General features: G+C 59.3%; 50 protein-coding genes and 1 pseudogene (1 of these 51 running past the window's edge). 23 read left to right on the top strand and 28 right to left on the bottom strand.

The features are described 5' to 3' along the window. Together AB8B31_RS30965 and AB8B31_RS30960 are read left to right on the top strand one after the other, a co-directional pair. Window positions 1-1,007, top strand: the 3' portion of a protein-coding gene (locus AB8B31_RS30965; protein WP_018246611.1) for an ABC transporter substrate-binding protein. Its footprint begins 538 nt before the window's first position; the window shows 1,007 of its 1,545 coding nt (coding positions 539-1,545); the start codon falls outside the window, past its left edge; its stop codon occupies window positions 1,005-1,007. Window positions 1,008-1,141: 134 nt separating this feature from the next. After that, entirely contained in the window at window positions 1,142-2,590 is a 1,449-nt protein-coding gene (locus AB8B31_RS30960; RefSeq protein ID WP_026188783.1) for a M20 family metallopeptidase, read from the top strand. Between the two features lie 269 nt (window positions 2,591-2,859). Here AB8B31_RS30960 and AB8B31_RS30955 read toward each other — a convergent pair whose 3' ends face one another. Continuing rightward, a complete protein-coding gene (locus tag AB8B31_RS30955) occupies window positions 2,860-3,300 on the bottom strand; it encodes a DMT family transporter (protein WP_018246610.1) in 441 nt (146 codons plus the stop codon). Then, a complete protein-coding gene (locus AB8B31_RS30950) occupies window positions 3,297-3,782 on the bottom strand; it encodes a DMT family transporter (RefSeq protein WP_026188782.1) in 486 nt (161 codons plus the stop codon). The genes AB8B31_RS30955 and AB8B31_RS30950 overlap by 4 nt, the downstream gene beginning before the upstream one ends. A gap of 142 nt (window positions 3,783-3,924) precedes the next feature. Between AB8B31_RS30950 and AB8B31_RS30945 the strand changes: the two genes are divergently transcribed. The 6 genes from AB8B31_RS30945 to AB8B31_RS30920 all read left to right on the top strand — a co-directional run bounded on the left by AB8B31_RS30945 (window position 3,925) and on the right by AB8B31_RS30920 (window position 8,383). After that, on the top strand, window positions 3,925-4,458 hold the full coding sequence (locus AB8B31_RS30945; protein WP_018246608.1) for a mismatch-specific DNA-glycosylase: 534 nt from the start codon (window positions 3,925-3,927) through the stop codon (window positions 4,456-4,458). A gap of 52 nt (window positions 4,459-4,510) precedes the next feature. After that, window positions 4,511-6,271 (top strand): MOSC and FAD-binding oxidoreductase domain-containing protein, encoded by a 1,761-nt coding sequence (locus AB8B31_RS30940; protein ID WP_018246607.1) that lies wholly within the window; start codon window positions 4,511-4,513, stop codon window positions 6,269-6,271. Window positions 6,272-6,366: 95 nt separating this feature from the next. Further along, window positions 6,367-7,212 (top strand): pirin family protein, encoded by an 846-nt coding sequence (locus AB8B31_RS30935; protein WP_018517211.1) that lies wholly within the window; start codon window positions 6,367-6,369, stop codon window positions 7,210-7,212. Between the two features lie 60 nt (window positions 7,213-7,272). Further along, window positions 7,273-7,491: a hypothetical protein gene (locus AB8B31_RS30930; protein ID WP_003547964.1), complete on the top strand. Its 219-nt coding sequence runs from the start codon at window positions 7,273-7,275 to the stop codon at window positions 7,489-7,491. A 221-nt stretch (window positions 7,492-7,712) separates the two neighbouring features. After that, on the top strand, window positions 7,713-7,982 hold the full coding sequence (locus AB8B31_RS30925; protein ID WP_018246605.1) for an antitoxin: 270 nt from the start codon (window positions 7,713-7,715) through the stop codon (window positions 7,980-7,982). Beyond that, entirely contained in the window at window positions 7,979-8,383 is a 405-nt protein-coding gene (locus AB8B31_RS30920) for a type II toxin-antitoxin system VapC family toxin (RefSeq protein WP_018246604.1), read from the top strand. Before AB8B31_RS30925 ends, AB8B31_RS30920 begins: the two co-directional genes overlap by 4 nt. 53 nt (window positions 8,384-8,436) lie before the next feature. On the opposite strand, the gene AB8B31_RS30915 is transcribed toward AB8B31_RS30920, so the two are convergent. Then, the gene (locus tag AB8B31_RS30915) at window positions 8,437-8,778 is read right to left on the bottom strand and encodes a hypothetical protein (protein WP_018246603.1); all 342 of its coding nucleotides are present in this window, start codon (window positions 8,776-8,778) and stop codon (window positions 8,437-8,439) included. 559 nt (window positions 8,779-9,337) lie between these two features. Between AB8B31_RS30915 and AB8B31_RS30910 the strand changes: the two genes are divergently transcribed. The 3 genes from AB8B31_RS30910 to AB8B31_RS30900 all read left to right on the top strand — a co-directional run bounded on the left by AB8B31_RS30910 (window position 9,338) and on the right by AB8B31_RS30900 (window position 11,995). Continuing rightward, window positions 9,338-9,898: a hypothetical protein gene (locus tag AB8B31_RS30910; RefSeq protein ID WP_018246601.1), complete on the top strand. Its 561-nt coding sequence runs from the start codon at window positions 9,338-9,340 to the stop codon at window positions 9,896-9,898. Window positions 9,899-10,706: 808 nt separating this feature from the next. Then, a complete protein-coding gene (locus AB8B31_RS30905; RefSeq protein WP_154965433.1) occupies window positions 10,707-11,708 on the top strand; it encodes an IS30 family transposase in 1,002 nt (333 codons plus the stop codon). A 125-nt stretch (window positions 11,709-11,833) separates the two neighbouring features. Beyond that, a complete protein-coding gene (locus AB8B31_RS30900; protein ID WP_018246599.1) occupies window positions 11,834-11,995 on the top strand; it encodes a hypothetical protein in 162 nt (53 codons plus the stop codon). A 6-nt stretch (window positions 11,996-12,001) separates the two neighbouring features. On the opposite strand, the gene AB8B31_RS30895 is transcribed toward AB8B31_RS30900, so the two are convergent. After that, a complete protein-coding gene (locus tag AB8B31_RS30895) occupies window positions 12,002-12,739 on the bottom strand; it encodes a hypothetical protein (RefSeq protein ID WP_026188781.1) in 738 nt (245 codons plus the stop codon). 515 nt (window positions 12,740-13,254) lie between these two features. On the opposite strand from AB8B31_RS30895, the gene AB8B31_RS30890 reads away from it, so the two are divergent. Beyond that, a complete protein-coding gene (locus AB8B31_RS30890; protein ID WP_011655201.1) occupies window positions 13,255-13,569 on the top strand; it encodes a helix-turn-helix domain-containing protein in 315 nt (104 codons plus the stop codon). Between the two features lie 14 nt (window positions 13,570-13,583). On the opposite strand, the gene AB8B31_RS30885 is transcribed toward AB8B31_RS30890, so the two are convergent. From AB8B31_RS30885 to AB8B31_RS30870, 4 genes are all read right to left on the bottom strand, one after another. Beyond that, a complete protein-coding gene (locus AB8B31_RS30885; protein WP_018517210.1) occupies window positions 13,584-13,937 on the bottom strand; it encodes a type II toxin-antitoxin system RelE/ParE family toxin in 354 nt (117 codons plus the stop codon). Between the two features lie 42 nt (window positions 13,938-13,979). Then, window positions 13,980-14,501: a GNAT family N-acetyltransferase gene (locus AB8B31_RS30880; RefSeq protein WP_018246596.1), complete on the bottom strand. Its 522-nt coding sequence runs from the start codon at window positions 14,499-14,501 to the stop codon at window positions 13,980-13,982. Between the two features lie 19 nt (window positions 14,502-14,520). After that, the gene (locus AB8B31_RS30875; protein ID WP_026188779.1) at window positions 14,521-15,339 is read right to left on the bottom strand and encodes a bifunctional allantoicase/(S)-ureidoglycine aminohydrolase; all 819 of its coding nucleotides are present in this window, start codon (window positions 15,337-15,339) and stop codon (window positions 14,521-14,523) included. Window positions 15,340-15,453: 114 nt separating this feature from the next. Beyond that, window positions 15,454-16,107 (bottom strand): glutathione S-transferase, encoded by a 654-nt coding sequence (locus AB8B31_RS30870; protein ID WP_018246594.1) that lies wholly within the window; start codon window positions 16,105-16,107, stop codon window positions 15,454-15,456. A gap of 122 nt (window positions 16,108-16,229) precedes the next feature. On the opposite strand from AB8B31_RS30870, the gene AB8B31_RS30865 reads away from it, so the two are divergent. After that, window positions 16,230-17,444 (top strand): polyhydroxyalkanoate depolymerase, encoded by a 1,215-nt coding sequence (locus AB8B31_RS30865; protein WP_018448597.1) that lies wholly within the window; start codon window positions 16,230-16,232, stop codon window positions 17,442-17,444. Between the two features lie 31 nt (window positions 17,445-17,475). Here the strand turns inward: AB8B31_RS30865 and AB8B31_RS30860 are convergent, their stop codons facing one another. From AB8B31_RS30860 to AB8B31_RS30835, 6 genes are all read right to left on the bottom strand, one after another. Next, the gene (locus AB8B31_RS30860; protein WP_439007653.1) at window positions 17,476-19,311 is read right to left on the bottom strand and encodes an ABC transporter ATP-binding protein; all 1,836 of its coding nucleotides are present in this window, start codon (window positions 19,309-19,311) and stop codon (window positions 17,476-17,478) included. A gap of 35 nt (window positions 19,312-19,346) precedes the next feature. Further along, complete coding sequence (locus tag AB8B31_RS30855; protein ID WP_018246592.1) at window positions 19,347-20,543, bottom strand: aminotransferase class V-fold PLP-dependent enzyme; 1,197 nt, start codon at window positions 20,541-20,543, stop codon at window positions 19,347-19,349. 68 nt (window positions 20,544-20,611) lie between these two features. Next, the gene (locus AB8B31_RS30850; RefSeq protein WP_018246591.1) at window positions 20,612-21,124 is read right to left on the bottom strand and encodes a RidA family protein; all 513 of its coding nucleotides are present in this window, start codon (window positions 21,122-21,124) and stop codon (window positions 20,612-20,614) included. Between the two features lie 35 nt (window positions 21,125-21,159). Next, window positions 21,160-22,029 carry an ABC transporter permease gene (locus AB8B31_RS30845; protein WP_018246590.1) on the bottom strand — a complete coding sequence of 290 codons (870 nt, stop codon included), beginning with the start codon at window positions 22,027-22,029 and terminating at the stop codon, window positions 21,160-21,162. Next, window positions 22,029-22,970, bottom strand: coding sequence for an ABC transporter permease (locus AB8B31_RS30840; protein ID WP_018246589.1), 942 nt, complete (start codon window positions 22,968-22,970; stop codon window positions 22,029-22,031). The genes AB8B31_RS30845 and AB8B31_RS30840 overlap by 1 nt, the downstream gene beginning before the upstream one ends. 80 nt (window positions 22,971-23,050) lie before the next feature. After that, window positions 23,051-24,577 (bottom strand): ABC transporter substrate-binding protein, encoded by a 1,527-nt coding sequence (locus AB8B31_RS30835; protein WP_018246588.1) that lies wholly within the window; start codon window positions 24,575-24,577, stop codon window positions 23,051-23,053. A gap of 229 nt (window positions 24,578-24,806) precedes the next feature. Here AB8B31_RS30835 and AB8B31_RS30830 point away from each other — a divergent pair, with 229 nt between their 5' ends. The 8 genes from AB8B31_RS30830 to AB8B31_RS30795 all read left to right on the top strand — a co-directional run bounded on the left by AB8B31_RS30830 (window position 24,807) and on the right by AB8B31_RS30795 (window position 33,437). After that, window positions 24,807-25,391 (top strand): DUF1349 domain-containing protein, encoded by a 585-nt coding sequence (locus AB8B31_RS30830; protein WP_018246587.1) that lies wholly within the window; start codon window positions 24,807-24,809, stop codon window positions 25,389-25,391. 224 nt (window positions 25,392-25,615) lie between these two features. Next, window positions 25,616-26,749, top strand: coding sequence for a transporter substrate-binding protein (locus AB8B31_RS30825; RefSeq protein WP_018246586.1), 1,134 nt, complete (start codon window positions 25,616-25,618; stop codon window positions 26,747-26,749). Next, window positions 26,746-27,327 carry an ANTAR domain-containing response regulator gene (locus AB8B31_RS30820; protein WP_018246585.1) on the top strand — a complete coding sequence of 194 codons (582 nt, stop codon included), beginning with the start codon at window positions 26,746-26,748 and terminating at the stop codon, window positions 27,325-27,327. The genes AB8B31_RS30825 and AB8B31_RS30820 overlap by 4 nt, the downstream gene beginning before the upstream one ends. Continuing rightward, window positions 27,327-28,175: an ABC transporter permease gene (locus AB8B31_RS30815; protein WP_017996436.1), complete on the top strand. Its 849-nt coding sequence runs from the start codon at window positions 27,327-27,329 to the stop codon at window positions 28,173-28,175. The genes AB8B31_RS30820 and AB8B31_RS30815 overlap by 1 nt, the downstream gene beginning before the upstream one ends. Then, window positions 28,175-29,095: an ABC transporter permease gene (locus tag AB8B31_RS30810; RefSeq protein ID WP_018246584.1), complete on the top strand. Its 921-nt coding sequence runs from the start codon at window positions 28,175-28,177 to the stop codon at window positions 29,093-29,095. The genes AB8B31_RS30815 and AB8B31_RS30810 overlap by 1 nt, the downstream gene beginning before the upstream one ends. A 25-nt stretch (window positions 29,096-29,120) precedes the next feature. Further along, the gene (locus AB8B31_RS30805) at window positions 29,121-30,740 is read left to right on the top strand and encodes an ABC transporter substrate-binding protein (protein ID WP_018246583.1); all 1,620 of its coding nucleotides are present in this window, start codon (window positions 29,121-29,123) and stop codon (window positions 30,738-30,740) included. A 67-nt stretch (window positions 30,741-30,807) separates the two neighbouring features. Continuing rightward, on the top strand, window positions 30,808-31,752 hold the full coding sequence (locus tag AB8B31_RS30800; protein ID WP_018246582.1) for an acetamidase/formamidase family protein: 945 nt from the start codon (window positions 30,808-30,810) through the stop codon (window positions 31,750-31,752). Further along, entirely contained in the window at window positions 31,749-33,437 is a 1,689-nt protein-coding gene (locus tag AB8B31_RS30795; RefSeq protein ID WP_018246581.1) for an ABC transporter ATP-binding protein, read from the top strand. Before AB8B31_RS30800 ends, AB8B31_RS30795 begins: the two co-directional genes overlap by 4 nt. A gap of 28 nt (window positions 33,438-33,465) precedes the next feature. Here AB8B31_RS30795 and AB8B31_RS30790 read toward each other — a convergent pair whose 3' ends face one another. Then, window positions 33,466-33,780 carry an Imm63 family immunity protein gene (locus AB8B31_RS30790; RefSeq protein ID WP_018517208.1) on the bottom strand — a complete coding sequence of 105 codons (315 nt, stop codon included), beginning with the start codon at window positions 33,778-33,780 and terminating at the stop codon, window positions 33,466-33,468. Window positions 33,781-33,873: 93 nt separating this feature from the next. On the opposite strand from AB8B31_RS30790, the gene AB8B31_RS30785 reads away from it, so the two are divergent. After that, window positions 33,874-35,063 (top strand): IS3 family transposase gene (locus tag AB8B31_RS30785; RefSeq protein ID WP_085990120.1). Its coding sequence is split into 2 segments (ribosomal slippage): window positions 33,874-34,126 and window positions 34,126-35,063, totalling 1,191 coding nucleotides; the frame shifts between segments, so codons are not numbered across the junction. Between the two features lie 137 nt (window positions 35,064-35,200). After that, a protein-coding gene (locus AB8B31_RS30780) for an IS3 family transposase (protein WP_130747538.1) occupies window positions 35,201-36,390 on the top strand; the annotation gives its coding sequence in 2 pieces (ribosomal slippage) (window positions 35,201-35,450 and window positions 35,450-36,390; 1,191 coding nt in all). A 211-nt stretch (window positions 36,391-36,601) separates the two neighbouring features. Here the strand turns inward: AB8B31_RS30780 and AB8B31_RS30775 are convergent. The 13 genes and pseudogenes from AB8B31_RS30775 to AB8B31_RS30715 all read right to left on the bottom strand — a co-directional run bounded on the left by AB8B31_RS30775 (window position 36,602) and on the right by AB8B31_RS30715 (window position 57,000). Further along, on the bottom strand, window positions 36,602-37,012 hold the full coding sequence (locus AB8B31_RS30775) for a hypothetical protein (RefSeq protein WP_130768815.1): 411 nt from the start codon (window positions 37,010-37,012) through the stop codon (window positions 36,602-36,604). A gap of 236 nt (window positions 37,013-37,248) precedes the next feature. Next, the gene (locus AB8B31_RS30770) at window positions 37,249-37,680 is read right to left on the bottom strand and encodes a barstar family protein (RefSeq protein ID WP_245268296.1); all 432 of its coding nucleotides are present in this window, start codon (window positions 37,678-37,680) and stop codon (window positions 37,249-37,251) included. A 560-nt stretch (window positions 37,681-38,240) separates the two neighbouring features. Further along, the gene (locus tag AB8B31_RS30765) at window positions 38,241-38,600 is read right to left on the bottom strand and encodes a hypothetical protein (protein ID WP_018246576.1); all 360 of its coding nucleotides are present in this window, start codon (window positions 38,598-38,600) and stop codon (window positions 38,241-38,243) included. A 746-nt stretch (window positions 38,601-39,346) separates the two neighbouring features. Next, a protein-coding gene (locus tag AB8B31_RS30760; RefSeq protein WP_130747538.1) for an IS3 family transposase occupies window positions 39,347-40,536 on the bottom strand; the annotation gives its coding sequence in 2 pieces (ribosomal slippage) (window positions 39,347-40,287 and window positions 40,287-40,536; 1,191 coding nt in all). Between the two features lie 74 nt (window positions 40,537-40,610). Beyond that, window positions 40,611-41,162, bottom strand: a complete 552-nt coding sequence (locus AB8B31_RS30755) for a hypothetical protein (protein WP_018246574.1) — start codon at window positions 41,160-41,162, stop codon at window positions 40,611-40,613. 379 nt (window positions 41,163-41,541) lie between these two features. Beyond that, window positions 41,542-41,655, bottom strand: a pseudogene (locus tag AB8B31_RS30750) (RNA ligase family protein); the annotation flags it as partial. Between the two features lie 137 nt (window positions 41,656-41,792). Next, a complete protein-coding gene (locus AB8B31_RS30745) occupies window positions 41,793-42,212 on the bottom strand; it encodes a hypothetical protein (protein ID WP_108565348.1) in 420 nt (139 codons plus the stop codon). Window positions 42,213-42,793: 581 nt separating this feature from the next. Further along, window positions 42,794-43,366, bottom strand: a complete 573-nt coding sequence (locus AB8B31_RS30740) for a hypothetical protein (protein WP_018246570.1) — start codon at window positions 43,364-43,366, stop codon at window positions 42,794-42,796. A gap of 8 nt (window positions 43,367-43,374) precedes the next feature. Further along, window positions 43,375-53,448, bottom strand: coding sequence for a hemagglutinin repeat-containing protein (locus AB8B31_RS30735; RefSeq protein WP_439007650.1), 10,074 nt, complete (start codon window positions 53,446-53,448; stop codon window positions 43,375-43,377). Between the two features lie 99 nt (window positions 53,449-53,547). Then, window positions 53,548-54,102: a hypothetical protein gene (locus AB8B31_RS30730; protein WP_439007649.1), complete on the bottom strand. Its 555-nt coding sequence runs from the start codon at window positions 54,100-54,102 to the stop codon at window positions 53,548-53,550. Between the two features lie 46 nt (window positions 54,103-54,148). Continuing rightward, window positions 54,149-54,616 carry a hypothetical protein gene (locus AB8B31_RS30725; RefSeq protein WP_018246567.1) on the bottom strand — a complete coding sequence of 156 codons (468 nt, stop codon included), beginning with the start codon at window positions 54,614-54,616 and terminating at the stop codon, window positions 54,149-54,151. Between the two features lie 11 nt (window positions 54,617-54,627). Then, window positions 54,628-56,349 carry a ShlB/FhaC/HecB family hemolysin secretion/activation protein gene (locus AB8B31_RS30720; protein ID WP_018246566.1) on the bottom strand — a complete coding sequence of 574 codons (1,722 nt, stop codon included), beginning with the start codon at window positions 56,347-56,349 and terminating at the stop codon, window positions 54,628-54,630. A 12-nt stretch (window positions 56,350-56,361) separates the two neighbouring features. Further along, window positions 56,362-57,000: an invasion associated locus B family protein gene (locus AB8B31_RS30715; protein WP_018246565.1), complete on the bottom strand. Its 639-nt coding sequence runs from the start codon at window positions 56,998-57,000 to the stop codon at window positions 56,362-56,364. Between the last annotated feature and the right edge of the window lie 671 nt (window positions 57,001-57,671).

Raw genomic sequence — 57,671 nt, 5'->3', positions numbered from 1 at the left:
AACCGATCGGCACCGGTCCCTTCAAATGGGATGAATGGAAGAAGGGCGAGTATATCCACCTTGCCAAGTTTGACGATTATGTGTCGCCCCAGAACGACGGCAAGCCCGATGGCATGGTCGGCTCCAAACGCCCTCTCGTCGATGGCATCAAGTTCATGGTCATTCCCGATGCTTCGACCGTAAAGGCCGGCCTTCAGTCCGGTGTGCTCGACACCGCGGAGATTTCGCCGGATCTCATTCCCGAATTCAAGACGAGCGACACGATGCAACTGATCGTGGCGCGCAACAACGGCAAAAACCTCTTCTACATCCAGACGCGCGACAAGGTTCTGAGCAATCCCGGCGTGCGCCGCGCCATGGCGATGGCACTCGATCTCGACCAGCTCGTCGAGGCCGCCTCCAATGGCACCGGAGCAGCCAACGGCTCCATGGTTTCGGAAGACTCGCTCTATTTCGACGATGTCCAGAAGACGCGTCTGCCCTACGACCTAGAGGCCGCGAAGAAGGAGCTTGCGACGGCCGGCTACAAGGGCGAGCCGATCACCATCATCGCCAACAAGCGCAGCAACGTGCCAAGCTTCCCGGCCGCGGTGATGGCGCAGGCCATGATGCAGCAGGCAGGTCTCAATGTGCAGATCGAGGTGCTCGACTATGCGACGCAGGTCGATCGTCGCCGCTCCGGCAACTACCAGATCATCTCGCAATCGGTCGCGCCGCGGCTCGATCCGGCGCTGATGTACGGCTTCTATGTCGGCAACAAGGACAAGAACGCTTCTTTGATGTGGGATGACCCGAAAGCCGTCGAGTTGATGAAGGCCGCCTATGCGGAGTCCGACCAGACGAAGCGTCAGGCGATCTTCGACGAGTTTCACACGCTGATGCTCAAGGAAATGCCGGGCATCTTCCTCTACGACATGGTCGATGTCTGGGGCGCGACCAAGAAGCTGAAGGGTCAGCCCGTCTGGCAATCGAATGCTCGTCTTTGGGAAGTTTCGCTCGACAATTGAGCCCGAATTGCCGCGCCCGGTGGATCGGGCGCCGCCATCCCACTTCGACAGTCAATAGGAGATCCGGCAGGCAGTCCTGCCGGATCCGGTGCAACACGTCCCTGTGGCGGCAGGACAGACAGCGAGGAAATGCCATGAATCTTGACGCGATCAGCTCTATTGCCGCGACGATCGAAAAGATGAAGCCGGATTATGTCGCTCTCAGCGACAGTATCTGGGATTTCGCGGAGTTGAAGTTCGAGGAGCGGCGGTCGTCGCAATTGCTGGCAAGGACACTCGAGGAAAACGGCTTTGCCGTGCGCCACGGCGTCGCAGACATGGAAACGGCCTTCATCGGCGAATCCGGCAGCGGCAAGCCGGTGATTGCCTTCCTCGGCGAATTCGATGCCCTGGCCGGAATGAGCCAGACCGCCGACGTGGCCGAGCCTCGTCCCCAAGCGGCGGGGGCGACCGGTCACGGCTGCGGACACAATCTGCTTGGCGTCGGGTCGCTGATGGCGGCGGTTGCGCTTGCCCGCCACCTCAAGGAGAACAACCTGCCCGGGACGGTGCGCTATTACGGCTGCCCAGGAGAGGAGGGCGGTTCCGGCAAGACCTTCATGGTTCGCGCCGGCGCATTCGATGACGTCGATGCCGCCCTGACCTGGCATCCGGCCCCGTTCAACGGTGTACGTTCAACGAACAATCTTGCCGTTCTCGAATATTACTATCGCTTCAGGGGTGTCGCGGCACATGCTGCCAACAGCGCCCATCTCGGCCGTTCGGCACTGGATGCGGTCGAACTCATGAATGTCGGCGTCAATTTCCTGCGCGAACACATGCCGCAGGATTGTCGCGTTCATTACGCGATCACCGACACCGGCGGCAGGGCCGCCAATGTCGTGCAGGCCAGTGCCGAGGTTCTCTATCTGATCAGGGCGCCTGACATGCCGCAGGCGCTTGAGCTTGCCGGGCGCGTCGAGAAAGTTGCACGAGGTGCGGCGATGATGACCGAAACCGAGGTCGAGATCGTGTTCGACACCGCCTCGACGAACCTTCTTCCCAACATCACGCTGGAAACGGCAATGCACGAAAACATGGTCGCGCTCGGGCCGATAGCCTTCGACGAGGCCGACATCGCCTTCGCCAGGAAAATCCAGGTTACCTTCACTGAGGAAGCGATCAGGAGCAGCATCCGCCTCTATCAGATCAAGGGCGATGTGTTCTCCAATGCCAAGGTCGATGGCTCGGCGCCCTTGCACACCGGTCTGCGCGATTTCGAGGGACAATCGCATTTCCGGGCCGGATCGACCGATGTCGGCGACGTCAGCTGGGTGACGCCGACCGCGCAATGCTGGGCGCCAGCCTGGGCGATCGGCACCAATCCCCATACCTGGCAGGTCGTCGCGCAGGGAAAAAGCCCGGCCGCGCACAAGGCCATGGCGCATGCGGCCAAGACGCTTGCGACAACGGGGCTCGCATTGATGTCGTCATCCGACCTCCTGGCAGCCGCGACGGCCGAGTGGCGAGAAAAGACCAGCGGCAAAGCCTATACATGCCCGATCCCCGACAATGTGATGCCCGCAACGGTTCACAGCCGGTAGTTCCCGCCCGCTCGGGCTTCCCGGCTATTTCCGCTTGTCGAGCGCGCGCCTGCTCATTTTAGCCGCTGTTGCAATAGTCTTTGTCCGGTCGGACGCCGGCCGCCTGCCCTGGATTTAGCCCTTTCGCTAGGGAGCCGGGGCAAGTGAGCCCGGCGACTAAGGGCTGAGTGAAAGAGCAAATGCGGCGGGGATCCATTGCCCGCCGTCCATCCATCCCCGTGGCTTGCGACCGGTCAGCGATGGCACCGGAATGACAGCGCAGCGCTTGGCTATTGCGAGCCGTCGACTTTGCGTCGTCGCCGGCTGACCATCATTCCGCCGACGATGAGAATAATTCCGGTCGCGTTCGCCCAAAATGACGCTGGAACGGCGCTGATATAATCAAACGCCACCCCTGTTACCATCTGGCCACCGATGATCAGCAGAGCCGAATTAACCGCACCTATTCGAGCAATGACCCAACTGCCCGCGGCCACGAAAACAACGCCGATGGAACCACCCAGATAGGCGTACCAAGGCGCCTCGGCAGCGCCCGCAGGAAGCAGACCTCCGACAAAGAGACCAAGGCAGGTGAGGGCAGCAAAACCTATGGCATGATTCCAGAAGGATGCGATCAGCGGCGTGGTGGATATGCTCAACCGCCCATTCAGCTGACGACTGAGGCCAACGAGCACACCGCCCAGGCAAGCCAGGAGAATAAACACCGTCACGCCGCACCTCGCCCAAACAGGATAATGAGTGCAGCCCCCGTGACGACCAAGCCGAGCGCGGCGATGTCTCGTCTATCTGGATGCCGCTTTGGCAGACCGAACAGTCCCCAGCTGTCGGCCGCGACGCTGAAGGCGACCTGGCCTGCCAAACCCAACGCCAAGGTGCCGGAGAGCCCGAGCGGTGAGTTGACCGCAGTCGAGGTCAGAATCACCGTTGCCGCACCGGATATCCCACCGAAGTAGGCCCACCAAGGCGCGTTGGGGGCTTTTTCTACCCTCGGCCTGCCTCGGCGGTGGACCACCAGGAGAAGAATGACGGCTGCGATGATGCCCGTGCCGTGCGCGGTCCAAGATGAGAACAGGGGATTCCCATAACGGGCCAATTCCCCATTGAGATGCACCATAAAAGTCAGGAGCCCACCCGTGGCAAAAGCTCCGATGAAGTAGATGGGATGCGAATTACGCGCTGCTTCGGTGGTCATTACGGATCCTGTCAAAGAATCGATTGCGCCTTTCAAATTGCCACTAAGGCCATTCATCGGCATTTTCAGCAAGATGATTAGCACCGTCCGATCGACACATGGTTGGTGTATTTGACAGGCTAAATTCGAGCGACGTCCTACAATGCAAGATGATGCCGCGTCCGCGGATCTCGATGGTCCAGATGCCTCCACGATGCCGAAAGCCGGATTGTCGGAAATCCTCGTACCTGGCCTTTCCGCGGTTTTCTGCGGATTGAATCCGGCTCTGTCGGCCGTTCGCGACGGGCATAATTTCTCGAACCCGAGCAACCGTTTTTGGCGCGTGTTGCTGCTGCAGGCGGATGAAGAGCGCGAGCTGCTGCAATATGGCTGTGGTCTGACATCGGCGGTTTCACGTCCGACGAAAAGCGCAAGCGAGCTCAAGAGGCAGGATTATCTGAGCGCCGCGCCTGTCCTGGAAAACAAGACACGAAAGTTTGCGCCGGCCAATCTGGCCTTTCTCGGAAAGGCGGCATACGCGGGGATCAGTCTTCGCGCCGATGTTGAATGGGGTCGGCAACCCGAGACATTTGCCGGCGCCGCCGTCTGGCTGTTGCCAAATCCGAGCGGCCTCAACAGAGCCTTCACCTTGACGACGTTGACCGAACACTATCTCGAGCTGAGATTGACGCTGTAACCGTCCTCCGTCGATCTCGAAATTGCGGTGAGCATCATTCGGGAGAAATGTCATGGTACACTTGCTTTCGGTCAATGTGGGCCTGCCGCGCGACATCACCTGGCAAGGCAAGATCGTCAACACGGCCATTTGGAAGACGCCGGTCGACGGCCCGCGTATGGTGCGGCGCCTGAACGTGGACGGCGATGGACAAGGCGACCTGGCTGGCCACGGCGGCGAACGCCGCGCAGTCTTTGTCTATCAAATCGATTCCTATCGGTACTGGCAGGAGCAATTGCGCCGAGACGACTTCGTCTACGGGCAGTTCGGCGAGAATTTCACCGTCGATGGTTTGCCCGATGCAGAAGTATGCATTGGAGACCGTTACCGGATCGGCGGTGCTTTGTTCGAAGTGACGCAACCACGCGTCACCTGCTACCGGCTCGGCATACGCATGGACGAGCCGGAGATGGCCGCGCTGATGGTCAAACACGGTCGGCCTGGTTTCTATTTCCGTGTGCTGGAGGAAGGGGAAGTGCAGGCCGGCAACGAGATCACGAAAGTGGCGTCCGGGCCTGAAGGCATGAGCGTTTTCGAGATCAACGCGCTGCTTTATATGCCGGGCCACCCCCGCGATCAGTTGGAGCGCGCGCTGCGCATCCCGGCGCTGAGCCCAGGCTGGCGTCGTTCTTTCCAGGCGCTGATCAAGCAGGAGCGGAAGCAGGGCGCGCCGACAGGAAATGCCGGGCTGACCGCCGCGTCCGCCCCACCTCCGGCATGGCGCGGGTTCCGCCCGCTGCGTGTGTCGCGCAAGGTGCGCGAAAGTGGTAGCGTGGTTTCGCTCGTGCTCGAACCGGCGGATGGCCAACCTGTTGCCGCCGCACTCCCCGGGCAGTTCGTGGTGCTGCGGCTCGGGCCGACTTCGGCGCCAGCGCTGATGCGCAGCTATTCGCTGTCAGGCGAGCCCAGCGCCACCCGCTACCGCGTCAGCGTCAAGCGGGAGGCCCATGGCGCTGCCAGCGGCTACATCGACGACGAGCTGCAGGTTGGCGACATCGTCCAGGCAAGTGCCGCCCGCGGCAGTTTCACATTGCGGCCAGGCGATACGCCGGTTGTTCTGATGAGTGCCGGGATCGGAGTGACGCCGGTGCTGGCGATGCTTCATGTTTTGGCGGCCGAAGCATCGACGCGGGAGGTCTGGTGGTTATATGGAACCCGCAATGGCCGCGAACATCCGTTTGCCGATGAGGCGCGCGGGCTGCTGAAGGCGCTCGCTCACCATCACAGCCATATTTGCTACAGCTCTCCCGACCCTGAGGATCGGCCCGATATAGATTTCGACGCTCGCGGCCACCTGGATGCGCAGGCGCTCAAGTCGCTCAACCTGCCACGCGATTGTGACGTCTATGTCTGCGGACCGTCGAGCTTCATGAGCGATCTGACCGTCGGCCTTGCAGCCTTGGGCATCGCGCCGGATCGCATCCACACCGAGATGTTCGGAGCCGGTCCTGCGATGACCCCCGGCATAGCTGCTTCATCTCGCCGGCCACCACATTTGCCTGCCGGGCTCCCAGGCTCGGGGCCGTTGGTGTCATTTGCCCGCACCGGTCTCAACGTGCGCTGGGAGCCGACATTCCAGAGCTTGCTCGAACTGGCCGAGGCCTGCGATGTGCCTGTGCGATGGTCGTGCCGAACTGGCGTCTGTCACACTTGCGAGACCGGACTTGTGGAGGGAAATGTCGGCTACCGGCCGGAGCCTGTCGATGCTCCGGCGGATGGCAATGTGCTGATTTGCTGCTCAAAACCTGAGGGCGACATCGTGATTGATTTGTAACTCCTGGACGAACGCGCCGACCGTGAGTCTTGCTCACGACGCACGGCGCGGTAATGGCCCGGTGTCGTCACTGCCTTGCAAGCATGGAGGATGCGATGCTGCTCAAGGGCGAACGAACATTCGTGGTGCGGGATATGGGAGGCTTCGTCGCGCACATCAACATGCCAGGGTGGTTGAAGCCCAAGCCGACCGATCACGGCCAAGGCCCTCTCGCAATGGTCGTTGAATCGATCCTCGATCCCGGCCGCCTGATCGCCATGCACGAGCACAGGAACGACGAAATAATTTCCTGGGTGCCCGAAGGCGTCATGCGTCACGACGACAAGGCAGCTGGCCGGTTAGTGATCGACCGTGACCATCTGATGGTGATGAATGCCGGAAAAAGCTTTTGGCATTCCGAAGAGACGCTGGCATCCGATCCGCCTCTGCGGATGCTGCAGATCCTCGTTCGCCCTTATGCGGTCGATCTGGAGCCAAGGATCCAGCACGGGCCGATGCCAGCTGCCGCGGCAAACGTCTGGCGACACTTGGTCGGGCAGGAAGGAGAGGGCGCGCCCTTCTATGTCCGCAGCGCAATCGACGTCTTCGACATGCGGCTAGAGACAGGCGTCCGGGTGGAATTCCCGCAGAAACAAGGCCGAGACCTCTATTTCTATGTCTTTGGCGGATCCATTGTCGTCGATCAGCAGACCTTCGCCGAAGGCGAGCAGGGGCTGCATTTATCTGATGACAAGCTCGAACTAGAGGCGCAGAGTGCAAGCACGTTGGTCGCGTTTCTGCTCGACCCGAACGCATCTATCACCAGGCAGGGGACTGTCGGCGACCACAAGAAGATCCCGCCGGCAATCATCATTCGCGCGTTCCTGCGATGGAGGAAATTTCGCCATATGTGGCGTCGTCATCTTTCGCATCGCCGCTCGAAGACCGAAAAGGCGATATGAATGGAACAAGGATGCCCCTAACGGGTTTCGAACCTTAGCGTTCAATAGGAGGAGCATTTCATGCCTACGGTTGCCGCCACACCCATCACCCCACCAGACCAGCACGTGGTAACAGCGCGCGAAGCCATCGAGCCGCTTTATGAGAAGCTTGAGCTTCAAACGGAATCGCTGGTCCTGTCTGCGGCGCTGGAAGCGGGATGGTCTTCGGATGAGGCAACCGAGGCGCTGGCGGCGCTTAGACTGCAGGATGCGCTTTCCACCCTTGGACGAACGGCCTGACCGATAAAACTCCGGCAAAGATCGGGTTACGTGGTTAGCACAGCACCTTCCGGGCCTCAGAAAGATTCTGTGAGATGTTATCCCATTTCACTCGATGATTTTTAATCTCAACCATGAACCGCGCCAAGCCTTTTCAAAAGCAGCGGAGGTCACAAGACCTCGATCCTACTTGAAATCTTCGCCGACATGTATATGCATGTGTATATACATAGGAGTCCGACGTGGTCAATTCCCGACGTCAAGAGCCTATTCCCCAGCGGGAGGCCAAGCTTTTCAGAAACAACAAGAGTCAGGCTGTACGAATCCCGGCTGACTTTGAGCTACCCGGTGACAGAGTGATGATCCACCGCGACGGCGATCGGCTCATTATAGAGCCTGTGCACCGGAAGAACCTCCTGGAAGTTCTGGCTGGTCTGGAGCCGCTTGGTCCTGAAGATCAGTTTCCCGATGTCGACGATACCCTGCTTCCTGTGGAGGAAATCGACCTGTGAGCAGGCTTTATATGCTGGACACCAATATCGTCTCGGAGCTTGCTCGAAACCCGATGGGCACAATCACCCGACGCATCGCCGAGGTTGGGCCCGATGCAATTTGCGTCAGCATTATCACGGCATCGGAGTTGCGCTACGGGTGCGCCAAGAAGGGATCACCGAAACTTCTAGCACAGATCGAAGCCATCCTTGGCAGCATACCGGTGCTTGCGCTGGATCTGCCCGCCGATGCTGAATACGGTGGCATCCGGGCTGAACTGGAGGGTGCTGGCAAGCCTACCGGTCCAAATGACTTATTCATCGCTGCCCACGCCTCTGCCCTCGGAGCAGTTCTGGTGACGGCGAACATGGGCGAGTTCATGCGTATCCGCGCTTTGCAGGTCGAAAACTGGTTGATTTGAAAGGGCGACAGGCCCGATCGGGAGATTCCCGATGGCAACCCTCTGCATCAGTTTCACAATCCGGTCATAGCCAGGTAGGTTGGCGCGAAGATCATTTCGGGTTCTGTCGCAGAGATCGCGAACTGACACGCAAGCGAGCTGCTTATCTCAACCATCGCGCCGTCTTTGATCTCGGAGTTATCCAATCCAACTAATAGGAAGCCCTCGGTTGACGACTCCTTCAATGGTCTGGGACGAAGCCGGTCCTTGTAAGCTGCGACTTCACGTATTTCTTTGCCAGGAACATGTAATCTCGCAATAAGCCTACTGCCGATAGGGACGTCGGTCGATCCTTCGACGGCGACCATAGTGCCATTGCGGCCTTCGACCCGAAACGCTTCTAAAATCTTTCGCATTTACCATTCTCCGGGTCGGTTAACGCTCCTCCCGACCGGTCGCCAGTCATCTTGTTGAAACGGCGTCGGAACATTGCTGAGAGGGTCGGATTGGGACTACGCGGACGGGTTTCCGTGGCTGGTGCTTCCCAGAGAGCAGTTCCCAGGCGCGACGTATCTTCTCGAGCCTGGAGGAAATCCGCTCCTTTGCGGGAGGAATCAACATGCCGTTGCGGAAATCAGCCAGGGCTTGGGCTTCCAGCCTCGTCCGTTCGCTGGCCCCCTCACGGTCGGCGATTGGCTTGCCGGTCTGGCGATCCATGACCGACCACATCCCGTTCTCAAGTGCTTGTATTTCGTAGCGCGGCATACTGAAGCCTTAGAGTGGAAGCGTTCACCTCAGCCTGAAATCCCTTTGAAATCAACTAGACCGGCGCATCGCTTCACACATACTTTAGTGAGATGGTGAACCGCCAGTTACCCGCAGGGCAGGCCCCGAATGAACCTCCATGCGGTCCGCGACGGAGCCAAGGAGGATGTGCTATGTCAGCGGCCGCAGTTTCTTTCTCAGGAGAATGACATGATCAGCCGACGCTCCGCCCTGATAGTCTTTGCAGGAGCTGCTTTGTCGGGCGGCGTATATGCACAGGATCAGGTTACCGACGGCCGGTCTCCGGGGTCGCTTGCCTTCAAGATCACACCGCTGCCCGTTAAGTCGAACGCCGATGACCTCGCTTTGATGGCGTCGTATGGTGAGGGTGACGACGAAACGAAATTCGCCATCGAACTAAAGAGCGAGTCGCATGGCATGTTCCGCCATGTCACAGGCGGGCCGCGCCCCACGCATTTCCTTTCCGAACTGGGCAAAGCCCTGGAAGCGAGCGATCTTCGCCTTTCAGACGCCAAACAGGACACGCTAGCGTTCGATATAGCATTTCTCGGACCACCGACCATCCGCTCCTTCGGAGGCGGTTTCGGCGGCGGTCCTGGAGACTGGTACACTACCAAGATTTTCCTCGGACAAGATCAGGCTGAAGTCTATTTTAACTTCAATCTCGTGTCTGGCGAGGCTGAGTTCAGCATCAAAGACGAGAGCTATGGCAACGATGTCCTCTCCGAACTTTCCAAGGTGATCTGGTAGGCCTGGCTCCACGGCGTTTGCGTAGCGTATTCCATCTCCCTCCGCTATCGAACACGTCCACGGCAGAGGGATCGCCTAGTGGCGGCTACGCCGATTCCGCGAACTTTTGAGCAGCCGAGGAAGGAAACACAAAACCAGACCAAGTCTAATCGCCGCCACGACAACCGGATCGATACCAATGGCTCCGCTGGAAGCTTGGAACCACGCGTAATTGATTTGAAATCCCAAGCCGAACTAAAGCGCAATGATACCGCGTACTCGAAGCCCGTTGCCCAAAGAAACTCAGCTTGATGGCAAGTTAGGAGCGAGGTTGGGCGCAGACTTCGAGCCGCACCCAATAAGGATTATTATCGGCCACCGACGCGATCACAAAAAGCTCAAGGTCAGGATGACCGAGCAGCGCGAAAAGAACTAGGACAACTAGGGAATTCAGCCCGCTGTTGTGATCATTGGCGTAGCGAGTGATTTGGGCCCTGGGCTGGCGTAGGCACAAGGCGATCTAATCGGCTTTTGTGGCACGTACTTTCACGCAATTTTTGTCGGCGCATTTCCAATCAATTCGGACCAGCCCATCGTTGCGTGATGGTCTGTCATGCGGCATTTCTATTCATCAACTGACTAAGCAGAGAGTTGGAGGCTACCGTCACATTTCCCGGTTTTTCCGACCCGTGCGATATCAACCCAAGACCAAGCAGACGCCTATAGTTCCATAAGATATCTTATGCCACTTTTGCCTGTAGCCGGGTACATTCTATTTCCAAGTGCGACATGCCAGTAATTTCAATGGCTTCACTTCGGAGATTTTGGCATGTCCAGATGCTATACGCAAATCACCCTCGCCGACCGGCGACGCCTACATCAACTGGTGGCGGCAAAAGTTCCCGTCAACGAGATGGCCCGTCAGCTTGGCCGTCACCGCTCGACGATTTACCGCGAGATCAAGCGCAATACGTTTCGTGATCGCGAACTGCCGGACTACGACGGCTACTACAGCACGGTTGCTCACGATATCTCTAAGGAGCGGCGACGCCGGCTGAGAAAGCTGCGGCGCCACCCGAATTTACGCTCGGAGATCATCAACCAGTTGGAGGCACGCTGGTCTCCAGAGCAGATCGCCGGGCGGCTGTTGTCGGAGAGGCTCAGTCTTGTTCGCGTCTGCAAAGAGACAATCTATCGCTTCATCTACAGCAAGGAAGATTATGGGCTAGGCCTCTATCAGTATCTACCGGAAGCGCGCCGCAAACGTCGTCCACTGCGCTCCAGGAAGCCGCGCGACGGTGCGTTCCCAGCCACGCATCGCATATCCCAACGTCCTGATTTTATTGGAGATAGATCACGGTTTGGGCATTGGGAGGGCGACCTCCTCATCTTTGAACGCCCACTCGGACATGCCAATGTCACGTCCCTCGTGGAGCGCCGAAGCCGCTATACGGTTCTCATCAAGAATCCGAGCCGGCACTCACGCCCGATCATGGACAAGATCATCAGAGCGTTTTCTCCTTTACCGGCGTTCGCGCGTCAAAGCTTCACATTTGATCGCGGTACCGAGTTTGCCGGATTCAGGGCTTTGGAAGAAGGGATCGGTGCGCGTAGCTGGTTCTGCGACCCGAGTGCACCGTGGCAAAAAGGGACAGTCGAGAATACCAACAAGCGCATTCGCCGTTTCATGCCAGGCGCTACGGATCTGGCAGCCGTGTCACAACACGACCTGATCCAACTCGCACGTCATCTCAACGACCAACCCCGTAAATGCCTCGGCTACAAGACACCAGCCGAGGTGTTCATGGCGCATTTGCAGGATGAGGCGTGATCCCCTACCCTGCAAAATGGGCATGATGCACTTGGGTTAGCTTCTCCACCGCAAAGTTGAAGTGTCCTGTTTCTGCAAAGTTGGAATGTCACACTCCCCGCGTTTGATGACGTGGGAGATTGCCGATGGGACTGATTGCGATGAGCGAGCGTGACCTGCAGCGGATCGAGGTTTTGTCGAAAGTCATCGACGGTCGCAAGCCCGGTCGGCGCACGGATTTCATGAACGATCCGAAGGTTCTTGCGCGACGAGAGAAAGCGTTGATGAGGCAGCCAGCGGCGGAATAAACAGCGTCAATGCACGCCGATGTCGCTCTGCGTATCCGATTCCAACTGCAGGCAAGCTGGCCAAAGTGGCGTCTTGTGGAAGGCTCCATCCTGGAGGAGCGTGAGCCCCTCTCGTGCCTCATAGAGCACACCGAGCCAGCACAGGCGTCGAAAGACGCCATATTGGAGATCGGATTTCAACTTCCAGGCTTCTATGGTCATTTCGGTGTCCGACAGAGGCGCCAAGTCTGGATAGAGGATCTTCACAATGTCTATTGGCGTGCACCCTTCTCTGGCCTTGATATTGAGAAGATTGAGGAACATGCGCCACCAGCGTAACCGCGCTCGGACCTGCTCTTCCCGCTCGGTGGTGTGGACATACGAATAGAGATAGTCCGTGGCGACCAGATCGAAGAAGGCTTGCGGGTTCACCAGGAACTCCCGACCGCGTCTGGTTGGCAGCAGCACATCTTTTTTCCGGCGAAGAAGCTTCAGATGACGGGTCATGTCGCGCACGACCCAAAGCGGCGGCATGTCGCTTTCATTGAGTACCTTGTTCATGCTGTAGAGGTCTTCGGCTGTGAAGCCTGGCCAGAGGAAGTGCACAGCGGCCCAATGCACGAACTTGCGGTTCATGGCGCCGGTTGCCGTCAATCCTATGCCACCCTCATCGTAAGCATAGGCAACCGAAAGAAGCATGCCGCGCAGAAGTGGTGACAGCGCGGCGACGTCAATGTTACCCTGCAGCTTGATTTCCGGAAGCATCGTGCGACTTTGATCCCTGTCCTGGGCCATGCAAGTGCCAGCGAATATCGACCGGCGAGAAAACAATTGCCAGTGAGAAAGCTAAAGGGGTGGGTCTAACCCGCTCCTCCCTTGCAACCGGTCAAGCCGGTCGGATCGGGGGCTGACTGAGGGGCCAATGTCGCATTTCTAACTGGCTGGTGACGTCGCACATCTATTCAGCTTTGACATTGTTAAGACAGATTGCGAATTAGAACAGTTGCTCTCAAGGGTTGATTTCGAATGCGGCGGCAATACCGTTTGATAATCGCAGTTCGTAGAGCACGTGATCGCGCAAGCGATGCACCTCGGCGAATTGGGATGATTGAACTCACCGATCCAGCTCATCCCCCGTCGTCTCTTTGATGTTTGCCGGCACCGTAAAGCTGACGGTGCGATGCAGCTTTTCGTAGGCGGGGCGAAGCGATTTACGGAACCAGCTTGACGGTCCCGTCATTTTGACCTATATACTGGAACCTGTATAAAGGGGTTATCATATGGAACGGCTTGTCTACGACAACGTCTTCGAGTCACTCGTTGACGACAAAGATGAAGCCGCCGACTTGAGCTTCCGCGCGTCGTTGATCTCCGCTCTCGTCGATCTCTTCGAGGATCGCGGTTGGAAGCAAGCAGATGTAGCAGAAGCACTAGGCATCCCACAGCCACGAGTTAGTGAGCTGATGCGGGGAAAGGTTCATCTGTTCTCCGCTGATCGGCTCATAGGCTACCTGGCTCGCCTCGGCGTTCGCTTCAAACCATCCTTTGAACATCACAGAATCGTCTGTGATGTGGAAATGACAGAGGCCGCCTAGCGGCCTCAGTTGTCTCAATTCTTCTTTTGCTTCTTTCGCGCGTTCACCTCGGCCATCATGGCCTTGTAGCGCTCCTCCACCGTCTTCATTGCAGCCCTGTCTACCCCGTTCGTGGTCTTGGTGAATGCGTGCAATACGAACACCGTATCTTCATACTTGGCGCAGTAGACTGCCCGATAAGCCGGGCTGCCGTTTTCGATTAATTCGATTACCCCGCCCTGCCCGATACCCTTTAAATGTTTAAAATCCGACAGGGGGCTCTTGCCTTCTTGCACCCTCTGCAGGTCCGTCGCAAATTGGAGTGCGATCTCCTTTGGGAGAGCCTTCATCGCCTTCAGCACGGAGTTATTCACGTACTCTAAATTCATTTTTTTGACATTTTTCCCCATCACTTCACGATAGCCCTCTTTCTAGCTGACCTTCTCGTAGAGCACGTGACGGCGCAACGGATGCCCGTCGGCCAAATTGGGATGATCGAACTCACCGATCCGGTTCATTCCCAGTCGTCTCATCAAACCCCAGGAATTGCTGTTTGCGGGCACCGTGAAGCTGACGATGCGGTCAAGATTCAGATCGTTGAATGCAAAGTCGAGAGACCGTTCCGCGGCCTCGCGCGCATATCCGGCGCCATGCCGCGACGCTGAAAGCCGCCAACCGATTTCGACTGCCGGGGCAAACGGCAAAGCCGGCGAAACATTGTTGAGACCGCAGAGACCGATCAACTCGCCGCTTGCCTTCTCCTCCAGCGCCCAGAACCCCCAGCCATGATCCTCGAAGTGAAGGTCGATGCGGTCGAGCATAGCATTCGACTGTTCGCCGGTCAGAGGATTGAGATATCTGATAACGTCGGGCTCGGCATTGATCGCAGCGAAGGGCTTGCGATCCTGCGATCGCCAGGGTCTCAAAATCAGACGTTCGCTTTCGAGCCTCATCGTCCCTCTGCGACAGATCCTACCAGAGCGTCATGTGACGGTTGACGTCCTTGTAGAGCAAGTAGCGGAAACGGCCGGGGCCACCGGCGTAACATGCTTGCGGGCAGAAGGAGCGCAACCACATGAAGTCGCCGGCCTCGACCTCGACCCAATCCTGGTTCAGCCGATAGACCGCCTTGCCTTCCAGCACATAGAGACCATGCTCCATGACATGGGTTTCCATGAAGGGGATCACGGCACCCGGCTCCAGAGTCACGATATTCACGTGCATGTCGTAGCGGACATCGGCCGGATCGATGAACCGAGTCGTCCCCCAACGTCCATCAGTGTCCGGCATTGCCGAGATGGCGTGTTCGTCCTCATGCGTGAAGATCGCCGGAGGCGGCTCTAGCCCCTCCACCTCCTGAAAGGCCTTTCGAATCCAGTGGAATTTTGCCGCAGTCGAGCCGCCGTTTTTCAGGCACCAGACCGAACCCGCCGGAATATAGGCGAACGAGCCGCTGCGAAGCGCATGGCTGACGCCTTCGAGTTCCACTGTCATCTCGCCTTCGACGACGAATAGAACTGCTTCAGCCCGCTTGTCGGGCTCTGGCCGGTCGCTTCCGCCGCCCGGCTGAACTTCCATCACATATTGCGAGAAAGTCTCGGAGAAACCGGAGAGCGGCCTGGAGAGAACCCATGCCCGTGTCCCCGTCCAATGGGGAAGGACGCTGGTGACGATGTCGGTCATGACGCTGCGCGGGATGACCGCATAGGCTGTGGTGAAGACGGCCTTGCTGGAAAGCAGCTCGGTTTGCGGCGGTAGTCCGCCGAGTTTGGAATAATAATCTCTGTTCATCGGTCCAGGCTTCGCGGCATTTGGCATTGCATCTGCTTTATGCGCCGCTCACCTTCCAGGCAACTCCTAATTCGACCGTGAAAATCGATGCGGAGCCGACCGGCCGCGTTTCCGTCAGAACTCGACTTCCAGCTCGACGATCTCGTCCGGCTCGACCAACGCCCCTTCGGTCCATTCGCCCATCAGCGGCCATGACAGTACCGTCTCGACATAGGCTGCGAGCCGCGGCTCCAACTCCACCGCATAGGTGCGAAAGCGGGTGCAGACCGGCGCGTACATCGCATCGGCCACGGTCGGCGCGGTCCCGAACAGCCAAGGCCCGCCGCTTGCCTCGAGGCATTCGGTCCAGATGGCCTTGACGCGCTCGACATCGGGCCGCGCGCCCGAGAATATCTTGAAGCTTGCATGCCGCGCCTTGAGGTTCATCGGCAATGCCGAGCGCAGATTGTGGAAACCCGAATGCATCTCACCCGAGACCGACCGGCAGCGGGCGCGCGCCGCGCGCTCGGCGGGCCAGAGCCCGGCAGTGGGCGCCACTTCGTGGAGATATTCCGCGATAGCCAGCGTGTCCCAGACCGTCACGTCGTCATGGGTCAGCCTCGGCACTAGAACCGACGGTGAAAGCAGAAGCAGTTCCTGGCGCGCCTCGTCATCCAGCTCCACAAGGACTTCGGCGAAGTCCAGCCCCGCCATCCGGCACAGCAGCCAGCCGCGCAGAGACCATGAGGAGTAGTTCTTCGAGGAAATCGTCAGTGCCGCCTGCGACATCGGGCTCTATCCTTGTCGGACAATGTTGCTTCTTCCTCGATAATCTTCTCGCATGGCAGGACATATTCCACTAGCATTTTTTGCACCGCCGCATCGATGCGGCAGTGCGGGAGATTTCGGCCATGCTCTATCAGGCCTATCAGTTCCAGGATGATCTCATCGCGCCCCTGCGCGATCTGGCACGGCGCCTGCAGATCTTCTCTGCGACAGCGTTCTGGGAACCTGTCGGCAGTATGGGCCGGCACTTCGCCGCTGCGCTGGAGATGATCTCACGCTTCGAGATCACCCACGAACGTCCAGACTTCGCCATCACCTCGGCGATGATCGGCAACCGCATGGCGCCCGTCACCGTCGAGACCGTGCTCGACATGCCCTTCGGCACGCTGCTGCGCTTTGCAGCGGAAACAGACGCGCCGCGACCGCGGGTGCTGGTCGTCGCACCGCTGTCCGGTCATTTCGCCACACTCCTGCGCGGCACCGTGCAGACCCTGCTGCGCGATCACGACGTCTATATCACCGACTGGGCCAATGCCCGCGACGTGCCGCTGTCGGCAGGGCGTTTCGGCATGGACGATTATGTGGACTATATCATCCGCTTCCTGGAGGAGATCGGTCCGGGCGCTCATATCCTCGCCGTCTGCCAACCCTGCGTGCAGGCGCTGGCCGCCGTTGCCGTGATGTCGGAAGAGCGGCATCCCGCCACCCCACGCACCATGACGCTGATGGCCGGGCCGATCGATCCGCGCGAAAGCCCGACGAAAGTCAACGAACTCGCGGTGTCGAAGTCGCTCGCCTGGTTCGAGAATTCGTTGATCGCAGCTGTTCCCTGGCGCTATCGGGGCGCCGGACGGCGCGTCTATCCCGGCTTCCTTCAGCTCGTCGCCTTCATGTCGATGAACATGGAGCGCCACCAGGACGCTCATCGCAAGCTTTACGACCATCTGGCGAAGGGCGAGACCGCCGAGGCCGGCAAGATCAAGAATTTCTATGACGAATATTTCGCAGTGCTCGACCTCACCGAGGAATTCTACATCGAGACCATCGAACGCGTCTTCCAGAAAGCGGAACTCGCAACCGGCGACTTGACCCACCATGGCCGCAAGGTCGATCCGGGCCAGATCCGCAACACCGCGCTTTTGACCGTCGAGGGTGGGCGCGACGATATCTGCGCCCTCGGCCAGACCTCGGCCGCGCACGATCTCTGTCGGGCGCTGCGCCCGCATCTGAAGCGCCATCATCTTCAAGCCAATGTCGGACATTACGGCGTCTTCAACGGCCGTCGTTGGGAGGGGGAAATCTACCCCGTCGTGCGCAACATGATCCTGGCCATGGAATAGTGCCCGCCAAATCCGAAACGCGACGGCAAGTTTACCGATCGGCCATGACCAGATGGCCCGGCCCGACTTCGCGATAAGAAGTGCTCGCGGGCTGATAGTCGACTGATCGCATCGGGCTCTTGATCTCGTCGTTCGCCACCATCCGCTTTTCATGGCGACGGTCTGGATCGGGCACGGGCACTGCCGCAATGAGTTTCTTCGTATAGGGATGCTGCGGATTTTCGAAAACCGCGCCCCGTGGGCCGATCTCGACGATCTCGCCGAGATACATCACCGCCACCCGGTGGCTGACGCGTTCGACCACCGCCATGTCGTGCGAGATGAACAGGAAGGCAAGGTTGAGGCTCTGCTGCAGATCCAGCATCAGGTTGATGACCTGCGCCTTGATCGAAACGTCGAGCGCCGAGACGCTTTCATCGGCGACGATGACCTTCGGCTGTAAGGCAAGCGCGCGGGCGATGCAGATGCGCTGACGCTGGCCGCCGGAAAATTCATGCGGATAACGCGCGGCCATATCCGAGGACAGACCGACCTTCACCAGCAGGTCGGCGACGACGTCCTTTGCCTGTTTTGAGTTGCCCATCCTGTGTTCGAGATAGGGTTCGACGATCGCTGCGCCGACCGTCATGCGCGGATTGAGGCTGGCAAAGGGATCCTGGAAGATCATCTGCACGGATTTGCGCATCTCGCGCAGATCCTTCCTGTCGAGGCCGAGTACCTCCCTGCCCTCGACCAGAACGGAACCGGCCTGCGGTTCGATCAGCCGCATGATGGCGCGGCCGGTCGTCGATTTGCCACAGCCGGATTCGCCGACCAGCGACAGCGTCTCGCCGGCATGAAGATCGAAGGAGACGTTTTCGACCGCGTGCACCCGGCTGGTCAGCCGGCCGAAGAGACCGGAATGAATGTCGAAGCGCTTCGTAAGGTTCTTCACCTGCAGGACCGGCGTCGCAGCGACGGTATCGGCGGCCTCGGCGGGAATGTCGGATTCACCCGTTGCGGTATTGACCACGGGGAAGCGCAGCGGCCGTTGCCGGCCCTGCATCGAGCCGAGCACCGGCACGGCTGACAGGAGCGCCCTGGTATAGGGATGTTTGCCGCGGTGGAAGATATCGGCGGTGGCGCCGCTTTCCACCTGTTCGCCGCGATACATCACCACCGTCCTGTCGGCGATCTCGGCAACGACGCCCATATCATGGGTGATGAACAGAACGGAGGTCCCCTCCTCGTCCTGCAGCACCTTGATGAGATCGAGGATCTGGCCCTGGATGGTCACGTCGAGCGCCGTCGTCGGCTCGTCGGCAATCAATAGCTTCGGCCGGCTGGCGAGCGCCATGGCGATCATCACCCGCTGGCGCATGCCGCCGGAAAAACGATGCGGATATTCGCCGAAGCGCGAAGCGGCAGAGGGGATGCGGACCTTTTCCAGCAGCCTTATCGTCTCGGCTTTGGCATCTGCCCTGCTCATGTCGGAATGGCAGAGCAGCGCTTCGGAAATCTGGTCGCCGATGATGAAGAGCGGATTGAGCGATGTCATCGGCTCCTGGAAGATCATCGCCACCTCGTTGCCGCGCACCTGTCGCATGGCATTTTCCGGCAATGCCAGCAGGTCGCGCCCGCCGAGCATGACGCGGCCCTCGACACGGCTCGTGTCCGCCTGCAGCAGCCGCATGATCGAGAGCGAGGTGACGCTCTTGCCCGAGCCGGATTCGCCGACGATCGCCACCGTCTCCGCCGGCGCCACGGTGAAGGAAACGTCGCGCACGACCGGTTTCCAGACGCCGTCCACCAGGAAGGACGTCGTCAGCCTTTCGACGGAAAGAACGGCGCTGGTTGTCTCAATCGGTTGCGCTTGGGCACTGGCCATGGTGGTTCCTCTTGCGGCAGATGAGCGGCGGCGGATCAATCCGGCCAGCGCAGCGCACCGTCGAAGCGGTGCCTGCTGCGGTTTTCGATCGGCGTTGCGATGATCTCGTTGGAGGCGCGCGCCTTGTCGAGTTCCTGCGCCAGGCGCTCCGCGACGATCGTCTCCTCGCCCGGGTGCAGATTGCACGGGTCGAGGTAGAAATAGCGGTGCTCCACCTCGTGATCACGCACGATGATCGGCGGGCTGCCCTTGGCAAGCGCATCCGCCAGATCCCAGGCAGTGATATGCGCCTGCTCGGGATCGACGATCAGGCGCAGCCGATCGAGCGGATTGTTGGTCGGGTCAGGCTCGATCAGCGCAGTGAGGCCAGGGCGGCCGTCGAGCGTGCGCTTCCACAGGTTGAGATAGCTGGTCTCGCGTTCCCGGATGCCGGCATGGTCGCGATTTTCCCAGGCTTCGAGTGCCGCCATGACGCCGAAGATGCTCTCCTTGCCGACCTTCATGCCGCGACCGATGCCCATATTCTGCAGGAAGGCGTGGCGCACCAGCTCCTTCCTGCCGGCAACGATGCCCGAGGTCGGGCCGCCGAGGAACTTGTGGCCGGAGTAGAGCGCGATATCGGCCCCCTGCTCGAGGAAGATCCGCAGGTCATATTCCGAGGCTGCATCGACGATGACGGGCACGCCCTTGGCATGGGCGATCTCGACGAATTCCTTGAGGTTCAACAGGCCGTAATCGACGACATGGTGGGAGACGACATAGACGGCGGCTGCGGTCTTGTCGGTGATGGCGTTTTCCATGTGGAAGCGATGCGTCGAGGTCGCCTGCCCCACAAGCACGACCTTGCCGCCGGCAAGCCGGATCGCCTGATCGACCGGAGCGCCGTAACTGACGACATGGCCCATCTGCACCAGCACTTCGTTCTTCTCCGGCACGACATCCGGCAACCTCTCGATCGCCAGCAGATTGTTGCCGGTGATCGCGCCGGCGACGGCGAGCGAAATGCCGGCCGAGCAAGAGGCGGTGACGAAGCCCGCCTCGCCGCCGGTCAGCCGGGCGATGACGCCACTTGCCTTGCGCTGCAGGTCGTTGATCTCGACGAAGTGAGGCAGGATCGATGCCATCGCCTCGATGGCTTCGGGAACGACGATCGATGCGCCGAGGCTGGTCATCGTGCCCGATACATTGATGACAGGGCGCAGGCCGAGCGACGGGCGGATATCAGTGGACATGGAGATCTCCAGGATTCTGGGTCGAAAAACGAAACATGGGGCGGTCGATCAAGTGTGTCGAGCTCCCATCAACCGTGCAAGGCGACGATTGCCTCGATCTCGACGGTGATGTTGCCGGGCAGCGAACCGAAGCCGACGGCCGAGCGGGCATGTTCGCCGGCCGCGCCGAAGACTGCGATCAGCAGATCCGAGCAGCCGTTGATGACGCTCGGATGATCCTCGAACTCAGGCACGGCATTGACCATGCCGAGCAGTTTCACCACCCGCTTGACCCGGGTGAGATCGCCGAGCGCGTCATGCATGACTGCAAGCAGGTTGATGCCGGTCAGCCGCGCATGGCCGTAGGCCGCCTCGACACTGACCCCACCGCCGACCTTGCCGGCATGCATGAAGCCGTCGGCCTCGCGCGGTCCCTGGCCGGAGAGGTAGAGCATGTTGCCCTCCAACACATGCGTCACGAAGTTGGCGATCGGCGGCGGTGGCGGCGGAAGCGTAATGCCGAGGGCGGCAAGCCGTTCGTAAGGCGAGTTCTCGACCTTGCCGGCGGCGGTAGGAAACTGATTCACGCAAACTCCTGTCATGCGAATTTCGATTGGGCCGACCCACGGTCGGCAGATTAAAGATCCTTGCGAAGTCTTGGATCGAGCATGTCCCTGAGGCCGTCGCCGACCATCTGTAGCGACAGCACGGAGAGAATAATGGCGACGCCAGGAAACAGCGTCATCCAGTCGGCCTGGCCGATATACTGGCGGCCGGCGGCGATCATCGTTCCCCAGGTCGGGATTTCGGGGCTGACGCCGAGGCCGAGGAAAGACAGGCCGGCTTCGGCAAGCATCGCGCTGGCGAAAAGGAAGGTCGCCTGCACCAGGATCGGCGACAGCAGATTGCGCAGCACATGTCGCGTCATGATATGGAAGGTCGAGATGCCGAGCGCCCTTGCCGCCTCGACATAGGGCAGCTCACGAATGACCAGCGTCGACGCGCGGACGATGCGGGCAAGGCGCGGCGCATAGACGATCGACAGCGCGATGATGACGGTCGTCAGCGAGGGACCGAGGGCTGCGACGAGCGCGATCGCCAGCAGAATATCCGGAAACGCCATCATCGCGTCGATCAGCCGGGCGATCGGCGTATCCAGCTTCTGGAAGAAGCCGGCAAGCAGGCCGAGCGTCACGCCGATCATGGCCGACAGGGTCACGACCGCAACACCGACAAGCAGCGACAGGCGGCCGGCGAAGATCGTGCGCGAGAAGACGTCGCGGCCGAACTCGTCCGTGCCGAAGAAGAACATGCCGCTCGGCGGCTTCAGCCGGTTGACAATGGAAAGCTTGGACGGCGAATAGGGCGCGACAACAGGCGCGAAGACCGCCAGAAGCACGAAGATCGTCAGGATCACCAGGCCGCAGGCGACCGTCTTGCGCTTCAGCAGACGGCGAACGAATTTGCTGCCCTCGCCTTCGACTGGTTTGATTGCGATATCGGCCATCAGTAGCGCACCCTCGGATCGATCAACAGATAAAGCATGTCGATCGCAAAATTGATCAGCACGTAGAGCGCGGCGATGACGAGCAGCGCCCCTTGGATGACCGGATAGTCGCGGCGCAGAACCGCCGAGACGACGAGATTGCCGACACCCGGCAGGCCGAAGACGGTTTCGGTGACGACGGCGCCCGAAATCAGCACCGCTGCCGTCAGGCCGATCACCGTCAGGATCGGGATCAGTGCATTCTTCAGCGCGTGCTTGAGGATCACCCGGCGCTCGATCAGCCCCTTGGCGCGCGCCGTGCGGATATAATCGTCGCCGAGCACATCGAGCATCGAGGCGCGAGTGAAACGCAGGATCAGCGCCGAGGAGACGATGCCGAGCGCAAAGGCGGGCAGCGTCAGGTGATACATCCGCTCGAAGAAGGTCGAACCGGGACCGCCATAACCTGAAACCGGGAAGAGATTGAGCCTGACGGCGAAGAACTGCATCAGGATAAGACCGAGCCAGAAGCTTGGAATGCTAGCGGCAAACATCGCGAGCGTCGTTGCCGCCTGGTCGACGAAGGAGCCGCGCCGATAGGCGGCATAGATGCCGATCGGCAAGGCGATGATGCTGGCGATAGCAAGCGAGAACAGCGTCAGGAAGAAGGTCGGCTCGGCGCGGTCGAGCAAGGCCGAGGTGACAGGCATGTTGAGGAAGATCGACTGGCCGAGATCGCCCTTCAGCAGCTGGCCGATATAATAGACATATTGCAGGCCGAGAGACTGATCGAGGCCGAGCCGGGATCTGAGATCGGCAATATCCTGCGGCGTCGCATCCGGCCCGAGCATGACGGCGGCCGGATCTCCCGGCGTCACGCGCACGATGACGAAGACGATCGTGACGACGAGAAACATCACGACGATCATGCCGAACAGGCGCTGGAGGATGTAGCGTATCATGAATGCCTGGCAAACCTTTGCAGATGCTGCGAAAAATAAGACCGGTACCGGTCAGGAATGGCCGGTACCGATGGCGACGCTTACTTCTTGATCGACGCATTCCAGAAATACGGCCATGGAGCCGGCTCGACGCCTTCGAGCTTGGTCGATTCTGCCGAAACGGCGTTGAAGTCGCCGATCTTCATGAAGGGTGCGTCGGCATAGACGGCCTTCTGGACATCGGCCCAGAGCGCCACACGCTTCTTCGGATCGACTTCCGAAGTGAAGGCATCGACGGCGGCCTTGCGGGCCGGCGTATCCCACCAGCCCGGCGAGCTGGTCGAAAGCGAGCCGATGAGGGCCGGCTCCGGCAGGAAGGGGCTATGGGTGATGTAGATATCCCAGAGCTTCGGATCGGTACGGCGCTGCGTCAGCGTTGCCCAGTCCACAACCTGCATATCGACGGTGAAGCCGGCAAGTTTCAGATATTCGGCGGCGACCTGCGCCATCTTGTAATGGAACTCGTACTGGCGGCTGGTCAGAATCCGGATCGGTTCGCCGTTGTAACCGGCCTTCTTGGCGGCAGCGGCCGCCCCTTCCGGATCGGCGACGTTATAGGCGCCCTCGACGCCAGCATCCGTCGACCAGGCAAAGGTCTTCGGATAGATGGCGCCGTCGAGCGCGTAGAAATCCTTGCTGCCGAAAGCCGCGGCCAGCATGTCTTCCATGCTGAGCGCCTGGCGGATCGCCTTGCGGACTTCGACATTCTTGTTGATGCCATCGGCCGTGTTGAAGACGAAGACCGGATAACCGAAGGGCTTGAGGATGATCGGCTGCGAGGCGGTGGAGGCCTTCAGCTTGTCGTAGGATTCCACAGGGATCGAGTCGACATAATCATACTGGCCGGAAATAGCGGCCTCAACGCGGGTGTTCGGATCGGGCACCGGCACGAAGCGGATCTCATCGAGATACTGATGGCGGGCGCCGCCATAACCGTTGCTGTCGCCTTCGCGGGACTTATAGCCGTCGAAGCGGACGAGCTGGATATACTGGTCGGCCTTGCGCTCCTTCAGCATATAGGGACCGGTGCCGATGAAGTCCTTCATCGGCTCGTCCTGCTTTTCGGACGGGATGATGATCGCCGCCGAATTGTTGAAGGCAAGCAGCGAGGTCAGCGGCGCATAGGGCTGCTTCAGCGTGATGGTGAGAGTCGCCGGATCGACGGCGGTGACCTTGTCGATGAAACCGGCCACCTGCTTGCCGCGCGAGGCGATCTTCATCCAGCGGCCAAGCGAGGCGACGACATCTTCCGAGGTCATGTCGGTATTGTCGTGGAACTTGATGCCGGTCCTGAGCTTGATCGTATAGGTTTTGCCGTCGGCGCTGATCTCAGGCAGGCTTTCGGCCAGAAGCGGCGTGACGTTCCAGCTCTTGTCGAAGGTATAGAGCGTTTCGAAAATGTGCTGAGTGACGATGCCGACCAGATCGGCCGTCGACGACATCGGATCGAGCGTCGGCGGCTCACCGATCGTCGCAACGTTGATGACGCCGCCCTTTTCCTGGGCAAGGAGCGTCGAAGGCAGGGCGACGAGCGCAGTGCCGAGAAGGAATGCGACCAATGTTTTCATGTGAGGGCTCCCAATATAGTTCCACAATTATGCAATTCATCTTTTTGTAACAGAATAGGAGATGGATCGATCCTGTCAAGCACGGGCGACAGATTATGCTCGCGGCGGATACTGGGACGCCGGAAAAACACACAATCTTCGGCTGCGCCCGCCTGCAACAAGACCGCGCATTATGCCAAGGTGAGTCACTCGCCCTGCGGTGAGACTTTTAACGGAACGGGAGAACAGGATGAGCATCGATTTCAACGCCGGAAAATGGTTGAACGAACCGGCACGCTGGCTCGCGAACGAAACCGGCCTCACCCTGACGACCGATGAAAAAACCGATTTCTGGCGAGAAACCCACTACGGATTCATCCGCGACAACGGCCATTTCCTCGCCTTTCCCACGAGCAAAGGCTTCACAGCGCAAATCCGCGTCCAGGGCGAATTCCGCACGCTCTACGACCAGGCCGGCCTGATGGTGCGCATTGACGAGAAACACTGGGTGAAGACAGGCGTCGAATTCACCGACGGCGAAGCCTTCCTCAGCACCGTCGTCACCGACGGCAAGTCCGACTGGTCCGTGGCGCAGCCCTTCACGGAATTGGAGGATTTTCGCATCCGCGTGACTGTCGCCAACGGCGCAATGCGCATCCAGGCTTCGCGCGACGGCAGCTTCTGGCCGCTGCTGCGGCTCGCCCCCTTCCCGGCTGCCGATCACTACGAGGTCGGACCCACAGCCTGCACGCCGGAGCGGAGCGGACTGACGGTGCGTTTCTCCGAATTCTCGATTGGGCCGGCGATCACCAGGGATCTGCATGATTTGAGCTAGAGAGCGTCCTTTCGCGGCCCTACCGAAAGAACAAGATCAAATGACTGCGAGTGCAGCGCAGCACACTTGACAAAGACAAGCTGCCTGTATTTTACTCAAGCCTGCGGAATAGGCAGACGGCCTGCCGCGTTGACATGACTCCGATAGTCTCTGGGCAGTTTCGCCCCATGACGCCTCATCGCTCGATGGGACCAGCGTCGTGGGGTTTTTGATGTGGTCACTTCATGAATGACGCGCTGAAAATCGGCATCCTCTTTTCGACCACCGGACCCTACGGCTCGATGGGCCGCGACGCGCGCGACGGTGCCGATTTCGCGATGGCCGAATATGCCGGCGTCGACGGGCTGGCGATCGAGCCCGTCTTCTTCGACCCGCATGCCGATCTTGCCGCCTATCTCGACGGTGCGCGCCATCTTCTGCGCGCCGGCTGCCGCCATATCGTCGGCACGATTACCTCGGCGGCACGCAAGGAGGTCATCCCGCTCGTCGAGAAACATGACGGCCTGCTCTGGTATATGTGCCCCTATGAAGGCTTCGAGGCCAACGAGAACGTCATCTATGTCGGCGGCTGCCCGAACCAGCATCTGCTGCCGCTGTTCGAGCACCTGATCCCGCGTTACGGCGCAAGGCCCTATCTCGTCGGCGCCAACTATGTCTGGGGCTGGGAAATGAACCGGCTCGCCCGCGAACTCATTACCAATGCCGGCGGCGAGGTGCTTGGCGAACGCTATCTTCCGCTTGAGGAAACCGCCGTCGAGCGCATCGTCGCCGAGATCGCGCAACGCCGCCCGAGCTTCATCCTCAACAATCTGATCGGCCCCTCAAGCTACGCTTTCCTGGAGGCGATCAAGGCCCTCGGTGATCGCGACCCGGCCTTCCGCGCGGAAAACTGCCCGGTCGTGAGCTGCGACCTGATGGAATGCGAGCTCGACGATATCGCCGCCGGTGCCGCCGCCGGCCAGCTTTGCGCCGCTTCCTATTTCGACAGTATCGCGACCCCCGAAAATGCCGCCTTCAAGGCCCGTGTCACCGAGCATCACGGCGCGGAGCGGCGTGTCTCCAGCGTCTTTGCCAGCGCCTATACGGCCGTCCGGCTCTGTGTCGATGCGATCGTCGCTGCCGGCAGTGACGAGCCCGATGCCGTCCGGCGCGAGCTCTACAATAGATCCTGGCCGACGCTGTTCGGCGCGCTTTCGATCGACCGCGAGACCAATCATGCCGCCCTGCCCTTCCATCTCGGCCGGATCAACGCCGACAACGGCTTCGATGTCGTCGCCTCGCGGCCGCCGCTCGCCGCCGACCCCTACCTGACCGGCCGCAACCGACAGACCTTGCCGCGGCTGAGGGTGGTGTCATGAGAGAGACACCCAATTTCACCGGCTGGCAGGCGATGGTCCTGCATCGCGAGGACGGCAACACCGAAAGGCTGATCCGCCAGCTTCGCCTGCTCGGCATCCACGCAACCCTGCAATGGGCGCCGCTTTCGACCGCGGCACTGCCCGATCTCGTCATCGTCGATGCCGACCAGGGCTGGGACGATCTGCTGCCCTGGAATGGTGAAACGCCTGCCTGCCCCGTCGTCGCCTTGCTTGGTTCGGAAGCGCCCGGCCGCATCGCCTGGGCGCTCGGACAGGGTGCCGGCGCGATCATCGCCAAGCCGATCGCCACATCGGCCGTTTATCCGGCGCTTGTCATGGCCGTCTCCATTCATCAGGAGCGCAAGGCGACCGCGGAAAAGCTGCAATATCTCGAAGAGCGCGTCCGGCTGCGGCCGCTCGTGCACGCCGCCGTCGAAAAACTTCGGGCCGCACGCGGTATCGACGAGGAGAGTGCTTACGCAATCCTGCGCAATTGCGCCATGCGCCGCCGCCTGCCGATGGAGCAGATATCAGCCTTCATCCTGGCGGGTGCAGAACCTCTGCCGGAGGCGGGCTGATGCATGTGCTGAAACAGATGATCCGCCAGCCGACCGCCCTCTTCGGCCTGATCGTCGTCACACTCGTCATCGGGCTCGCAATTGCAGCGCCGTGGATCGCGCCGTTCAGCCCGGACGAGCAGATGTTTGACGGCCTCTCGCTCGAAGGCGCGCCGCTGCCGCCGGGCGGTCCCTATCTGCTCGGCACCGACACGCTCGGCCGCGACCTCTTCTCCCGCCTGCTCTTCGGTGCCCGCACCTCGCTGATCATCGGCCTTGTCGCCAATGGCATCGCGGTGGCGATCGGCCTCTTCGTTGGCATCGTTGCCGGTTATCTCCGCGGGCTGCCGGGCAACATCCTGATGCGCTTCACCGATCTGATGATGGCCTTTCCGGCGCTGCTGCTCGCCATCGTGCTCGCGGCATTGCTGAAGCCGAGCCTGTGGATCGTCGCCATGGTGATCGCGCTCGTCAACTGGGTGCAGGTCGCCCGCATCGTCTATACCGAGACGCGCGGCCTGGTGGAGCGCGACTTCATCATGGCCGAGCGCTCGCTCGGCGCCGGCCATATGCGCGTGCTCTTCATGCATATCCTGCCGCATCTCGTGCCGACGGCAATCGTCTGGGGAACACTCGGCATCGCCACCACCGTGCTGCTCGAGGCCACACTCTCCTTCCTCGGCGTCGGCGTCCAGCCGCCGCAGCCCTCCTGGGGCAATATCATCTTCGAGAGCCAAAGCTATTTCCAGGCCGCCCCCTGGCTGGTCTTCATTCCCGGCGCGATCATCCTTCTGACGGCGCTTTCCTTCAATCTGGTGGGCGACGCGCTGCGCGACATTCTCGACCCGACCCAGCGCGGGAGGGGCTGATGGCGTCCCTCATGCTGCGCAGGTTGGCGCAGGCGGCTCTCATCCTGCTCGGCGTAGCGGCCATCACCTTCGTGCTGCTCTACGCCCTTCCGGCCGATCCTGCCCGCATGATCGCCGGCCGCAGCGCTACGGCCCAGACGGTCGCCAACATCCGCCATGAGCTCGGCCTCGACCAGCCGCTGCTGGTCCAGTTCGGCACCTATCTCGGCAATCTGCTGCACGGCAATCTCGGCCGCTCCTATGCGCAGAAGACCGATGTCTGGACGCTGATTGCCGCCCGCCTGCCGGCGACGCTGACACTGATGCTTGCCGGCATCGTCGTCGAGGTGGTGCTCGGCCTGACGCTCGGCACCATCGCCGCGGTGCGCCGCGGCGGCTTCGTCGACCGGCTGGTGATGATGGCCTCCTTTGTCGGCACCTCGGCGCCGCAGTTCCTCGTCGCTCTGCTGCTGCTCTACCTGCTGGCGGCAACGCTCGGCTGGTTTCCGATGAGCGGCTACGGCAGCTTCTCGCATCTCGTCCTGCCGGCCGTCACACTCGGCATATGCGGCGCCGGCTGGTACGCCCGCATGGTGCGCTCATCGATGATCGACGTGCTGAACCAGGATTATGTCCGCACGGCGCGCGCCAAGGGCCTTTCCTCGAAGCGCGTCATCCTGCGGCATGCACTGCCCAATGCCGTGCTGCCGATCATCGCGATGATCGGCATCGATATCGGCCAGTTCATGGGCGGCGTGGTCGTGGTCGAAGCGGTCTACGGCTGGCCCGGCATCGGCCAGCTCGCCTGGCAGGCGATCCAGCAGGTCGACATCCCGATCATCATGGGCGTCACGCTGACGTCGGCGCTCGCCATCATCATCGGCAATCTGCTTGCCGACCTCGTCGCGCCGGTCATCGATCCGCGCATCCGCACACGCTGACAGCAACCAAAGAAGGGGAACCAAGATGTTCAAACGCTGGCTGCAACAGACGACCATGGCAACGATGGTGGCGCTCGCCCCATTATCCGTCATGGCCGAGGAAACGCCTAAGCAGGGCGGCGATATCGTCGTCACCTACAAGGACGACATCACCACGCTCGACCCGGCGATCGGCTACGACTGGGTCAACTGGTCGATGATCAAGAGCCTCTATTCCCGCCTGATGGACTATGCGCCCGGCACGCCGAACCCGGTTCCCTCGCTTGCCGAAAGCTTCACCGTTTCGCCCGATGGCTTGACCTATACCTTCAAGCTGCACAAGGGTGTGAAGTTCTCGAACGGCCGTGAGGTCGTCGCCTCCGACGTGAAATATTCGATCGAACGCGCCGTCGACCCGAAGACGCAAGGCCCCGGCGCCGGCTTCTTCGGCGCCATCAAGGGCTTCGAGGATGAAACCGGCGGCAAGACGACGACGCTCTCCGGCATCGAGACGCCGGATGATAGCACCGTCATCTTCAACCTCTCGCGCCCCGACGCCACCTTCCTGCACGTGCTTGCGATCAACTTCGCCTCGGTCGTGCCGAAGGAAGCCGTCGAGGCGGCCGCCGGCGACTTCGGCAAGAAGCCGGTCGGCTCCGGCACCTTCATCCTGAAGGATTGGACGATCGGCCAGCAGCTCGTTTTCGAGCGCAACAAGGATTATTTCGTCAAGGGCGTTCCCTATATCGACAGCTTTAAGGTCGAAGTCGGCCAGGAGCCGCTGGTGGCGCTCTTGCGCCTGCAGAAGGGCGAGGTCGATATTGCCGGCGATGGCATTCCGCCGGCGAAGTTCCTCGAAATCAAGAATTCGGCCGACGGCGCGCAGATGATCGTCGACGGCGAACAGCTGCACACCGGCTACATCACGCTGAACACCAAGTTGAAGCCCTTCGACACCGTCAAGGTTCGCCAGGCGCTGAACATGGCGATCAACAAGGACCGCATCACCCGCATCCTCAACGGTCGCGCAACGCCTGCCAACCAGCCGCTGCCGCCGCTGATGCCGGGCTACGACAAGGCCTTCACCGGCTATGCCTATGACGTGGCGAAAGCCAAGGCGCTGCTGGCCGAAGCCGGCTATCCCGATGGCTTCGAGACCGTGCTCTACTCCACCAACACCGATCCGCAGCCGCGTATCGCCCAGGCGATCCAGCAGGATCTGGCCGCCATCGGCGTCAAGGCCGAAGTCCGGGCGCTGGCCCAGGCAAACGTCATCTCGGCCGGCGGCACGGAAGGCGAAGCGCCGATGATCTGGTCGGGCGGCATGGCCTGGATCGCCGACTTCCCGGATCCGTCCAACTTCTATGGCCCGATCCTCGGTTGCGCCGGTGCGGTTCCGGGCGGCTGGAACTGGTCATGGTACTGCAACGCCGATCTCGACAAGCGGGCCGTTGCCGCCGACTCCATGTCCGATCCGGCAAAGGCGACCGAACGCACCGCCGCCTGGGGCAAGATCTTCACCGACATCATGGCCGATGCGCCGTGGATCCCTGTCATCAACGAACGCCGCGTCGTCGCCAAGTCGCTGCGCATGGGCGGTGCTGACAACATCTACATCGATCCGACCCGCGTCATCAATTACGACGCGATCTTCGTGAAGCAATAAGCCCTGAAGAAACAAAGCCTTCCCGGTTCCTGCCGGGAAGGCATCATAAAATTGAGGGAGACATGACATGTGCATCGCCTGCACCCATACCATCCACCGCGCCCAGCATAATTTCGGCTGGAACAAGGATTTCGCCCCCGCCGTCGTCGCCAAGCCCGGCGAGACGATCCACTTCGAATGCATGGATTCATCAGGTGGCCAGCTCGGAAGCGACGCGACGCTGGAAACGCTGAACGCGCTCGATTTCGGCAAGATCAATCCCGTCTCCGGCCCGGTCTATATCGAAGGCGCCAAGCCCGGCGATGCGCTGAAGGTGACGCTGCGCAAGTTCATCCCCTCGGGCGTCGGCTGGACGGCCAATATCCCAGGCTTCGGCCTGCTCGCCGATCAGTTCACGGATCCGGCGCTGCACGTGTGGTCCTATGACGCCAACAGCATGGTGCCCGCTCTATACGGTCCGGGCGGCCGCGTACCTCTGAAGCCCTTCGCCGGCACGATCGGCGTCGCACCCGCCGAGCCCGGCACCCATTCCGTCGTTCCCCCACGTCGCGTCGGCGGCAACATGGACATCCGCGACCTGACGGCGGGGGTGACGCTCTATCTGCCCGTCGAGGTCGACGGCGCGCTGTTTTCAATCGGTGATACCCATGCCGCCCAGGGCGATGGCGAAGTCTGCGGCACGGCGATCGAAAGCCAGATGAACGTCGAAGCGACGATTGAGCTCGTCAAGGACGCCAAGCTGCAGACGCCGCGCTTCACCACGACCGAACCGGTGACCCGCCATCTCGACGGCGCCGGCTACGAAGTGACGACAGGCATTGGCCCTGATCTGATGACCGGGGCGCGCGAAAGCGTCATGCGGATGATCGATCTTCTCGGCGCCGAACACTGCATGAGCGCCATCGATGCCTATCTGCTCTGCTCGGTCTGCGGCGATCTCCGGATCAGCGAGATCGTCGACCAGCCGAACTGGGTGGTTTCCTTCTACTTCCCGAGGATCGTGTTCGCGTGAACGAAGCCATGCCAGCCGCAGCGCCGGTGCTCAGCCTTCGCAATCTGAACGTCGATGCCCGCACACCCGAAGGCCGCAAGCCGGTGCTCCAGGATATCAGCTTCGAGCTTGCAAGCGGCGAAACGCTCTGCATTGCCGGCGAATCCGGCTCCGGCAAGTCGGTCACCTCGCTGTCGATCATGGGGCTCTTGCCGAAAGCCTCGCTGAAGGTCGCCTCCGGCAGCGTGCTGCTTGGCGAGCGCGACCTGCTCAAGCTTTCCGACCGGGCGATGCGCAGCGTGCGCGGCGGCGATATCGCCATGGTGTTCCAGGAGCCGATGACCTCGCTGAACCCGGTCATGTCGGTCGGCAGCCAGCTGACCGAGGCAATCCGCGCGCACCAGGGCAGCGAGAACGCCGAGGCGGTGGCGCTGAAGATGCTCGACGCCGTGCAGATCACCGAGCCGGCGCGGCGACTGAAGCAATATCCGCATGAGCTTTCCGGCGGCATGCGCCAGCGGGTGATGATCGCCATGGCGCTCTCCTGCCGGCCGAAGGTGCTGATCGCCGACGAGCCGACGACCGCGCTCGACGTCACCGTGCAGGCGCAGATCCTCCGGCTGATGCGCGAGTTGAAGCGCGAATTCGGCGCCTCGATCATCCTCATCACCCACGACATGGGCGTCGTCGCCGAAATGGCCGATCGCGTCGTCATCATGCAGAATGGCAGGATCGTCGAGCAAGGAACGGCGCTCGCCATCTTCCAGCGACCGAAGGAGGCCTATACCCAGCAATTGCTGGCCGCCGTCCCGCGGCTCGGCGCGCTTGCCGGCACCGACCGTCCGCCGCGCATCACCCAACGCGCCGTCGAGACACTGCATCCGGATCGCACGCCGGTCCTGAACGTGCGCGACCTCACCGTCACCTATGGCAATGCCGCAAGCCGGTTTTTCAAGGGCAAGCCGCCGGTCGCAGCCGTGGAAGGCGTGTCCTTCGATATCCTGCCGGGTGAAACGCTCGGCCTCGTCGGCGAAAGCGGCTCCGGCAAATCGACGACGGGCAAGGCCGTCCTCGGTCTCATCCCCTTCAAGGGCAACGTCCTGATCGACGGCCATGACATCGCCGGCCTCAGCCAGCGTGAGATGCGGCCCGTGCGCCGCTCGGCGCAGATGATATTCCAGGATCCCTATGCCTCGCTCGACCCGCGCACGGCCGTCGGCAAGGCGATCGGCGAACCGATGGTCATCCACGGTATCGGCAACCACAGCGAACGGCAGGACCGCGTCGCCGAACTGCTGCGCCGGGTCGGCCTGACGCCTGATGCGGCGACGCGCTACCCGCACGAATTTTCGGGCGGCCAGCGCCAGCGCATCTGCATTGCCCGGGCGCTGGCGCTGGAGCTCAAGTTGATCGTCGCCGACGAAAGCGTCGCGGCCCTTGACGTCTCCGTCCGCGCCCGGGTGCTCGACCTGCTGCTCGAACTCCAGGAAACGATGGGGCTCGCCTATCTGTTCATCTCCCACGACATGGCGGTGGTCGAGCGCATGTCCCACAACGTAGCTGTCATGCGCGCCGGCCGCATCATCGAAACCGGCACACGGCGGGAAATCTTCGAGAACCCCAGAGATGACTACACCCGCGCGCTGATCGCCGCGGTTCCGATCCCCGATCCGGAGGTCTATCGCGGCAGGGAAGCGCATGCGTGATTGAGGGTACTTGGTATCGCATTTGAGATCAGGTGATTCCGTCGTTGTATGGCGCCTTACGCAAGACTTCCTCGATTTCCAATTCTCTTTTTAGCCGCCATTCCTTTGACGCGAGTTCCAATAGCCTAAGCTGCTCCTGAAACATAAGCCTTCTGAATTCCGTGCCTGGCTTGCCATGCGTGGCCGCATGGCTGGAAGCCATGTCATGCGTTATGTCCGAAAATAGAAAATACAAAACATCGTCGATTGACGAGCATTTCACTCTCTCCAGTTCGACGCCACGCTCTTCAACGACGTAATATATTTCGTCATTGTCTCTAAGGTCGACGTATGGCGTTGCCATCCCGTCACCTTGAAATTGCACGATGGTTTTTGACCTGCCACTGAGAATTTCCTCCAGAATGGATTAGAGTCCGGCCTATTAAGGGACGGACGAATGAAGAAGCAGAGATTTACGGAAGAGCAGATTATCGGTGTGCTGAAGGAGCAGGAGGCTGGCGCGAAGGCGGCCGACCTCTGCCGCAAGCACGGGATTTCAGAAGCGACGTTTTATAACTGGAAAGCCAAATATGGCGGCATGGAAGTCTCCGAGGCGAAGCGGCTGAAGGCGCTTGAGGACGAGAATACCAGGCTGAAGAAGCTGTTGGCCGAACAGATGCTTGATGCAGCCGCGCTCTGCGAGCTTCTTGCAAAAAAATGGTAGGGCCTGCCGCCAAGCGTGAAGCCGTCACGCATCTGAAGGCCGTCATGGGTCTTTCGGAACGGCGGGCCTGCCAGATCGTATCCGCCGACCGCAAGACGATCCGTTATCGGTCCAATCGACCGCCGGAGGTCGATCTGCGAGCGAAGCTGCGTGACCTCGCTAATGAGCGACGGCGTTTCGGCTACCGGCGGCTATTCATCCTGCTTCGGCGAGACGGAGAGCCGTCCGGGGTCAATCGCATATACCGTCTTTATCGCGAGGAAGGGCTTTCCGTTCGCAAGCGAAAGGCCCGTCGGCGTGCTGTCGGCACGCGTGCGCCGATCCTGGTCGAAGCGAAGGCCAATGCCCGCTGGTCGCTGGATTTCGTCCACGACCAGTTTGCCTGCGGTAGACGCTTCCGGGTGCTAAACGTTGTCGATGATGTGACGCGCGAATGCCTGGCGGCAATCCCCGACACGTCGATCTCCGGTCGCCGTGTTGCTCGGGAACTGACGACGCTGATCGAACGACGCGGCAAGCCTGACATGATTGTCTCCGACAACGGCACCGAATTCACCTCGAATGCCATTCTTGCCTGGTCGAAGGATCACAAGGTCGAGTGGCACTACATCGCGCCGGGAAAGCCAATGCAGAACGGCTATGTCGAGAGTTTCAACGGTCGCATGCGCGACGAGTTGCTCAACGAGAGCCTCTTCTTCGGCCTCGATCATGCCCGCAGCGCCATCGCTGAATGGGCTGAGGATTATAACCATTTCCGGCCGCACTCATCGCTCGGATATCAGACCCCGGCAGACTATGCCGGGACCATCGCCGCAACCGGCTCCAACGCTGCGCAAGATGAAAGCTTCGCGTTTCCGCCGGTTGCTCACACCGCGCCATTTGGCGTATTCAAAGCCGCCGAGGCTCTAACCGCCGCTGGATGAAAGTTCAGTGGCAGGTCATTTTTCCGGTAGGCAGCCTAATTTTTTGCGCGACCTCCAGGAAGCGGTTCTCTATTGACCTTGCCCCGTTGAAATAATCCATTTTGAAGTAAGCTCTGGCCCATTGAGAGGACCAGGGAATGAAGCGCAATCGTTTCACAGACGAACAGATCATCGGCATTCTGAAGGAGCACGAGGCTGGCGCGCCGGTCTCGGAGCTTTGCCGCAAGCACGGCGTCAGCGATGCCAGCATCTATAAATGGAAAGCCAAGTTCGGCGGCATGGACGTATCCGAAGCCAAGCGGCTGAAGACGCTGGAAGACGAGAACACGAAGCTGAAACGGCTCCTGGCAGATGCGATGCTCGACAATGCGGCTTTGAAGGACCTTTTGGGAAAGAAGTGGTGACGCCCGCAGCAAGGCGGAAAGCTGTCGCTCATCTGATGGATCACCACCAGATGAGCGAACGGCGGGCGTGTAAAGCCATCGGGTTTTGCCGAATGACGATCCGTTACGAAACCAGCCGCGGCGACGATCATGGCCTTCGCGAGCGCATGAAGGCGTTGGCGAATGAACGCCGCCGCTTTGGCTATCGACGCCTTCATGTACTGCTCAGGCGCGAGGGACACCTTGTGAACCACAAAAAGCTTTTCCGGCTCTATCGGGAGGAGAAGCTCACCGTGCGCAAGCGCGGCGGGCGGAAGCGAGCGATAGGCACACGAGCACCGATGCTGATCCCGCTTGCCGCCAATGATCGCTGGTCACTGGACTTCGTGTCGGATCAACTCACCGATGGACGCAGGTTCCGGGTGCTTACGGTCGTCGACGATTGTACCAGGGAATGCCTGGGCCTCATCGCCGATACGTCCCTTTCCGGCCTGCGGGTTGCCCGTGAGCTGGACCGGATCATCGAGGGACGAGGCAAGCCGAAGATGATCGTCAGCGACAACGGCAGCGAGTTCACCAGCAACAAGATCCTGCAATGGACGGATCGGACCAAGGTGGAATGGCACTACATCGCACCGGGCAAACCGATCCAGAACGCCTTCATCGAAAGCTTCAATGGGCGGCTGCGAGACGAGTTCCTGAATGAAACGCTCTTCTCGTCACTGACCCATGTTCGATCAGCGCTTTCAAACTGGCGCAGCGATTACAACGATCATCGACCGCACTCTGGACTCGGCTGGATGACACCTGCCGAGTTCGCTCAGACAATCAACCCGCGACGTGATGCGGCGCTACGCAGCCGGAACGGCTCCGCACCGCTTCACGCCGCTACCGCCCAGAATACAGCAACCCAAAACCGCTGGAGCGAACTCAAAACTGGATAAAACTTGGGGGCAAGGTCACTATCTCTGCCCTTTTCGCCATGCTGCTACCTTAGACCCCGAAGTTTCATCCGGCGGCGATTGGAACCTCGACGATTTTGGATGCTCCAATTGGCACAGGTGATAGCAACCGGCGGAAACGCGTAAACTTCACAAAACATATGGTCGCGTGGTTCGACAATTCGGCAGATGCCTCATACATCGCCCACCCTGCCTAGCCGTTTGAGAAATTGGTAACAGCCCAGAAGTCTTCAGAGGTGCTTCTAACCCAATAACGATGGTATGTCGGGATCATATGCTCAAAATCGCCTTCAGCCCCCCACCAACCATCAAGCACGACCGCTTCATAGGAACGACCATGCACCATATGCATAAATATTTTGCGGTCGTAATTAATGTAGAACTTCGGCCGCTTCGAAAACAGCCGTATCCGCAGCTGAACCAGTTCTTCTCGCATCGGCGTGTTGAATAAAAGCTCCGTCTCCAACTCAGCATACTGGCCTTCGTCTTCCGAGAAGAGCTCCCGGCGCAGCAAAGTCCGCTGAGTCAACCTTCGCGGTTTCACCATCCCTATATCGGGGAAAGAGATCCGCGGTGAGCTGCGGAATGCCGTTGCGAAATTCACTCTGCAATTTCTTGCTCCACTGTTGGGCTGTTAAACCAGCGGGCATAAATCTGCGATACCGTTGCTCAGTACACATGGCATCAATGTTTTTCTGTTGATCAGGGGTAAAGTAATCAACCTGATCTATCAGCCAAATAGCTTCACCTCGATGGACGACAAAACCTACACACTGCTCCCTTGAAACCAGAGCTTTGCGTAATTCGTGATCAATTTCTGTCAAATTCATTGAAGAACGTTTAGCTACGCTTTTTGCTTCGACTGGACATCCTCTCATTCCATTCTGCTTGCGTGATAACCCTTCCTGAATTTTCAACCTTCTTTCGAACGTCCCCGTCGGGATCGCTTCTGAAATAGACGTCAAAAACGCCGTCCTCATCCCGCCAAATTTCGATTTGGCGTCGCAAACACTGGTACAGAGCCTTGTTCGTCCGTGACGGAGTCGCGAGATTAACTACGAAATCAACGAGAATATTCTTTCTATTAAGCTTCGTCTTCCAAAGAAATATACTATCAAGGAGAGCATCTACGTTCCATCCAAAATAATCAGGTAGCACCCCCTGGCCCCAAAACATCTGAAATAAATCTTCGTCGCGCTCCACAATTCTATCGAGCCGGACCACTAAATCGTATCCAACCGTCGGGTCTGGCGCTTTATTGTAGTAGATCATTTCATAGATCCTCAAAGCTTCCATAGTGATTCGGACTGAACCAGATACTGCCGTCCGTTGAGTATAGAAGTCTGGCGGTGCTGCCAACAACAAGCCGCGTGCCTTAGCCCCGGCTTGAACATCCTTTCTCCAGCCTTCAACGTCGCCGTGGTATCCAACCGCATGGAACAAAGGGCCATTCGGCGGTGTGATCCTACATCCTCGTTCATTCATTCCACCGCGTGTTGCTGCCCTTGGGCAACAGAAGAAGTGAGACTTCGAAATTGCTTACGAAAATTACTTTTTCCATCATCGGAGAAATAGACGATTTCGACCCCATCGACGTGATCGACACCTGGAATGACGCGTGCGTCATCTCGTTCGATCTTGCCTCCATATTCTTTCCAGCCTGTCTAGTTCACTTCCCACGCCTCCTCCTTGATCGCGCATTCAAGTACACCAATCTCAAGCAGCCCGAGCGATCCAGCAGTGTAAAAATTCCTACTGATCAACTGGCCTTTTACGGTTGAGAGTAACAATGTCGTCTCATGTCACCATACCGGGGGCGCCCAAACCAAACGTCAAACATTCTTTAACATTGCTTTATATTCGCTTAGCGCTTCGAGGGTCGCATCGATTTCTGGCGCATACTCTGGGACTTCCCGCCGGTAGGCTTCCAGAAGTGCAATGCTGTCGTCAACCCGATAGCTTGTCCTGCACATGCCATAGAAAGTTTCAAATAAGTTCTTCAACGATCGTCTTTCCGAGTATTTCGCCCTGGAAAACTCTCCAATCAGTGTGTCGCCTGAAAATTCAAGGCTTTTACCATAGTAAAGCGCTGAAAGTACTGCTCCTATACGCTCCTCAGGGCTGTTATCCGTTCTTGAAAGCGTTTCAACGATGTCTTCCTCGCCTTTCCTTTCCGGTGCTTCATATCTCATCCAATAGGTCTCCCCTTCGGCGTGAACAGCCCTGCTCGGATAGGGGCATCCTTTTCAATTTGTCTGACCTTGCCCCGTTGAAATAATCCATTTTGAAGTAAGCTCTGGCCCATTGATAAGCCCGCTGGGCGGAGGCGATCAGGCCGGGATTGTCGAGATCGCCGTAGCCTTTGTAGCGAGTACTATATTATTCCAAGAAACAGATATCCAGTCGATCCACTTTCCACGAAACCATTTTTCCGCGGAGAAACCCAAAATCCTCAGAGAGAACGTCATCAAAAAAAGCTATTGCTCCACAGTTAATATTTCCCTCGTCCAACATGCCAGTCAATAAGTATGAGTAGTCTGTTCCCGTCCGAAAAATTGACGGCAATTCATCGTTAGATTCTTCAATAAAATACTCATTCAACACAACAGCAACCAGTTCTACTTCGTATACTTCTCCGACATGTACTGGATACGGCATATAACTCGCGAAGCAAGTTAGCCTCTCCTCACAAATTAGCACTGAAACCTCTTCTTCGATATCATCTCCTATTTTCTCGATTAGCGCAGAATATATCAATTTATTGACCTTATCGTTTTATCCATTGGATCTCCATTTAGCATTTTCCAAAAGCTATTCCCGCTGACCTTGCCCCCAAGTTTTATCGCATGTAATTCCGCTTCAGGATTTCGACAAAAGCATCGGACATACCGTTCGAATGGAAGCGCAAGTCTGTTGCGGCTGACCTTGCCCCCAAGTTTTATCCAGTTTTGAGTTCGCTCCAGCGGTTTTGGGTTGCTGTATTCTGGGCGGTAGCGGCGTGAAGCGGTGCGGAGCCGTTCCGGCTGCGTAGCGCCGCATCACGTCGCGGGTTGATTGTCTGAGCGAACTCGGCAGGTGTCATCCAGCCGAGTCCAGAGTGCGGTCGATGATCGTTGTAATCGCTGCGCCAGTTTGAAAGCGCTGATCGAACATGGGTCAGTGACGAGAAGAGCGTTTCATTCAGGAACTCGTCTCGCAGCCGCCCATTGAAGCTTTCGATGAAGGCGTTCTGGATCGGTTTGCCCGGTGCGATGTAGTGCCATTCCACCTTGGTCCGATCCGTCCATTGCAGGATCTTGTTGCTGGTGAACTCGCTGCCGTTGTCGCTGACGATCATCTTCGGCTTGCCTCGTCCCTCGATGATCCGGTCCAGCTCACGGGCAACCCGCAGGCCGGAAAGGGACGTATCGGCGATGAGGCCCAGGCATTCCCTGGTACAATCGTCGACGACCGTAAGCACCCGGAACCTGCGTCCATCGGTGAGTTGATCCGACACGAAGTCCAGTGACCAGCGATCATTGGCGGCAAGCGGGATCAGCATCGGTGCTCGTGTGCCTATCGCTCGCTTCCGCCCGCCGCGCTTGCGCACGGTGAGCTTCTCCTCCCGATAGAGCCGGAAAAGCTTTTTGTGGTTCACAAGGTGTCCCTCGCGCCTGAGCAGTACATGAAGGCGTCGATAGCCAAAGCGGCGGCGTTCATTCGCCAACGCCTTCATGCGCTCGCGAAGGCCATGATCGTCGCCGCGGCTGGTTTCGTAACGGATCGTCATTCGGCAAAACCCGATGGCTTTACACGCCCGCCGTTCGCTCATCTGGTGGTGATCCATCAGATGAGCGACAGCTTTCCGCCTTGCTGCGGGCGTCACCACTTCTTTCCCAAAAGGTCCTTCAAAGCCGCATTGTCGAGCATCGCATCTGCCAGGAGCCGTTTCAGCTTCGTGTTCTCGTCTTCCAGCGTCTTCAGCCGCTTGGCTTCGGATACGTCCATGCCGCCGAACTTGGCTTTCCATTTATAGATGCTGGCATCGCTGACGCCGTGCTTGCGGCAAAGCTCCGAGACCGGCGCGCCAGCCTCGTGCTCCTTCAGAATGCCGATGATCTGTTCGTCTGTGAAACGATTGCGCTTCATTCCCTGGTCCTCTCAATGGGCCAGAGCTTACTTCAAAATGGATTATTTCAACGGGGCAAGGTCACGGCTGCTGATCAAAGCGGAGGGGTCAATGCCTCATCATCGAACTTCCGGATTTCAATTACTCCTAGTCCGGACTTAAGCTTGACTCCCCACGGCCCAATTCGAATTTTAACAATTCGTCCATCGTGATGCGTAATCCAAAAATCCACTTTAGAGACCTGCGGTCCCTCATGACGGATAGCTGAATAGTGCTTTGCTGCGAGATCCAGGTGACTTTCATCACCCTTAAATACACAGTCAGTTATTTTTGGACCAAATCCGTCCGCTGGAACCCACTTTGTCTGTGGGTAACGGATCCATTGCTTTCGCGTTGAATCTTTCAGATAATTAGTACCTAACTGGGTTCGCAAATCGGCAGTAAACACTAAAGATCCATCGTCCTGCTCGGCATAAGCCGTCACGCTCGACCGGGTAGCGTTCATGGTTGCCGCGTATGCAAAGTTGACGATTTCACAAGATGGGTCTTCGCCATTGTCACTGTTAGCTTCCGCCGGTTGAACTGCGCTAATAACGACCAAGGTCGCCCCCGCCAATCCCATCAAAAGTTCAGAGATGCACTTCATGAATCGCCCCTATCTTGAAGGCCTCATCATGTACTCAGATGACTCTGATGCAAAGCTAGATTGAAGTGCAACGAAGCGGTGTGCCACTCGCACGTTGTCGGGTAGACTTTCGATTTGATGGCAGGCAACTTTGCCAGAAGCCGTCGTTAGATTTCAGCCAAGCGGTTTGCGATGAGTTCCGCCTTCATCCAATGGGTCTCTGTGTGGACATGTCCTTCCCTGACATATTCCCCCACGCATTCAGGCATGGCATTCTCCGCGAACGCGCCCGAGTCCTTGCCACAAAGCCCTCTTGCTTATTCAGATCCAGCGTTTTTGCCAAATCATCGAATAAACCTGGCCGGTAAGGACCACGATAAATTGTCGGAACGGGCGGGTGATTCTCACCGATGATACGCTCCTCGTCGGCAAGTTGAGGCGAAATCCCGGCGCCAAACGCTTTTAGTCAATCGCGGGGAGGATGATAGCGGCTGTCAGGACTTCGCGCATGAGTTCGGTATTTCGCCAAAACTCAGGCGGTTTCCGCACTTACAAACAATCGACGGCATTGTTTACGTCCCAATTACAACAACGTCTTTGATGTTCGTTATAATTTGAGTTAGGCCCCTGTCATCTCTCAATTCGGTAGACCTACCAAAACTTGGGGCAGGCGGCGAAAGAACCCCTTAGGCTGCGCAGCAACGGCCAATCGAGATCGCTTTCCAAGCGCGCTTCAAGGCGTATCATCCCTTGTGAAATGATTGGTTCAAGTACTTGAATTGTGGTTTCAAAGGATGTTGCAGTTCGCTCGATGACAAAACGGAAGTTTTCGCTCATGTCCACAAGCCTGAGGATTTTCGGTTCTTGCGATGAAAGGCCGGTTGTAAATTCATCCCACACGTCCGTATCGAACCAAACATCTGTCGCCAGGTAGGAAAAACACCCAGTCGAATGCTTTATGCTCAACCGGACGCTCCAACGCGTTGAGCGATGATCGTTTGGATCCAGCTCTAAAAACCCCAGCTCCAAGGAAAGGCTTTCCGATTCAAAAATCACATCAGTCATGGACATACAGGGCATGCTTGATCACAGGGAGGAGGTCCTCTGGTCTTTTGCTGAAAATCAGTTCCCAGCCGTTTGCATTGTAAATCTTATCAAATTCGATGCTGCCAGCAGAGGATATTTCTCTTACTCGCCGAATGCGGAGACGACACACTGCAAATACCATCGGAATACCGCGTGACTGCTCTATTTGGGGCTATTCAATTCCGAAAATATGTCGATGTTCCTCCCGCATTCGTTTGCCGAGAAGTTTGACGACGGGGCCACATAAAGACTCGTCTGGCAGAAGATGCTCGACAAATGAAACCGAGATCAATTCTGTCAACCATTCACTTTGGCCCAAGAAATTATCCTCCAAGTAGGCGAGGAAGCTTCTCACCCACTCATCGTCAGGAACTCGTTCAACAAGGCGGCAATAATCTGCCATTAATAAATGAGGTAAGATTTCACCGTCATTGTCTTTCAAATGTTCGGAAATACATCTTCAAGCTGCCTAAATTTGAAAGCCGCCCCCGCTGTAAATGCCACGCAGACAGCTGGTGTCATAGCATTCCTTTGAGCGACATCGCGCTGGCGCGGCCTACAATGAATCAACGCGATCTACGACGATCATCCCAAGGCACGAAAACGGGATCGGGATCCATATCACCGGCTTGGAAGGTCGGCACAAGCTCGCCGATCTTGTTCGGTATCTTCACTACATTCGCCCTGATAAGCTGTTTGATTTCATCACGATATTGCAGAGCCCTTTTCTCTTGCACCTCTTTTTCGGCGTCCGATTTCGGCTGTCGCGATTTGGTATGCTGAAGTCGTCTTTGAAAGTATGGCGCTCCAACTCTTTCGTTTTGAATATGCATGGACCCGCCATGCATGATAGGTTCACCTGGCTCTTCATCCATTTCATCAAGTATATCTAGAATATCTTGCGTAGCCATGACTATTATCCGGCACCCTCTCGAGTGAGCCAGGAAAAAATTTAGAATATGCCCCGATCGCCTGTATAATTCCTCCCGATCCTCTGACTGATCGCAGTGAGGAATACCGTCAAAAAACGTATGATCTTCCAAGATCCCGATTTCCGGGACAGCAGGATGGGTCCTTTGCTTACCAACAGCGATCATGTCCCCGGTATCGAGATTCAAAAGCATGTAATCAACCGACATTTCGACCTCTACTTTGGATAGGAATACACAAGTTTACCCTGTGCCGTGTAAATCGTTATAGTTGGCGCGTTCTGGTCGTACAGGGCATCCGACATGACATTTTTCATGGCCTGTTCGGCTGTCCCGCGGCTCAGATTAGCGGCGCGGCCGTCTATGACAATCGAAGCCCCCGAGGCCACCCGGGTTTTAGAGTCAATTTTTTCCAGGATAGAACGTTGCACCGTGACGGTGCTATTCTTTGATACGGTCGCCAACTCGAAACGCTGGTCGTTTATTATGAAGTCCAGGCCTCCGTTCTTGGATCCGCCAAGAATAACGACCTTGTTTCCCGAATTCGCAGAATCATATGCAAATTGTATCTCTTCTTGGGAAACACTCTTCAGGGATGCTGCAAAAACAGAACCGCCGTTTGTACCGACACTTTCGCCCTTGGCCAAGACGTCGAACTCAGACTGCGCCGCCTCGAACACTTCGGAAGCGCGGGTTTTCGTGCTCTGCTGAATAAACTTATTGATATCCGGTCCGCAGGCGTTGTGCACCCACACTGGCTGGGCATTGTCGTTGTCCGCTTGCTTTACGAAGTAGGTATGAAAGTCCGCAATCGTCAGATTGTAGGCATCGAGCTGCTTGTTTTCGGTACGAACTCCAACGACCTCGCTCCAGCCGCCGTCCGCATCGAACAGTTGCTGACCAATCTTAAGATCACGCGCCGTAACCCACGAACCGTTGACAAATCGCGCCATTACATCGCGACCCTCCGAGAATGCTGCGTTACTTGCCAATCTTTGCTTCGAGATCGCGAAGAAAGGATGCGTCAGCGTCGTGGTTATGGTTTGCCGATGACCTCCTTTTTCCATCCGAAGTGTCAGATATACCGTCTTAGAATGTCTGTTACCGAATTGCGCAAGCACGGGTTTAAATCCCTCATGCCCAAGCTCATCTCGTGACCAAACTTGGGTGCTCCCCGGCTGAATATTGCGGATTGCGGTAAAACCTTGATCGGTCTTCACAAGGGTTGAGCCGTCAAATGAACAAGCAGAGCATGAGCCTCCAACGCACTCACCGACTTCATCGGCTTCGTTGTCAGCATTGGTAGGAAGCCCGTCGACATTTACACCGGAGGCCTTGAACTTCGCGAAGAGCGTCAACACCTGCAGGAGGGCGAGAAGGTCGCCGTTGTTAGCTTTCGCGATAAGCGATGGGATGGCGGTAAAGCCAGAAGGATCGCGAATGAGAAGATAGATAAGCTTTGACCCGTCGCGTTTTTCTTGTTCGGAAAGCTTATCGAGCCCGTTAGGCGCCATGATTTTCCAGATTTGTTCCAGGCCACCATTGTCTTGCAGCTCTTTGAGAGCAGCTTGATACTGATCTTCGGGAAGAAGCCATGAGGCCGTGCCACTATAGCTGGAAAGCGCTGCCACCATATTGGCGAACACAGCATCGCAGCCGGCTGCTTGGAACCCGCCTGGCTGGCAAGCTACGTAAGCATCCTGCTGTTGCTTATCCTTTGCCTCCAGGCGCGTCTGCTCACCGCAGGCTTTAGTGTCCGTACGCTTTGAGGCATCACACGCTGCTTTGGCAGCATTCAGCGCATCATTGTCGGCGTGATCGAGATAGTTGTACTGATAGTTAGCAGCGCCATACCCAGCGCCTTCAGCGCCACCCACAGCTCCGCCTACACCAGCAGCAAGGGTTGCACCAATCAGCTTGGCGAGCGCGTCGCCTTCCGGCGTTCCTTCGTATTTTGTGCCCTTGAGCATGCCCTTGACGAGTTCGGCGATGGCCGGCGCCATTAAGGTCGTGGCAGCCCCACCGAGAGCAGCTTTGATCGCTCCCTCCCAACCGTTAACGCCACCAAGGATGCCGCCGCCTATGGCGTGCAGCAGTGCACGGCCAGCACCACCTTCCTTCCAGTAATCCATTCCGACTTGGTCTTGGTTCAGAGCAGCCTGTTTGTAGAGCTCACTGCCGATGTCCCCGACTAACCCCGCCATGGTCTTCTGCGCTTCCTGTAGATCGGCCTGTGTCTTATACTGGTCGCGCAGGATGTTCTGCAGATCCGGCAGGCCGGGCAGCGAGGTGTTGGTGTTGTCGGTGTCCCGGCGAATTGTGCCGATGTCCTGCGTCTGGTGCTCGGGGTCGGTGATGGTGATGCCGATGTTGCCGCCGATGGCCGAATAGGCCTTGCCGCTGGCGCTTTCCCCGTCGTTGACCTTGGCGAAGCTCAAGCCGCCGGCGCCGATCGAGCCGCCGTAGGTGTCGGCCTTCCAGGAAGAATGCGTATCGACATCGGCGACATCGAGCGTGCCGGTTTCGAAGTGGTTCAGCTCCGCTGAAGCCTGGCTGGTGATCAGGCCACCGACGAGCGTCGTCTGCTTTTCAACGGTGAGATTGAGACCGCCGGCGGCTGCATGGATGCCGGATTGTTCGGCGACGACGGCGGCGTCGCCCGTCGCCTTCTGCGTCGCGCCGGAGACGCCGGTGGAGCCAAGGCCAATCTGGCCCGAGAGGCTGAGCTGATCGGCATGGGCCTTCGTCGTATCCACCAGGCTTTCGACCATCAGATTTCTGACGTCGGCCGTCACGGAATTGCCGGTAACAGACGCCCCTCTCAACGCCAGATCGTTCGTGAGGATGGTGACGTCGCCGGTGCCGCTGACATGGGAGTTCGTATGGCTGGTGCCGACGGTGTCGGAACCGCCCTTGCCGTAGGAGCCGCTGGCGCCGACATCTGCGCTGCACCCTGTCTTCGTGGTGCAGCCGAAATTGACGCCGACGCCGGCGCTAAAGGATGAGTTCTTGCTTGACGTATCCGACGTGCCGGTTGCCGCATTCAGATTGATATTGCCATTCTGCGCCGACAGGAAGATATCGCCAGCCAGAGGATCGTCGGAGATGGTCGGCAGTCCGAACTTGTCGTAACCGGCGACGATCTGCGCCCCGTCGCTGGTGATCGAACCATTCTCGGCCTCCATAGTGATCGAGCGGCCGGCGCCGATAGCGGTCACGACGGGCGTCGAAGATGACGAAGACGAGCTGCTTTCCTGATGGCTGACGCCGGCATTGATGCCGATGTTGAACGATAGCCCCGTTGCGACGTTCGGATCTGCGCTGGTCAGACCGTCATAAACGCCCTGAAGGTTTTTGATGCCCTGATAGAAGCTGAGGCCGGCAATCGCACTGTTGGTCAGTCCATTAACGCCGCCCGGATCGGACAAGCGCTCTGCCCCGTTCATAATGCTCTGGGCTGCACTTCCCAACTGGCTGGAGACGCTAAGCGTCACGCCGGCGAATGTCTTCTCATGCACCTCCTGGTAATTGGTGACGTCGTTGGCCGAGAGAAGATTAATGTCCTTGCCGGCAAACAGGTTGACATCGCGTTCGGCCGAGGCCCCCGCGGCTTGCAGATTGACGTTGTTGCCGGCGGAGATGTTGAGGTCGCGGCCGGCAGACAGCATCGAGGCCGCATTGGTGTCGGATTGTTGTGCCGAGCTGTCCTTGCTCGTCTGCGCGCCGATGCCTACCGAGAAGCCGCCCCCGCTCGAACCGAAGGAAATGCCGAAGCCAGACTTCTTCTCCTGTTCGGACTGCGAGAAGCTTTCCGCACCCGGCGTCACGTTGACGTCACGCTTAGCCGACAGGTTGATGTCGTTCTCGGCATCGACGGACGAACCCATGATGTTCAGGTCGGTTGTTCGAGCTTTGAGATTGACGTCCTCGCCGGCCGAAAGTGCCGAACCGACATTCAGTGTCGACGCCTGGGCGCCCTTGTTCTGCTGGCTGCCATAGATCGAAATGAAGCCGCCACCGCCGCCGACGCCGAAGCCGGATTTCTTGCGCTGCTCCTCTAGCTCGTGGGTTTCCTGCGCCCCGATGATCGAGACGCTGTCGCCCGTGACGGAAATCGATCCGTCGGCATTGGCCTTCGAGCCCGATATCACCGCCGCGCCTTCGGCGGTCAGATTGATATTGCCCGATGCGCCGAGCTCGGAGGCGACGGTCGTCTCATCGTAGCTCTTGTGGCTGGACGAACCCTTGGACAGGAAGCCGCTACGCGAGCTCTTGTCGTCCTTGGCGCTGGTATCCATTCCGGAGGCGATGATCAGGTCACCGCCGGCGCTGATGTTGAGGTCCGCCGGGTCGGCGCCGGCCTCGTTGCCGGCTTCGATCTTCGAGGCCGAGATGACCGTGTCCTTGCCCGAAGAGATATCGACGCCGCCACCGCCTGTGATGGCGGAACCGACGGCCGTCGTCGTTTCCAGATGCGTAGTCGTCTTCTCGCTGCTGCCGAGGAAACCGCCCTTGGTGCTGAGCTTGGTGTCGAGGGTGGCGGTGTCGGTGGCTTCGGCGATGGTTACGTCGCCATCGGCCTTGAGAGAAAGCTTGCCGTCGGCGGCGAGCTTGCTGCCGACGATGTTGAGGTCGTGATCGCCGCTGCCGTTGCCTGCCGTCACCGAGAGATCGCCGCCGGCGGATATCTCCGAGCCGACATTGGTGATCGACGAGGCGGATTTCTTGCCGAAGGAGCTGGCGGATGTTTCCTGAGCGGCAGTGATATTGATATCGTCGCCGGCATTCAGCGCGACATTGTCACCACCCTTGATGGAGGAGCCGGAGAGCAGGATGTCGTCGCCGGCCTTGATCGTCGCATTCGTGCCGGCGGATAGCTGCGATTGCTGCTGGTCGGTGGAGAGGGTCTTGGTGTAGCCGGATTGGTTGTTGCGGGCGACATCGGTCGACACCACGGCCACCGAGCCCTTGTCGGCGGTCACGTCAAGCGTCGTTCCCGCCTTGGCGGAACTGCCGATGACGTTGGCATTGTCGGTTGCCTTGATCGACAGAGCCTTACCACTGGCGACCTGGGTGCCGGTGGCATTCTGCTGGCCTGCGTTGTCAACCTTGGCCGCAGCCAGCGTCACGTTGTTGCCGGTGAGCGAGGCGTCGCGCGTTGCATTGACCTTGACGCCCTTCAGCGCCAGATCGCCGCTGCCGCCGGCAAGCAGCAGATTGCCGCCTGCCGTCACGCCTGCATTGGCATTGACGAGGTTCTGGCCGCCGATCGTCATCGTCTGGGCCGCCAGCGTGATGCCGTTGGTGGCATTGAGCGTCGTGTCGCCGCGCGACAGGAACGTGCCGCTGCCCTGGATGGAGCTGCCGGAGACGGTAAGGCCGCCAGCGGATGCGATCAGACTGGAATTGTCCAGATTGCCGACATTCATATCGACCGAGCCGCCCGCCATGACGGCGCCGGCGCCGCTAAGCTTCTGCCGGTCGGCGGCGGCGACGTAGACGACAGGAGCAAGCACCTGGACGCCGTCGACAGTCTGCCACTGGTAGAGGACGATCGACTTGGTGAGGGCCGCCGCCTGCTCCGGAGTAAGCCCTTGGCCGACAACTAGGCCGTTATCCCTGGCATAGTCGGCACCGTTGTCGAGCAACGTCTTCATCTGCTCGATGGCGTCATTGCCGGCGATGAAGGTGCTTCTGCCGAGGCCTTCGCCGACAAGCTGCCGCAACTGCGTGTCGATCAGCTGGTTCTCGAAATAGGCATCGCCGAGGAACGGAACTGTCGTCTCCGGCACGTAGCCGATTTTGTTCATGAAATAGCCGGAGCCATAGAACTTGCCGACATCGAGATAGGCTGCGCGGGTTTCGAACAGGAAGATCTGTCCGGGTATGGTGCCGCCGACGCCGCCCGATTTCGGCTTGGCGGCGGCCGCAAGGGCCGCGCCGTCGACGCGGATGCGGTCGGCAATATTGCCGAGCCCGGCACGCAGGCTGCCGCCATTGGCGGTGACGCCGCCGAGCGCCGAGTTGACATTGAACAACGCGCCGCCGGCGGTCAGGCCGTCGAGCGCTGAAAGCGGATCGCCGGGATTGCTTGATGCCGCCAGGCTGGCGCCGCCTGCCATCGAGCCGGCCGCCGAGGTGTTGTTGACGCTGCCGAAATTGACGGAGAGGGCGCCGCCGGCCTTGATGTTGGCCGATACGCCGCCGATCGCCTGGACGGAGCTGACGATCGTCGTGCCGTTGGCGATGTTCTTCGAGGGATTGGCGTTGCCATTGGCATCATAGGCCGTGCAGGCGCCCTGCGCGTTGCAGGTTGTCGTCGTCGTGCGAAAGAGGGTGACGCCGGTATTGGTCAGCGTTGAGCCCTCCAGCGTCGCGTCGCCGCCGGCCTCGATCGAGCTGTAGGAGTTGGTGAGATTCGTGGCGTCGATCGAAAGGTTGCGGCTCGCCCGGATCGTCGCTTCCGGGCTGAGCGTGCCGACCATGCGGTCCTCGTAGACCGACTGACTGAGATGGGACGACCAATCCCAGGAGTAGGTGGTGCTTTCGTCCGAGCCGCTGAAATTCACCTCGTCGACGATGAAGTATCGCGACGGATTGTTGGGATCGGCAACCGGATTGCCGTTCGCGTCCCTCGGCACCCGGTCCCTGATCCAGTCGATGATCGGCCCGACCTTCTCCGGTCCGTCGGCCGAGATCCAGGTCCAGGCGCGGTAAGTCGTGCCGTCGGCAAGCGTCGCCTTCGACCAGAGCAGCGGCTGATAATCCTGCCACAAGCCCGGATCGACGCCCGCATAGAGCTGGTACATGTTCTGATCTGCGGTCTCGAGGTAACCGAACGGCAGGCCGGCGGCAACGGGATTCAGCGTGAAACCGCTGACGACGCCTGAAGACACCAGCGTCCCGGTCGTCCATTGCGGCGTGGCAACCCGCCTGTTGGTCAGGTTGCTGGTCAGGATCGACATGTCGTTTCCGGCCTGGATCAGGCCGGAAATATTGGTGAACTCAGTGTTTCTCAGCCCGGCCGCCACCCCGGCGATCTGAAGGTCATGGTTGGCGAGGATGGCGCCCTGATTGTTGGTGAGCACGCCGCCGACGAAGAGGCTGGCGTCTTTGCCGGCATAGGCGAGGCCCGTGGCGTTGTTGGTGAGGTTGCCGGAAACATTGAAGGTGAGATCGTTGCCGGCGGCCAATTGCCCGGCATTGATCAGCGACGGCAGCGTCAGCGTCAGGTCGTTGGCGGCGAGCAGCGCGGTGCCGGCCGTCGTCGTAAGACCGGTCGCATCGATGGCGATATCGCCCGAACCGCCGGCGGTGGTAATGGCATTGACCCGGGCGCCGCTGAGATCGGCCGTGCCGGAGAGATTGAGAGCCAGGCCGCCGAGAGTGAGGCTGCTGTTGGCGAGGTTAGCGCTTGCGGCATTGAGCGTCAGCGTACCGCCGGCAGCAATGTTGCTCGCCCGGCCATTGGAGAGATCGATATTCGTCGTGGTGAGCGTCAGGTTGCCGGCTGTGCGGGTGGGATTGCCGTAGCTGATCTGGCCGCCAGACGCAGTGAGCGCAGCGCTGCTGAGGCTCTGGAGCTTGTTATAGGCAATATTCTGGCCGGCGCTGGCCGAAAGAGCGCCGCTGCTCAGTAGGGCGTCGCCGGCCGTGATCGAACCGCTTGTGGCCGCAAGGCTCATGCTGCCGGTCTGCTGGAGCTTCAGCGTGTCGGCGGATGCAGCGGTGGCGGCGAAGTCGAGGCCGGAAACGAGAGTATCGACGGTGATATCCCGCGCCGAGAGGCTGGCGTTGCCGGCGGCAAGCGACTGGCCGGTAAGGTCGATCGTGCCGCCGGCGGCGATCGTCATGTCCTGATGCGCAACGACGTTGGCGCTGACATCACCCGCTGCGCTGGCGTCGACGTTTCCGGCGGCAAGCAAGTTGCCGGCGCTGATATCGGTGGCCGTCGCCTTGAGCGTGAGAGCGCCGGTCTGCCCGAGGGCAATGTCGCCATTGGTCGACTGCGCGGTGGCGGCAAAATCGACGCCGGAGACGATGGCGCCGGCCTGAATTGCCGGACCCGTGACCGAGACGTCGCCGGCTCCAAGGAGCTGGCCGGTGACCGATGTATCGGCGTTGATGGTAACGGCTCCGTGGCCGCTGACATTATCGGCCTGGAAACGACCGGCATCGATGAGGAGAGCGCCTGCGGCAAGCAGCGTGTCGATATCGACGCTCCCGCTGCTGCCGGCATCAAGCATCAGGTCGCCGGCCGTACCGACGGCGATGGCACCGCCCGGCGAGGCGGCGGTGGCGGCAAAGTCCATGCCGGCAACGATCGTGCCCGCTGCAATCGAACCGCCGCTGATCGATACATCGCCGGCGCCGAGGAGCTGGCCGGTGATATCAGTGTTGCCGGAAAGCGCGATCGCGCCATGGCTGGTGATGGCGGCGGCACTGAGGTTGGCGGCGGAAGCCGAGATGTTGCCTGCCGCAAGCAGGGTGCCGGTATCGATGTCACCACTGGCGGCAAGGGAGAGATCGCCGCTCTGCGTCAGCACGATATTGCCGCCGGCCGCTTCCGTTCCCGCAAAGTCGATGCCGGCGATGATCGCATCGGCTGCGATGGCCGAGCCGGTGAGGTCGATGTTGCCGCCACTGAGGATCTGACCGCTGATGTCAGTGGCCGCGTTGATCGCGATGGCGCCATGCGCAATGACGCTCTGGGCTGTCAGCGCCGCTGATGTGACCGACGTATCACCGGCCGACAGAAGCGCGTCGACATCGACGGAGCCGCTGCTGGCGGCAAGCTGGATGTCGCCGGCCCCTGATAGAACTGTGCTGCCGTTTGCCGCCGCATTCGTCGCAGCGATGTCGAGACCCGAGACGACCGTAGCGGCCGAGATCGAACGGCCTGAAGCCGTGACGTTGCCCTGCGCCAGCACATCGCCGGAGATGCCGATATCGGCGCCTGCGGAAAGCGCGATATTGTTGCTGCTGACGAGCGAGGCAGCCGAGATCGCGCCTGATGTGGCGGTGATGGAGAGCGCCCCGGTGCCCTTTACCGCACCGGCGACCTGAATGTCACCCGACGTGCTGGACAGGGTAAGCGCATTGCCGGCGATAACGCTGCCGGCGGCAATGCCGGCATCCGACGACATCAGGACGTTGGCGGCGCTGTTCACCTCGGCGCCGACACTCAACAACCCGCTGCCGCTCGAAAGCAGGATGTCGCCGTCGGCGGCAACCGTATCGAGGGTAATTCCCTGATCCGCCTGAACGGCAACCTTGGCTTTTGACGCCACCTTGGCGGCCGTCACCTTCGCCTTCGAGGAGATCGAAACGCCCTGCTGGCCGGAGACGTTGCCGAGCGAGATCTTGCCGTCGGCCGACAGCGACAATTCGTTGGTGTTGGCCGCAAGATTGCCGCTCATGCGCACGCCGGCGCCCTTTTCGGTGACGACGATCTTGATGCGATCGGCCTGCATGGCGCCAAGTGCTGTGCCGTCGATCGCATATTCCGGTGTGCCGGAGATCGGAGCGAGGGCCTGGGAATTGCCCGTCGCGTAGTCGAAGTTGGATGCACCCGCCGTCACGCGCAGGTCCTTGCCATAGACCGGGCCGTTGACGTGGACCGCGCGCGAGACGATGTCGAAGAGATCGACCGCGGCGGGCCCGGCAGCGAAGTTGCCGCCGTTCGGTCCAATGGTGACATCCCCGCCATTGACGATAAAGCCGTTGAGCTTGCCATCGGCCCCAATCTGCGGCGCGCCTGTGGTCAGCGTCGCATGCGGCGTGTTGATGAAGCCGCAGCCGTCGCAGGTGATGCCGTTCGGATTGGCGATGACGACATCGGCGCGGCCGCCGAACACCTCGGTCGGGCCGTTCAAAGCCGAGCGATTGCCGCTGGTCACCTCGTTGAGGATGACCGATGCCGGAGCAGAATTATTCAGATTAGGATTGCCCGGCGTGACGCCGCCGAGATTGGAATTGCCGATCTCGCCCTTGTAGTTGTTGAGGATGAGGCCCGGCGTGCCGACGTTGAAATTGTCGTATTTGTTATGCGACAAGCCGGTTGCATTCGGGGTGACGATGTCGATCAGCGGCACGCCGTTCGGGGCGGCGCCGACGCCCGGCTGGTTGGCGGCGGGCGCCGTGGTGCTCGCAGAGACCGACTGCGCATTGGCAAGCATCGGCTGAAAGACCAAGAGCGTGCTGAGCACGATGGCAAGCGAGCGATTGCCAAATCTGCCGAGCCGGCAGCCAAGCCCCCTTGCTTCAGAACCAAGGCCGGTTTTCTCACGCATCGTTTTGTCTTCCCAAACGCACAACTGGTTTTGTGTCTCGATATCAATCGTGGCTCGGCGCCGCCGTCACTGCGGCGGCGCTGGGCCTCATCGCAGGATTTATTTCTGGCTGAGCCAGGTCTTCACATTGCGGGTGAAAGAATTGGAGAGCCTTTGGGCGAGCGCGTCCTCTCCCTGGGACTGCACAGCTTTAATGGCCATCGCAATGACGATGCCGATTTCGCCACCTCCCTTTACGCCTTTATCGTCGCCGCGAATGCTTTGGGCTTCGGCGATCAACTGGCCTGTCTTGACATCTTCGAGCCGCACCGTTCCCTGGATGTAGCTATCGGTCCCGGCAATGACGCGTCCTGGCTTGCTCGACACGTTGACCGTATGCAGGGTCACAACCAGACGACCTTTGACGGGTCCGCCGGGCAAGCCGGTCAGCTCGCGCGCCATGGTGCTCTGCAATGTGCGAACGACTGCCGGCAGCTGCGGGTCCGGCTTCGTGCGATCGAAGAACCCGCCCATCGTGACATCCGGAGCCGTCTCGACCCGGATCTGCGAGACCGAGGTCTGCTTGAGCGCGGCGACAAGCCGAGGGTCGGTGGTGACGCAGGACGCAAGTGTCGCCGCCAGAAGGAGAAGGGTTAGAAAACGCACGATACGCATAGAGAAACTCCGGGATTCAGGCATAGGGTTCGAGTGTCAGCGAAATTCAGTTCCTGTTGTCCGACGACGATGCAGGCTTGGCCTTGGCGTCGAGATGCTTGTAGAGCTCGGTCAACTGGGACTTGGGCGCGGGGCACCCTTTCGATTTGGCAATGCTGGTCAGGACATTGTTCCTGTTGCGCAACGCATCGATCTCGACCTTTTCGGGGGATTTCGGATCCATGAAAAACAGCGCAGGCAGAAACAGCAGGACGCCGGTCGCGCCGAGGACGATATTCTTGCCCTGCGCGTCCGTCCGCTCCTTCACTGTCGACGTGATCTGCCGTTCGTTCGCCTCGAATTCACGTGCGATGCCGGCACAATCGAACGCGCTGTCGGTCGGGTTGGTCGAAGCGACCGGCCGGGCATCCCGGCCGGCGCAGCCGGCAAGCGAGATGGAAAGGGCAAGAATCAGCGCTGTCGATGTTGAAAAGGTCTGAGTGAGATCATTCTTCGAAATATTGCCGGTGGTCATTTTTGCTTCCGTTACCAATGAGTGGATGCGCTGAAATAAAAGAGCCCGCCGTCGACCTGGTCGAGGCTGCTTGCAACGATGTCGGAATAGCCGAGGTCGGCGCTGATATTGCCGCCGACAGCGCGGATACCGGCCGTCCAGCTGGCGAGATCGCCCCCCGTCATGTCGAAGCGTTTTTGCGAATAGACATGGCCGTAGTCCAGGCCGAGGTAAGGGCGCAGCTCGCCGAGGACCTTCGCGACTGCATCGCCGCTTTCGTTGGATTTCGTTCTCCAGACGATCTCGTTGTGGCTGAACATGCCGCTATTGCCGAACAGCACGCTTTCGCGCGTGCCGCGGACATTGCTGTAGCTGCCAAGCGAGATCTGCTCCGCGCCAAGGAGATTGTCGGGGGAATATTGACCGCTGAGCAGCGAGGTCAGCTCGAGCTGCCTACCGGCCAGCGTGAACGGCTGCGTCACGCTGATCGTAGCGTTGAACTTTGAAAATCGCGGATCGGCGTTGCCGGCGCCGGGATCGCCCGGTTCCACGGCATCGAAGAGACCGAGCCCCTTGTCGTAGCTGGCATCGAACACCCAGATGCCGCCGAACATGCGGCGGGAATGGGAAATACCGATCTCGCCGACCGTATAGCGGCGGCTGCCGACCTCGATCAGATTGCCGAGCAGGAAGTTGTTCGTCTGTTTATAGGTCAGGCTGCTGCGGACAGTCGTAATCGAATCCTTGTCGCGCAAGACGACGCGATCAATGCCGAGACCTGCCTGCCCTGAGTTGCCCGAGGTTTCGAGCGATGAGAAATTTCCTTCGACCGCACTTTCATATTGGTACCAGGAGCCGTTCAGCGAGACAGTGGAGTAACCGTAGGGGACGCTGACGCTGCCAGAATAGCTGTTGCCATATCCCTTTCCGTCATTGCGCCACGGATAGTCCGGACCGCTATGCTCGTATGAAAAGTTCCACTGATCGTTGATATCAAGCAGGTCGTCCAAGCCCAGCGATGCCGAGCTCCGGGAAAAACCGGTGCTTTCCTGCCCCATATTGTTGTTGCCGAGGGAGACATGCCAGGGTCGGCCCGGGCGGTTTTCGATATTCAGGATCGACGTTCCGTCGTTGGGACCGGGCAGCATGGCGGATTTGGCGTCGTTGGCCTGCAGCCGGTTCATCTGGTCGAGCCCCTGCTCGATATCGCGGATATTGACGACCCGGCCGATCAGGCCCGGAAAGGCTGTCGCCAGCGAACCGCTGCCGACGACTTTCTGGCCATTGAGATAGATGTCCGAGAGCGTGCCTTCGACGACGAGCAGGCGGAGGATCCTGGTCTTGGCGATATCCTGCTGCGGCACATAGGCCCGCGAGGTCACATAGCCATGATCGATATAAAGGTGCGTGACATCGCGCAGCACCGCATTTATCTCCGCAAGGCCGACGCATTGGTTGCCGTAAGGTGCGGTCACCTTGCCGATCTCCTGTGCCGATAGCAGGTTTGCCCCATCGATCTCGACACGCGTGATGTCGAAACAGGCGCCATTTCCGGGGCCTGCGGGCAAAGATCCGTTTTCCCCATCCGCGCTGCCGCCCGGTGTGGCACGGCGAAGCGCATCCAGCCGCTGCGACTGCGTCTGCTCTTCCTGGCGGCGGTTAAAATCGTCGGCCGGCGACTGTGCGTGGGCGGAAGCGGCACCGATCATGAGGACGGCGCCGACAACCAGGGAGGATCGAATGTCTGTCGTCATCTTGAAATTCGGCTACTTCACGGCAGTGGGCTGGAGTTCGTCGAGGGCCGGCTTCAGCCCTTTCAGCGAGAAACGGATATTGACGTCCTGGCCGTTCATCAGCCGCACCAGCCCTTCAGCACTAGAGCCTTTCTTCAGCGCCGCGGCCGTCTTCGTATCCAGCGCCTGCTGCGCCCAGCATCCGGACTGGTTGCAATTGCGATAGTCGAGTTTGGCGACCGGCTTACCATCGGCTTTGATTGACAGGCCGGAGGGCAGGAAGACGTTGAGCGGCAGAAGGGCGGTCAGCATCAGCCGCGGCTTGCCCTTGTCGCCCTTGCCCTTTTCGCCCTTGCCCTGGGAACCGGCCGGCGAAGCTGCGATCGCCAACGTCAGGATATTGATGGGTTTGCCGTCTTTGGTGACTTGCGCGACCTGGGCGACTTCGCAGGCCTCAGCGCCTGCCGAACCGGTGCAGCGATAATACCAGTCGTCGAATTTCTGGGATTTCATGGTCGGCGCCGGTTGAGCGGGCGCCTGCACCTGTTCCGGTCCTTGATCGGCCGGAACAGGTGATTGCGAAGAAGCCGGGTTGGCACAAGCAATGAATATCAAAACAGGGGCGATAGTCGGACGAGTCCGCTTCATGCCGATTCTCAAAAATTTTCTCATTGAAAATACAACTTCAGGAAGATTTTATTCGCGTGTAAAGCCGTATCGCTACAATCCGTCATTTAGTCAACCTAAGCGTGTCAGCACGGTAAAGTTTCCGTTAGATATTTACTTCACGTTCTGGGAGATTAAGTCTTGCCTTGGCTGAGACTCGCCCTCAACGAATTCGCCAAGAGATTTCAACGCTCGAATAAAACCGATTGGCGAGGACCATGAGACGACGCGCAACTTACGCGAAGCTGTCCACCTGCCCGTTTGCATTGAAAATTCGACAGATGAACGGATAGGGTGAATAATTCCGCACTATCCACACTGCTGCGAAGTCTTGAAAAGATGAGCCTCGTTCCTTCGAAGAAAAGAGCCGCTCCGGCATCTGCGTTTTTCTCGATGCTCCTCACAAATACAGAGATGTATTTTAGAAATTCATTGCACCCACGGTTGCTACTGTTATTCTTCTCGAAAAGGAGAGGACAGCCGCATGGCAAAACGGCAACGACGAGGGCAGCCCGGAACAGAACCCGCAGACGACATTCGGGAAAACCTGGTCAAGACACGAATCGGCGGCGATCTCTCGTCCTTATGAAGGGCAATCCAGACCCATAAATCATCCATAGCCATCGTCGCGCCGCATCGGTCGCATGATTGTCATTTTCGAGGTGACATCAGGCCCG

Source organism: Rhizobium sp. 62_C5_N11_2, assembly GCF_051811185.1.
GTDB lineage: Bacteria > Pseudomonadota > Alphaproteobacteria > Rhizobiales > Rhizobiaceae > Rhizobium > Rhizobium leguminosarum.
The sequence above is the reverse complement of the archived record's forward strand: the minus strand, read 5'-3'. Positions and strand labels throughout refer to the sequence as shown.

Excerpts from the sequence above, each read along its gene's own strand:
- AB8B31_RS30735 (WP_439007650.1), bottom strand. The coding sequence starts at position 53,448 with ATGCGTGAGAAAACCGGCCTTGGTTCTGAAGCAAGGGGGCTTGGCTGC.
- AB8B31_RS30830 (WP_018246587.1), top strand. The coding sequence starts at position 24,807 with ATGAGCATCGATTTCAACGCCGGAAAATGGTTGAACGAACCGGCACGC.
- AB8B31_RS30745 (WP_108565348.1), bottom strand. The coding sequence starts at position 42,212 with ATGTCCATGACTGATGTGATTTTTGAATCGGAAAGCCTTTCCTTGGAG.
- AB8B31_RS30960 (WP_026188783.1), top strand. The coding sequence starts at position 1,142 with ATGAATCTTGACGCGATCAGCTCTATTGCCGCGACGATCGAAAAGATG.
- AB8B31_RS30740 (WP_018246570.1), bottom strand. The coding sequence starts at position 43,366 with ATGTCGGTTGATTACATGCTTTTGAATCTCGATACCGGGGACATGATC.
- AB8B31_RS30805 (WP_018246583.1), top strand. The coding sequence starts at position 29,121 with ATGTTCAAACGCTGGCTGCAACAGACGACCATGGCAACGATGGTGGCG.
- AB8B31_RS30730 (WP_439007649.1), bottom strand. The coding sequence starts at position 54,102 with ATGCGTATCGTGCGTTTTCTAACCCTTCTCCTTCTGGCGGCGACACTT.
- AB8B31_RS30875 (WP_026188779.1), bottom strand. The coding sequence starts at position 15,339 with ATGAACAGAGATTATTATTCCAAACTCGGCGGACTACCGCCGCAAACC.
- AB8B31_RS30800 (WP_018246582.1), top strand. The coding sequence starts at position 30,808 with ATGTGCATCGCCTGCACCCATACCATCCACCGCGCCCAGCATAATTTC.
- AB8B31_RS30885 (WP_018517210.1), bottom strand. The coding sequence starts at position 13,937 with ATGAATTTAGAGTACGTGAATAACTCCGTGCTGAAGGCGATGAAGGCT.
- AB8B31_RS30915 (WP_018246603.1), bottom strand. The coding sequence starts at position 8,778 with ATGCGAAAGATTTTAGAAGCGTTTCGGGTCGAAGGCCGCAATGGCACT.
- AB8B31_RS30935 (WP_018517211.1), top strand. The coding sequence starts at position 6,367 with ATGCTGCTCAAGGGCGAACGAACATTCGTGGTGCGGGATATGGGAGGC.
- AB8B31_RS30755 (WP_018246574.1), bottom strand. The coding sequence starts at position 41,162 with ATGAAGTGCATCTCTGAACTTTTGATGGGATTGGCGGGGGCGACCTTG.
- AB8B31_RS30765 (WP_018246576.1), bottom strand. The coding sequence starts at position 38,600 with ATGAGATATGAAGCACCGGAAAGGAAAGGCGAGGAAGACATCGTTGAA.
- AB8B31_RS30940 (WP_018246607.1), top strand. The coding sequence starts at position 4,511 with ATGGTACACTTGCTTTCGGTCAATGTGGGCCTGCCGCGCGACATCACC.
- AB8B31_RS30840 (WP_018246589.1), bottom strand. The coding sequence starts at position 22,970 with ATGATACGCTACATCCTCCAGCGCCTGTTCGGCATGATCGTCGTGATG.
- AB8B31_RS30895 (WP_026188781.1), bottom strand. The coding sequence starts at position 12,739 with ATGCTTCCGGAAATCAAGCTGCAGGGTAACATTGACGTCGCCGCGCTG.
- AB8B31_RS30905 (WP_154965433.1), top strand. The coding sequence starts at position 10,707 with ATGTCCAGATGCTATACGCAAATCACCCTCGCCGACCGGCGACGCCTA.
- AB8B31_RS30850 (WP_018246591.1), bottom strand. The coding sequence starts at position 21,124 with ATGACAGGAGTTTGCGTGAATCAGTTTCCTACCGCCGCCGGCAAGGTC.
- AB8B31_RS30835 (WP_018246588.1), bottom strand. The coding sequence starts at position 24,577 with ATGAAAACATTGGTCGCATTCCTTCTCGGCACTGCGCTCGTCGCCCTG.
- AB8B31_RS30945 (WP_018246608.1), top strand. The coding sequence starts at position 3,925 with ATGCAAGATGATGCCGCGTCCGCGGATCTCGATGGTCCAGATGCCTCC.
- AB8B31_RS30930 (WP_003547964.1), top strand. The coding sequence starts at position 7,273 with ATGCCTACGGTTGCCGCCACACCCATCACCCCACCAGACCAGCACGTG.
- AB8B31_RS30720 (WP_018246566.1), bottom strand. The coding sequence starts at position 56,349 with ATGACGACAGACATTCGATCCTCCCTGGTTGTCGGCGCCGTCCTCATG.
- AB8B31_RS30880 (WP_018246596.1), bottom strand. The coding sequence starts at position 14,501 with ATGAGGCTCGAAAGCGAACGTCTGATTTTGAGACCCTGGCGATCGCAG.
- AB8B31_RS30725 (WP_018246567.1), bottom strand. The coding sequence starts at position 54,616 with ATGACCACCGGCAATATTTCGAAGAATGATCTCACTCAGACCTTTTCA.
- AB8B31_RS30820 (WP_018246585.1), top strand. The coding sequence starts at position 26,746 with ATGAGAGAGACACCCAATTTCACCGGCTGGCAGGCGATGGTCCTGCAT.
- AB8B31_RS30770 (WP_245268296.1), bottom strand. The coding sequence starts at position 37,680 with ATGATCTACTACAATAAAGCGCCAGACCCGACGGTTGGATACGATTTA.
- AB8B31_RS30790 (WP_018517208.1), bottom strand. The coding sequence starts at position 33,780 with ATGGCAACGCCATACGTCGACCTTAGAGACAATGACGAAATATATTAC.
- AB8B31_RS30825 (WP_018246586.1), top strand. The coding sequence starts at position 25,616 with ATGAATGACGCGCTGAAAATCGGCATCCTCTTTTCGACCACCGGACCC.
- AB8B31_RS30900 (WP_018246599.1), top strand. The coding sequence starts at position 11,834 with ATGGGACTGATTGCGATGAGCGAGCGTGACCTGCAGCGGATCGAGGTT.
- AB8B31_RS30865 (WP_018448597.1), top strand. The coding sequence starts at position 16,230 with ATGCTCTATCAGGCCTATCAGTTCCAGGATGATCTCATCGCGCCCCTG.
- AB8B31_RS30715 (WP_018246565.1), bottom strand. The coding sequence starts at position 57,000 with ATGAGAAAATTTTTGAGAATCGGCATGAAGCGGACTCGTCCGACTATC.
- AB8B31_RS30810 (WP_018246584.1), top strand. The coding sequence starts at position 28,175 with ATGGCGTCCCTCATGCTGCGCAGGTTGGCGCAGGCGGCTCTCATCCTG.
- AB8B31_RS30855 (WP_018246592.1), bottom strand. The coding sequence starts at position 20,543 with ATGTCCACTGATATCCGCCCGTCGCTCGGCCTGCGCCCTGTCATCAAT.
- AB8B31_RS30870 (WP_018246594.1), bottom strand. The coding sequence starts at position 16,107 with ATGTCGCAGGCGGCACTGACGATTTCCTCGAAGAACTACTCCTCATGG.
- AB8B31_RS30845 (WP_018246590.1), bottom strand. The coding sequence starts at position 22,029 with ATGGCCGATATCGCAATCAAACCAGTCGAAGGCGAGGGCAGCAAATTC.
- AB8B31_RS30815 (WP_017996436.1), top strand. The coding sequence starts at position 27,327 with ATGCATGTGCTGAAACAGATGATCCGCCAGCCGACCGCCCTCTTCGGC.
- AB8B31_RS30910 (WP_018246601.1), top strand. The coding sequence starts at position 9,338 with ATGATCAGCCGACGCTCCGCCCTGATAGTCTTTGCAGGAGCTGCTTTG.
- AB8B31_RS30950 (WP_026188782.1), bottom strand. The coding sequence starts at position 3,782 with ATGACCACCGAAGCAGCGCGTAATTCGCATCCCATCTACTTCATCGGA.
- AB8B31_RS30860 (WP_439007653.1), bottom strand. The coding sequence starts at position 19,311 with ATGGCCAGTGCCCAAGCGCAACCGATTGAGACAACCAGCGCCGTTCTT.
- AB8B31_RS30890 (WP_011655201.1), top strand. The coding sequence starts at position 13,255 with ATGGAACGGCTTGTCTACGACAACGTCTTCGAGTCACTCGTTGACGAC.